Source organism: Metapseudomonas phytobenefica, from assembly GCF_043392685.1.
Classification (GTDB): domain Bacteria; phylum Pseudomonadota; class Gammaproteobacteria; order Pseudomonadales; family Pseudomonadaceae; genus Metapseudomonas.
On sequence record NZ_JBHZGM010000041.1, the window covers coordinates 1 to 42,153 of the forward strand.

Here is a 42,153-nt window from a genome sequence, read left to right on the forward strand (position 1 = left end):
TTGGCTGGCTGAAAGAGAACCGGAGAATTGGCACCCGCTACGACAAGCTCGCCAGAAGTTTTGGCGCGATGGTCACGCTGGCTTGCACGCTGCGATGCCTACGGCAGTACTTTTCGTACAGAACCTAACGAACTTCATGCATCGTTACAAGGTGGATGAGCGAATTCAGGAAACCCAGAAGCGCTTCCCGGGAAAACTGGCCAAGGTTATTGGCGAGTACCAAGACAGCATGCTGTCTTTCGACGCAGTTTCAAAGCTCGAACCTGTGCCGGATGCGCATGCCAAACTGCGTGATTTGCGGGGGCGTTTGATCGATAGTGGGCTGTGGAAGCTGCTTTGGATGCCACCGACCGTACCATACTGGCCCTTGGCAGGAGCCTATGAGGGACAGCATGAGCAGAGCAAAGCGCTTTTGTTCTCGGCCTGGAACATGGTCCCTGATGTGGTCAGTGGGCTGCTTAGCTATGAGGCCGAGCGACTCATGCTGGGACCCAACTTTGAAAACTATCACGAACCGGACCGCCGCCAGAGTGCTCTGCTGCGCCTGACTGAGACCGATGGCTCACGGGCCCGTCATCGCCTTCTGCTGTTGCTTATGCCGTGTCTGACACTGGCTGATATGGCTCATCCCCTTGCTGCTCCGGTCGGTGTTGACCGGCGAGAGTGGGTACGCAGTCAGGTGTTTGAGCTGCTCCGAAGCTTGCCTGATCCGGAGGATGGAGTAGTAGACAATCGTTGGGAATGGGTCGCCCCGTTGTTGTTGGACTCTGGCATGCGTGAGTTTCTGCGTAATTGGCCGCACGATGCCACGGCTCCAGAGTATCGCCCTAACCCGGAGTATTTGCCGGGTTACGTGGAAGACCTTCTCTCTCTGGATGTAAGTACGCTGGGGCGCCGTCCAGAGAACCTGCTTGAGACCATCACTGATGTGGCTCTAGGCTCGCCTGCGGTACTTGCTGCGCGCATGCTTGATGTGACGGGCTTGTCGCCACAGGTGCGTCGAGAGCTTGCGGCTAGGACAGCCTTTTCATTCTGGCGTTTGTTCAATCGCCCAACATCGATTCGCTTGATTCGTCAGCTGGACTCCACCAGTTCGGACTCCAACGATGAAGATGCATACTGGCATCGTGTATTGCGCTATTGCCGCGACGGTAATTTGCAGGCTGTGCTCGACGAAACCTGGCATCTGGTGTTCGAGCAGCATGGGTGGGCTGCAGGTCAGGAAACGGATTCCGTCTGCCGAGACTGCGTGGCGGATGTGGTGGAAATGGTAGAACCACGACCGTCACGAGCATTGGCTCGCTGCTACCGGGTAAGGGATGAGCAGGTTGAGACGGAGGATCTGCACCTGCGGATGATGTTTGCGCTGCGCCTTGGGCATCTGCAGTCGGAGGAAGGTGGCTTGACTCAGGATGCGGTCCGAAAGGCCTTCAATAGCCCATTCCGTCCGTTCTTACTCTCCAGTACATCGGTGGGACAAGAGGGACTCGACTTCCATCCCTGGTGTCACCGAATTGTCCATTGGAACTTGCCTGGCAATCCGGTGGATATGGAACAACGAGAAGGGCGGGTGCATCGATATAAGGGACACGCAGTGCGCAAAAATGTTGCTGCACGCTTTTCGCCTGACTCACTGAGCAACTGGAAACTGGGTCGGAACCTCTGGCAAGAAATCTTCGAGCAGGCCGACCAGGAAGCGCGTGCGCAAGGGCGTAGCGAGCTGGTTCCCTATTGGGTGGCTCCGGGGGCGGCCCGGATCGAACGGCTGGTGCCGGCATTACCCTACACCAGTGAGGTAGTGGCCTTCGCCAGATTGAAACGACAGCTGGCTGCTTACCGCGTGGTCTTTGGCCAGCCGCGACAGGAAGAGCTTCTTGATTTGCTCGATCGCTCCCAAGTATCGCAGGAGCAGTTGGAAGCGTGGTCTATCGACCTGATGCCAAGGGAGGAGGGATCTCTCCAGGTTTAGTAGACCATTGACTGGGGCCTTGTGGGGGGCGGCTATCGACTGTGAATCGTCCTATCGATGGTTCTAAGCAACTTCGCGTTCTGCGCTCACCTGCCGCTCCAGCCGTACGGCTGGTCTGTCCAGCACGCGCGTTATACGCCAGTCAGAGCAGGGTGCATCAAGAAGTCACGAAGCGGGGTAAGGAACAGGTCATTCGCATCAACGATGGCAGTAAACCGTGAATGCTCATCCCTACCCCATGCTTAACTCCTGTGCCTGAGCGGCAAGCTGATCCATGGTTTCACGGCCAGCGCGTTCTCGAAGCTCCTTGTATGCCATCAGATCAGGGAACGTGACCCTGCGGCGGCAATCAGTCTTGGCATGAGGAATCACTCCCTCATCGAGCAGTTTCACCAGCTTACCGCCGCATAACGAACTTTGCCTGCGTGGAGGTGAAGACCAGTCTCAACTTGGTGCCTCTGTACCCAACGATCGGCCCGGATGTCGAATCGCTGGAGACAGCATTTTTCTGCGAGGTGCGCAATCTGGGGCTCGTCGGCAAGAGCCCACGGGGTATCCTCGAACGTTTGTTGAAATGTGCGGACGAGGTTACTGAGTCGTGGCGAGAAGACCGAAACATCGCAACGATGTGTGGGGAAGGACGCAATCCTAGAGAACGTACCCTGTCCCGAGGTACTTGCATGTGGTTGAGCACCAAGTGCCTCGTCGCGTTTTGTGGAAATCATCCCTAAGCGTATAGTATTGCGTCGAATTGCAGGGTCAGCCAAAAGCTGGCCTAATGTGTTGGACAAAGTGGCTGCCTCAAAAGCAGCATTCACCAGTGTTTTAGCCATTACTGCAGACCTTTCCGCTGTACTTCCTCTGTTGTTTGGGTTTTTTGACACTCTGGATTTGGGGGCTCTCATGACGCTATTACCTGCGATGTTTAACTGGTGCGGAACGGCTCTGCGGGTCCTATGTATACGGTTAGATCATTGGCGATGCTGCGATTGATAAGCGGTTACCAACAGCGCCGGAGAGGTTCGATTCCTCTGACCCGCACCAATTCAAGAGCCAAGGCTTTGCCTTGGCTTTTTCTTTCAATGGGAGAGTCTGGGCGTGATTTCGTCGTTTGAGCCTGAGGGAGTAGCTGCTGCATCGAAGTCTGAGCTGTGGAGGCGTATATCTTGTGCGCTCTTTCTGATGATTTTGGCGCTGCTTGTTCCAATGCTTTCCCATTTCGGGGTGTGGAAAACAGAGAGTGAGTCGATACCCGTTTGGGTGATGCGCTCTGGAGCCCTTGTCACGATGATGGCTCTGATGGCCGATCACCTTCTGTCAGAGGCTCTGCCGCGGCTCACAAACGCCCTTAGCAAATTTGCCTCCCCCATCAGTTTTCTCCGCAAGGTGGCATTGGTAGAGGTCATTCTCGGTACCGCGATCTGGGGATACGGCGACCGCATCTTCTACTGAGCGATCATCTCCACATCGGGCGATGCCCCGCCGCTGGTGCGGCTGGCAACGGGAAAGGGGGCATGGAAACATCTGCGCTTTCCTTTCAAGGTGGGAGGCAAAATGAAGCTGTTCGCCAATAAGTTTGATTGTGTTGAGAATTGCCAAAGCGGCGATGCTGTCTGCCGTTACGCACAGCTATCATTACTGGCGATGGGATGGGGGTGCAACGAAGACCGCTTCAAGGAGATCCGTAACAGCATCTAACGTCGTGTGACCCATATCCAGATCCTTAAACAAGATTCCAGATCTGCGAAGTCGTGGTAGGAACTCCCGAAACTGCTCCATGACTTTTCCAGGGAGGGCTATACGTAGCTCCGGTGCAATCAGTTGGGAAAGGCGAGCCACATCATTCATGTGCTTTTTCACATTCCTTTCGTCCACTTGTTCCCCTGACTCGCGCCTCGTTGATAGATCCAGGTCGATCTCTGCCGCTTCTCAGGAGGGAGTTGTAAAGGGCGATGTCACGAGAAGTGGCTACCAGCGAGTTCGCAGGAAGAAGTCGGCAAGCTGGTCAGGGACTTTTGCGGGAAATCGTTGATAACCGTCAGGTAGCGTAGGGCATCGGTTGCAGCGAGCGCCCCAGATGATGCTTTAAAATCAGTGAGTTACGAGGTCGACCACTGGCATGGGGTGCAGAGGATAGGATGGAGCACTCGCTAGCTTGCCCAACCCCTCTGCAGTACACCCTACTAAGGCGATTATTGGTATTTGAAGGCCGTGTATTGGGAAGATCTGCACGTGCGCGGTAAGCGTCCAGCCAAGTCACCTTCCGAACTCCAGCACTAAGGGCGATGGTGTCCGCGTATTTTTAAGCGGACGCGATAGCCCTTATCGCCGGGATTTCCATGCGCCAACGAAGCTCTTACCCCAAACCGTTCAAGGCCCAGGTTGTTCAGGAATGCCTGCAACCCGGTGCGACCGTCTCCAGCGTTGCCATCAGTCACGGCATCAACGCCAACGTCATTCGCAAGTGGCTACCGCTTTACCGAGATCAGCCACCGGCGGCGTTGCCGGCGTTCGTTCCAGTGAGGACTACGCCGAAACGGCCGGCTGAAGCATCGGTGATTATCGAGCTACCGCTTGGCGAGCAATCGGTCACGGTGAAATGGCCAGCCTCCGATCCTGAAGGCTGCGCCCGGTTTGTACGCGGGCTCATGCAGTGATCCGCATCGACGCTATCTGGCTCGCCACCGAGCCAATGGACATGCGTGCCGGCACTGACACCGCGTTGGCCCGTGTGGTGGCGGTATTCGGTGCGGCGAAGCCGCACTGCGCGTATCTCTTCGCCAATCGCCGCGCCAACCGCATGAAAGTCCTGGTGCATGACGGCGTGGGTATCTGGCTCGCCTCGCGGCGATTGAACCAAGGCAAGTTTCATTGGCCAGGCATCCGGCACGGCGCCGAAGTGGAGCTGGACGCCGAGCAACTTCAGGCGTTGGTACTGGGGTTACCCTGGCAGCGGGTCGGCGCAGCCGGCGCGATCACAGTGCTGTAGCACCTGCCATTAGCCCATCGGTTTATCTCCGCTGACCGCCCGCTCTGGCACAATCAGCGGCATGACTGCCTCGCCCAACCTCGACCAACTGACACCTGACCAACTGCGCGCACTGGCCGCGCAATTGCTGTCGCAAGTCGACACGATGGGCAAGAAGATCCAGCGCATCGAAACGGTCAACGAACAGCTCGCCCACGAAATCGCGTTGCTCAAACGGCACAAGTTCGCCAAACGCAGCGAGCAACTAAGCCCTGACCAGGGCAGCCTGCTGGATGACCTGCTCGACACGGACATCGCCGCCATCGAGGCGGAGTTGAAAGCCGTCAATCCCCCGGTTGCCCCAGCCGAACCACGCCAACAGCCCAAGCGCACACCGCTGCCAGCGCAATTCCCGCGCACCGTGATCCGTCACGAGCCGGAGAACACCCAGTGCGCCTGCGGCTGCCAGCTGCAACGCATCGGTGAAGACGTCAGCGAAAAGCTGGATTACACGCCGGGCGTGTTCACCGTCGAACAGCACGTACGTGGGAAATGGGCCTGTCGCCAGTGCGAAACACTGATCCAGGCACCAGTGCCGGCCCAGGTGATCGACAAGGGCATCCCCACCGCCGGCCTCCTGGCTCACGTGATGGTGGCCAAATTCGCTGATCACTTGCCGCTGTACCGGCAGGAGAAGATTTTTGGCCGTGCCGGTCTCGCTATCGCCCGCTCGACGCTGGCGCAGTGGGTCGGGCAAACCGGCGTACAGCTTCAGCCGCTGGTCGATGCGCTGCGCGAAGCCGTGCTGGGCCAACGCGTGATCCACGCCGACGAAACCCCGGTGCAAATGCTCGCCCCAGGCGAGAAGAAAACCCATCGGGCTTACGTCTGGGCCTACAGCACCACGCCCTTCGCCGACCTGAAGGCCGTGGTCTACGACTTCAGCCCCAGCCGTGCCGGCGAGCATGCGCGCAATTTTCTTGGCCAGTGGAATGGCAAGCTGGTCTGCGACGACTTCGCTGGCTACAAGGCCAGCTTCGAGCAAGGCGTGACCGAGATCGGCTGCATGGCCCACGCCCGGCGCAAGTTCTTCGACTTGCACACGGCGAACAAAAGCCAACTGGCCGAACAGGCGCTGCACTCGATCGCTGGGCTGTACGAAATCGAACGCCAAGTGCGCGACATGAGCGATGAAGAACGCGGGCGAATACGCCAGGAAAAAGCTTCGCCGATCCTCGACGCGCTGCATGACTGGATGCTGGCCCAGCGTGATCTGGTGCCCAACGGATCAGCAACGGCGAAAGCCTTGGATTACAGCCTCAAACGCTGGCTGGCACTGACTCGCTATGTCGAGGATGGTGCTGTGTCCATCGACAATAATCCGGTCGAGAACCAGATTCGGCCATGGGCGCTAGGCCGCTCGAACTGGTTGTTTGCCGGATCGCTACGCAGCGGAAAACGAGCGGCGGCGATCATGAGCCTGATCCAGTCGGCCCGCATGAACGGACATGATCCGTATGCCTATCTCAAGGATGTGCTGACACGACTGCCGACGCAGAAGGCCAGCGCTCTGGCCGAGCTGCTGCCGCACAACTGGGTATCCGCCGGCAAGGTGTAATGCCCGTTCGCTTACCGTGCGCGGGCAGTGAGTCGAAGGCCATGTGCCGAGGGGCGGAAGGGATCGGTTCGCTGGAAAAGCATCCAGAAGAATGGTGTAATTTCACCCAGTTAATGGATGAATTTACACAATGTACCCACGCAGAGTTCGCCAATACACGCTTGAGGCTCTGGATGACTCTCCGGTCGTTCTGATCAATGGTGCGCGCCAGACGGGCAAGAGCACCCTCGTTCGGACCCTGGAGCAGGACGTCCGCTATTTCACCTTTGATGATCCCGCTGTGCTGGCAGCTGCTCAAGCCGACCCGTTCGGCTTCATTGGCGCGCTCGAAGGGCCGGTCTGCCTGGATGAGGTGCAGCGAGCTCCCGGGATTTTCCTGGCCATAAAAGCCGAGGTGGACAAGGATCGTACGCCAGGACGTTTCTTGCTGACCGGCTCGGCTAATGTCCTGCTACTGCCCCAGATTGCCGACTCCCTGGCCGGCCGTATGGAGGTACTGACACTCTGGCCGCTGGCGCAGAGTGAAATTGCCGACCGGCCAATTAGCATGATCGATAGGCTGTTTGACGGGGAGTTCCCGGATCGCTGTGCCTATCAACGTGATGACTTCATTGGGCGGCTCACGGCTGGAGGCTATCCGGAGGCGCTATCACGTACGAACGATCGCCGGCGCGAAGCCTGGTTCGACAACTATCTAAGCACCATCTTGTTGCGTGACGTTCGTGATCTGGCCCAGATCGAGGGGCTGACGGAGCTACCCCGGCTGATGCAGTTGCTGGCCGCGCGCAGTGGCGGTCTGCTCAATGCTGCTGAACTGTCCCGCGCCACTGGTATTCCGCAGACGACTTTGAAGCGTTACCTGACGATGCTGGAAACACTTTTCCTGATTCGCCAAGTTCCGTCCTGGTCTTCCAATCTGGGCAAACGCTTGCAGAAGTCTCCCAAGCTGTTCGTGACTGACTATGGGCTGATGGCCCACCTGCAGGGGCTGAGCAGGTCCGGTGTGTCAGCTTCGCTCGGTTTGCCGGGTGACTTGGTGGAGGCGTTTGTATTTGCGGAACTGGCCAAGCATCAGACGTGGGCGGAGGTGCGGACGACATTGATGCACTACCGCACCTCCAGCGGCGTGGAGGTCGACTTTGTCCTGGAGAACCGGCAGGGCGAATTGGTAGGGGTGGAGGTCAAGGCGGCTACCACGATCAGCGCCAAGGACTTCAATGGCCTGCGTCACCTGCGCGATACGACACCTCGGCAATTCAAACGAGGAATCGTCTTCTACACGGGGGAGCAGGTGGTACGTTTCGACCAGCAACTGGCGGCCGTTCCGCTCTCTCTGTTCTGGGGATGACGGGCTGATCTGGCGCTCTAGCTGGGCGTCAGCTCGTTAAGGGCCTGGTCGGTCTGCCAGGGGAGGGTGGTGGCAGTCAGGTTGACCCGCGCCCTTGGGATATTCCTCCAAAAGTACGGACCTGGTGCACGAGCCAATCGTCTTCGCCTTGCCTAGGCGCAACGAAGCGCTGGTCATTCTTCTGAAGCAGACGCTGGTTGTATTGCTTGATGGCCTTGCCGGCTAGTCAGCGATTCGACATGGACAGTGCGTGCTTCATACCAGTGCGCACTTTTCACTTTTGGTGAAGACTGATTTCACTCGATAGAGCGCGGTTGATCCGCCCTGTAAGATTTTTCGGCAAGGCTACCTGTCCCAATCATTCAGTACGGAGCAGCAATGGCGCGCCTTGATATCAATCGCTCTGGAGAACTGGAGGTCTTCGCACGCGTCGTAGAGACGGGAACCTTCTCCGCGGCGGCACGTGACTTCCAGATGACGCCGTCAGCCGTGAGCAAACTCATTGCCCGCCTGGAGTCCCGGCTAGGGTCGAGACTGTTGAATCGCTCCACGCGGCAACTGAGCCTGACCAACGAAGGGCGCACTTACTACGAACGCGGTGTGTGCGTACTGGCCGACCTGGATGACATTGAACGGAATGTCGCTTCCCAGGCCGCGCCTCGCGGAACGGTGAGGATCAACTCGAATTTCACCTTTGGCTACCATTTCCTGCTGCCATTGGTACCGTTGCTTACGGAGCGACTTCCCGAGGTTACGCTGGATATTGTGCTAACCGACGAGGTCATCGATGTGCTTGGGCAGCGCACCGATATTGCCGTGCGCGCGGGCCCGATGAAGAGCTCCAATCTGGTCGCGCGTAAGCTCGGGGCTACTCGTATGGTGATCGTCGGAGCGCCTGACTATCTTGAACGTAATGGCGTTCCCGAGGGGCCGGACGAACTGCAACGGCATAACCTGCTAACGGCAAACTATGTGCGTTCCATGAATGGATGGCCGCTTCAGAATGGCCCACAGACGTTCAAGCTGGCCACCAACGGCAACGTCCAGGCGAGCGACGGCGAAGCGCTCCGTTGCCTTGCGCTTAACGGCGTGGGCCTTGCGCGGCTCGCCGCATTCCGGGTGCGAGATGACATTGCCCAGGGACGTCTTGTTCCGGTCATGGAGGCGTTCAATCCCGGTGATCTGGAAGAGGTGCATGCTGTGTTTGTCGGGCAAGACGGCAACGTGCCGTTGAGGGTTCGAGCAGTGCTGGATTTCCTGGTCGAGCACGTTCGCGTCGAATGATTCCCTAAGCTGCCTCGTTTCCCCCAACAACCCCTGGAGCGCAGCTCAATTGAGTAGCCAGGCGATACTGCTCGGACTGGACATTGGGACTTCGAGTACGCGGGCGGTTGCAATCGACGAGCAAGGAACCATGCGAGGGATCGCCCGCATGAAGAGCGTCCCGGTGGAGCAACGAGCCAGACAGGACGGATTCCACGCCGAGTCTTCTCTTGTCTCGGCCGTATCGGCGATCCGCCAGGCCCTTGCCGAGGCCAGGGCGCGCCCGGAGCAGGTTGCAGGTATAGCGGTCTGTGGGCAGATGGCTGGTCTGTGTTTCGTGGATGTCGACGGGTACTCGCTTGGAGTCTGCGATTCCTGGCTGGACCTGGATTGCGCCTCAACTCTGGATCTGTTGCGACCGTTTGAGCAGGAAGTCGTTAACAAGTCGGGTGGTCAGCTGATTGCCAGCCACGCGGCGAAATGGCTGCAGCTGAAGCTCAAGCTGCCTGATCAGTACCGCCAGGTATGCAAACTAACGACACCCTCGGCCTTTGTCGCCGGCCGGCTCACCGGTCTATCCGGTGAGGCCGCATTCGTCGATACGACCCATCTGGGTTTCAACAATTTCGCCGACGTCCCGCGGGGGGAGTGGAACCGCTCGCTCGTGCACAGCCTTGGACTGAATGAGGAACACTTGCCGCGCATCGTGGAGCCCTGGCAGCGGATCGGCGGCCTAACAACCGAGTTCGCAGGCCTCACTGGCCTGGCCCAGGGAACCCCCCTCCATGCGGGTTGTGGTGATGTGGCTGCCACACTGCTCGGCAGCGCGATGTTCGATGCAGGTCAATTGGTCGATATTTCGGGGACGGGGGCGGTACTGTGCGCCATTCGCCACGACTTCGGCGTCGATACCCAAAGTCGGAAGCTGCTTACCTTGCGACACTGTTTGCCAGGCCTTTACTACAACGCCGGCTACGTTGGCGGAGCAGGACTGAACTTCGACTGGCTGGAGTCCCTTCAGGCCGGCGAGCGGCCGCCCCATAGCGTCACGGCAGCCCTGCGGAATCGTCGGGGCGCTGCTCCGCTGCTATTCGTCCCACACATGGGTGGGCGCCATATACCGGTGATGCCTGACATGCGGGGGGCATTCGTCGGGCTTGGGTGGCATCACACCCTGGCCGACATGCAGTGCGCCATGGTCGAGGCGACTGCCTACGAATACGCAAGCTTCAAGGAATGCATGGTGGCTAGCGGTCTTAAACTCTCACCAAGAGCTGTAGCGGTGGTCGGGGGCGGTGCCACAAGCGATGTCTTCAATCAGATCAAGGCTGATGTGCTGGGTTTGCCCTACGCGCGTAGCGCTGTCTTCGAGGCAGCCGCCGTGGGCGCTGCACTACTGGCGGGGCATGGAGCTGGGGTGTTCGCCGATCTGCGCGACGCGGCGAAGCCACCGCCGGGCGCCGCTCCTGTGCTTACCCGACCAGACATGCGGCGGCATATGCGGTATCGCGAGCACCGAGCCGCCTATGAGCGGCTTCTGGAAGCTTTGGAGCCGGTTTTCACCGATATCGCGCGCCTACCGCGCTAGTAGTTCCAATCAACGGGGCGACTGGCCCATCAGCAGATGACGGGCCGGGGTCTGCAGATTATTGAAATAGTGGACGGCGAAGTCGACGAACGCCTTCACCCGCTGAGGTAGCTTCCTGCCGCCTTCAGTCAGCAGATGGAAGCCGGTGGCCGGACATGTGAAGTCTTCCAGAAGCGGCACCAGACGCTGCTCCTCAATGTCCTCCGCCACCTCCCATACCGATTTCCAGGCGATCCCCAGACCCTGCAAGGCCCACTGGCGAAGCGTGAAGCCGTCGTTCACTAGCCGATTGCCTTTGACCTGGACCGAGAACGTCATGCCGTCACGGGTGAAGCGCCACTTGTCCTGGGGGAAGTCCGCCTGCAAATGGACCAGGCAGTTGTGTTCCAACAGCTCCTCCGGGTAACGCGGCGCACCGTGACGCGCCAAGTAGGAGGGGGAGCAACAGACGATGCGTCGGTCGCCGCCGAGTGAACGCGCGACGAGGGAGCTGTCGGGGAGGTTGCCATATCGAATGGCGATATCTGAACCTGACTCGACGAAGTCCAGCAGACGGTCGGTGAAGAACAACCGTACGGTCACGTGGGGATTCTCTTCGATGAAGGCATCCACCATCTGGCTGACCCACTGGCGGCCCAGATCGGTAGGGCAGGTCACCCCGATGGAGCCACGGAGTTGTGAGTTGCCGCTGCGTATGACGCTGTCCAGCACTTCTACGTCTTCGAGGATCTTCTGTGCCGCCTCGAACAGGTAAAGCCCCTCGGCGGTTGGGCTAAGCCCCCTGGTGTTCCGCTTGACCAGGCGTATGCCGTAGAACTCCTCCATCGCCTTGAGTCGTCCGCTCATCGCGGCAGGCGAGAGGCCGAGTTGTCGTCCTGCCATGGATAGCGAGCCGGTTTGCACGACCAGCCGGAAAAGCCGCAGGTCCTGGAATCTATCCGCCATGACATGACCTCTGTGGGATGGTGTTGTTGTTTCAGTCTCACTGGGTTTTCTATTTTTTCGCGCCATTCAATAACTTGGCAATGATTTTTTGAGTATTCCGAACTCTGTTTTCATCTGGATCTAACGAGGAGGGTTTCAGTTTTTGTGAAAAGTCATTAAGGGAAAAGCGAATACCTCCTCTTGCGGATCGATGCTTACTATCAACCCAGGCTCAACGGTAAGAGGAGTTGAAAAAAAATGTCTGTTAAATCTAGCCATTCGAGCAACATGGGTGGAGAAGTCCCCGGGCTGTTTCGTTCCGCAATGGGACGGTTCGCTTCTTCCGTCACGTTGGTCACCACGGTGGATGAGAACTGCTGCCCCCATGGGTTGGCGGCCACCGCATTTTCGTCGGTTTCGATGGACCCCGCATCTGCGCTGGTTTGCATCAACCGGAGTTCGAGTGCATCCCCGATAATCAAGAACTCCGGTCTTTTCTGCGTGAACATGCTGCAGCGCGAGCACGAGGCGCTGTGCAACATCTTCAGTCGGCCCGAACTTCGCGAGCGCCGTTTCGTGGATGGCGACTGGGCAGTGGGAAGCAACGGCCTGCGTTATCTGACCGATGCTCAGGCGGCGATATTCTGCGAAGTTGTCCAAGAAGTTGAGTATGGCTCCCATACGATATTCATCGGGAACGTAATAAATGTGATTACCCAGTCGTTGGAATCACCGCTCGTATATATGGGTGGTCGCTTCCGAGAACTGGCGGCCTAATGACGTAAAAGTACCCATTGAATAAATATAAGAAGTGGTGTTCGTATGTATAGCTTCGGTTCCAAGGCTCGCCTGATTCCCCCTTCCCTGAAACTCAACGCTTCGGCGTCGGGCGTTACTGGCCCGCTGCTGGGCTTGGTCCTGCTGTGCGCGGTGCTGAGCGTCACCACCGACAGCTTCCTGACTCTCAGTAATCTCCTCAACATCCTCGACCAGGTGACCGTTCTGGGAATCATGGCTCTGGGCATGACCCTGGTGATCCTGATCGGCGGCATCGACCTCTCAGTGGGGGCGGTACTCGCGGTTTCCATCATGGTGATGAGTTGGGCCGAACGTTCGCTGGGCTTGCCCATGGGGCTGGCGATCCTTTGCGCCATCCTCACCGGCGCAGCCTGTGGCTTGCTGACCTCGCTGATGGTGGTGCGCGCAGGCCTGCCCTCGTTCATCGCCACCCTGGCGATGATGTCCATGGCCCGGGGTGTGGCCTACATGGTCACCGATGGGACCCAGATCAGTGGTTTCCCGGAGTGGTTCGGCAACCTCTCGATCATTCGTTACGCCGGCTTCGTGTCGTTGACCGTGGCCTGCTTCGTGGTGCTGGCTGCGCTGTTCTGGTTCGTCATGCGCTTCACTGTTGCCGGTCGTAGTCTCTATGCCATCGGCGGCAGCGCAAAAGTGGCGAAGCTCTCCGGCATCCGGGTCAAGACCTACACCGCAGCCGTCTACATCATCTGTGGCATCACCGCCGCCCTAGGTGGCGTGATCATGACCTCGCGCCTGGACACTGCCGGTGCCGGTGCGGGCGTTGGCTACGAGTTGGACGTGATCGCCGCCGTGGTGATCGGCGGCGGCAGCCTGAAGGGCGGCGTCGGCAGTGTGGCCGGCACCCTGATCGGCGTGCTCATCATCGGGGTGCTGCGCAACGGCCTGAACCTCGCTGGCATCTCCCCGTTCGTCCAACAGGTAATCATCGGCCTGGTCATCGCCGCCGCGGTGATGCTCGACGCGATGAAGCGCAAGAACGCCTGAATCCCCCCTCGCATTGCCTTTAACAATCACAACAAGTCAGGAGGCGTCCCATGACCCTTTTCTCTTCGCTCGTGCGCGGAGCGCTCGCTCTCGCTCTGCTGGTTCCCACCCTGAGCCAGGCTGCCGAAAAACCCATCAAAGTCGGCATGTCCATCCCCAGCCTGCAGTGGGTGTTCTATCTGATGGTGCGTGACGGTGTGATGGAGCAAGCCAACGGCCTGGGCATCGAGGATGTGCTGGTGGCCGATGCCCAGGCCGATCCGGCGCGCCAGGTCAGCCAGATCCAGGACATGCTGAGCAAGGGCATCGATGTGCTGCTCTACACCGCTACCGGCTCGGCCGCCTCCGCGGTGCCGGTGCGCCTGGCCAGGCAGCAGGGGGTGAAGGTGGTCTGCGTCGACAACTTCCCGAAGAATGTCGAGTGCGATGCCTACGTCTCCACTGACAACACCGCTGCCGCCGCCGAACTGGCTCGCCAGGTGGTGCGCCTGACCGGACCGAGTGCCCAAGTCGGGCTGCTTCAGGGCACCCTCGGCGATACCACCGAGATCGCCCGTGCCAAGGGATTCGATGTCGAACTGGCCAAGACGCCGGGCATGAAGGTGGTTGACCAGAAGCCCACCGATTGGCTGCAGGACGTCGGCTTCAAGGTGGCCCAGGACATGCTGCAGAAGCACCCGCAGATCAATGTGTTTGTCGGCCGCTCTGACGCTCCAGCTCTGGGTGCCGCTCAAGCGGTGCGGGTGGCCAACGTGCAGCACAAGGTGTGGATCTTCGGCTACGACGGCCTGCCCGCGGCGCTGGAGGCGGTGCGCGACGGCAAGATGGACATGACCATCACCCAGCAGGCGGTGGAGATGGGCCGTACTGCTCTGCGCACCGCCGTAGCCCTGAAAGAGGGCAAGTCGGTGGAGAAGCAGCAGTTCCTGCCGGCCTTCGTCACGACTCGAGAGAACGTCGATGCGTTCCTCGCCAAGCATCCCTAGGCGAAGGGCTTCGAGCATGAATCAGGCATCAACCGACACCCCGTTCTTCCGCGCCGAAAACATCGGCAAATCCTTCAACACGGTCAGCGTGCTGGAAAGCATCAGCCTGGAAATCGGCCGTGGCGAGGTGGTGGCGCTTCTGGGCGAGAACGGCGCGGGCAAGTCTACGCTGTCGTCGATCATCGCCGGCTCACTGTGCCCGACCCGTGGCGACATGACCATCGATGGCCAGCGTTACGCGCCGGCCAGCCCGAAGGACGCCATCGCCCAGGGCGTGAACATGATCCACCAGGAAATCCAGTTGCTACCTGACCTGTCCGTCGCCGAGAACATCTTCCTCGGCCACATGCCCACCCGCCACGGGATGGTAGACCGCGAGCGTATGCGTCGAGATGCGCGGGTTCAGCTGGAGCGCCTTGGGCTGGACATCTCGCCGGACACCCTGGTGCGCGACCTGCGCATCGCCGCCCAGCAATTAGTGGAGATCGCTAAGGCACTGACCCTGGATTCGCGTCTGCTGATTCTCGATGAGCCCACCGCCGCGTTGGGCTCGGAGGAAACCGAGCTGCTGTTCCGCCAGATCGAGTCGCTCAAGCGAGAAGGCGTGTCCTTCATCTACATCAGCCATCGCATGGAAGAGATCGGCCGCATCGCCGACCGCATCCTGGTGATGCGCGACGGCCACCTGGTGGCGCGCCACGAAAGCGCCAAGGTGGAGGTGGGCACGCTGGTGGCACAAATGGTGGGGCGTTCCATCGACCGGCTGTTCCCTGTCATCCCGGCTCCCGCTGGGAAAGAGGTGCTCGCGGTGCGCGGGTTGTGTTGCGGCTCCAGGCGTTTCCGCGACATTTCCTTCTCGGTGCGCGGCGGCGAGGTGTTCGGCATCGCTGGCATGGTCGGCGCCGGGCGCAGCGAGGTGATTCGGGCCATTGCCGGGGTGGAGCCGCCAGCGCGCGGCGAGGTGTCGGTGGATGGGCGCGCCGTGAAGTTGGACGGCGTGCGCTCGTCCATCGACGCTGGACTGGTGCTGATCCCCGAGGACCGCAAGACCGAGGGCGTGGTGCTGGACCATTCCATCGCCGAGAACCTGGCCTACTGCAACCTTGATCGGCTGGGCGCCAGGGGGCTGTTGTCCAGGCGGGAAATCGACGCCTTCGCCGCCGAGCGCATCGCCGCCCTCGGGGTCAAAGGCGAGCCGTACAAGCACCTGGACAAGCTCTCCGGTGGCAACCAGCAGAAGGTGGTGATCGCCAAGTGGATTGCCCGGCAGCCCAGGGTAATCATCCTCGACGAACCCACCCGCGGCATCGACATGGGCGCGCGCGCGTCCATCTACCAACTGATCGCCGACCTGGCGGCCAGTGGCGCCGCGGTGGTGGTGGTGAGTTCCGATCTGGACGAGGTGATCGGCTTGTCCCACCGCGTGATGGTGATGGCCCGTGGCGCCTGCCAGGGCATCCTCCAGGGCGAGCAGGTGGCCCCTGAAAAGATTATGGCGCTGGCCACGGCCTGAGGAGGCGGACATGCACGACATCGAATACCGCCACCTCCCTGAAACGCCTTTTTTGGAATTGCTGGACCTGCGCGGCAAGGCTGCGGTGGTCACCGGCGGCAGTTCCGGCATCGGCTTCGACATCAGCCGGCGCCTGGCCCAGGCTGGCGCTCGGGTGGTGATCGGCAGCCTGGCCCGCGAGCGCACTGACGAGCTGCTGGAGGAGGGACTGGCCGTCACCTTCATGCAGACCGATGTGGCCAGCCGCGAACAGGTGGCCCGGCTGGCTGAGGTGGCGGCACGAGACGGTGACCTGGAAATCTGGGTGAACAACGCCGGCGTCTATCCGCTCAGGGCGGTGGAGGCGGTGGACGAGGCCTTCTGGGACCGCGTGCAGGGCATCAACACCCGTGCTGCTTTCTTTGGGGCCCAATGCGCCAGTGCGTGCATGGTGCGGCAGGGACGCGGCGGCAGCATCGTCAACCTGGCCTCGGTTTGCGCCCATCGACCGATGGCCAACCACGTGACCTACGACACCAGCAAGGGCGCGCTTCTGGCCATGACCCGCAGCCTGGCCAAGGACCTCAGCGCACATGGCATTCGGGTCAATTCGATTTCGCCGGGGCTGACCGCGACCCCCGGCAATCTGGACCCGGAACTGTTCCGCCAGCATCAGCGGAGCCGAGTGCTGGAGAACATCCCGCTCAGACGCCCCGGCGAACCGGAGGAGGTGGCCAATGCTGCCTTGTTCCTCGCCTCGCCGATGGCCTCGTACATCACCGGCATCGACATCACGGTCGACGGTGGCTGGCTCCTCCACGGCAGCTGACTACTCGCTTGAAGAACCGCCATGGCGCCTTTTGGGGGCGCCACGGCCCGCTATCGCCCGGATAGCCCAATGAAGGAGAAACTCGATGAAACTCGCAATGTTCATGCAGCCCCTGCACCACAAGGGGTGGGACTACCACGAGATGTACGATCAGGACATCGCCTGCGTCGTGCATGCGGACCAAGTTGGCTACGACGAAATCTGGGTGGGCGAGCACACCTCCCAGCGCACCGAGCCCATTACCAACTCCCTGCAGTTCCTTTCGGCGCTCATTCCGCTGACCCGCAACATCAAGCTGTGCACCGGCGTGCTCAACCTGCCTCACCATCATCCCGCGCGCATCGCGGCGGATGCGGCGATGTTCGACCACATGAGCCGTGGCCGATTCATCATGGGCATCGGCCCTGGCGGCCTCGCCTCGGACTTCGAGGTCTACGGCAGCAATGGCAAGGACCGTGGCCAGATGATGGTCGAGTGCTACGAGATGATCCGGCGCATCTGGGCGGGCGATGCGCCCTATGAGTTCGCTGGCGAGTTCTTCAATGTTTCGCTGAAGGATTCGGTCAACCACGAGCTGGAAATTGGCTACATGCCCAAGCCGTTCCAGCAGCCGTTCCCCCGTGTGGCGACCACCGCCATGAGCCCGTTCTCCGGCACCGCCAAGCTGGCCGGCAGTCGCGACTGGGACCTGATGTCGGCGAACTTCAACCCCACCGCGACGGTTGCCTCCCACTGGCAGGCCTATGTCCAGGGCGCGGAGGCGGCTGGACACAAGGCCGATCCACGCAACTGGCGCGTGGCCCGCTCGGTGTTCGTGGCCGACTCGCAGGCCCAGGCCGAAGACTACCTGGCAGATCCGTCCTGCACTCTGCGGCGCTACTTCGACTACATGATCGATAACCTCGCCAGTAACAACTACATGCAGATCTTCAAGACCCGCCCGGACATGACGGACGAGGAGGTGACCGTAGATCACTGCATTCGCGAAATGGTGATCTACGGCGACGCCAGGAGCGTGACCGAGCAGTTGGTGGCCTTTAGCGAACGCACCGGCCCCTTCGGCACCCTGATGACCACCTTCCACGAATGGGACGACGAGCAACTCTGGCGCCGCTCCATGGAACTCACGGCGCAAAAGGTGATGCCGGAACTCGGCCGATACATGCAGCCGCTCCTCGAGGAGCGCGTTGCGGTCAGCGCCTGAGGGCGCGCGGAAGATCATTCACAGTAGGTAGAAAATGACACTCGCAGTCGATTCGAAACAGCCTGATGCATATGCCCTGACGCCGGCCGAACTGGCTCGCCTGAGGGAAAAGGCGCAGTTCATCCGGCTTGAAACCATCCGTCTCATCGAGATCGCCAAGGTGGGGCACTACACCTCGGTGTTCTCCGCGGCAGAGCTCTTCGCCGCGCTCTACTACGACGTCATGGCCCTGCGTCACGGCGAGCCGAAATGGCCTGGGCGCGACCGCTTCATGATGGGCAAGGGGCACGCCGCAGTCGGCCTGTTCCCGGTGCTGGTGGAGTGGGGCTTCTTCGAGAAGGAAATCCTCGACGGCTACACCCGCCTGGGCAACCCGCTGGGCGACCACCCGGATATGCGCAAGGTGCCGGGCGTGGACTTCTCCTCTGGCTCCATCGGCCATGCGCTCTCTGGTGGTCTCGGCATGGCCATGGCCGGTCGCATGCTCGGCCAGGACTTCACCACCTTCGTCATGCTCGGTGACGGAGAGATGCAGGAAGGCCAGGTCTGGGAAGCGGCCATGGCGGCATCACACCACAAGGTCGGCAACCTGGTGGCGATCATCGATCGCAACGGCTTCCAGCTCGACGGCAGCGTCGACGATGTGATCGGTGTTGAGCCGCTCGTGGACAAGTGGCGCGCCTTCGGCTGGGACGTGTACGACGTGGACGGCCATGACCTGGCCGCAGTGACGCCCTTGCTGCGACGCATCAAGGCCGAGCGCGGCCGCGAAAAACCGGTCTGCATCATCGCCCGGACACTCAAGGGCAAAGGCGTTTCCTATATGGAGACCGAGCCTGGCTGGCATCTGGGCTATCTCGACCCGCAAGACGCGCAACGCGCCATCGAAGAAATCAAGAGCAAGGTGATCTGAATGAACACTGGACCTTTGTCCGCGAACTCCTGGCAGTACCGCGCCCTGAACACCCAGACGCCAGGTCTCAACGCCCTGTCCGACGCGCTGTTGGAGTTGGTGGAGCAGGGCGAGCCGGTTGTCGCCGGTACCGCTGACCTGCAGTACTCCAACGGTCTGTCGAAGTTCGCCGAACTCTGCCCGGAGCGTTTCGTGCAGTTCGGCATCTCCGAGCAGAATATGGTGTCCTGCGCCGCCGGCATGGCCGCGGTGGGCATGAAGCCCTTCGTCGCCACCTTCGCCTCCTTCCTGCCGTTGCTGTGCTGCGAACAGATCCGCATGGACGTGGCCTATTCGGCGCTGCCCGTGCGCCTGATTGGCCACCACGCGGGCATTTCCCTGGGCTTCTACGGCACCTCGCACCACGCTACCGAAGACCTGGCCATCATGCGCGCGATCGCCGACATCACCATCGTCGCGCCCGCTGACGCCAACCAATTGAAGGCTGCTATCAAGGCCTCGGCCCACCACCCGCAGCCGATCTACTTCCGCATCCAGCGTGGGCGCGATCCGGTGGTCTACGAAGAGGAACCGGACTTCGTGTTCGGCAAGGCGACCACACTGTTGTCTGGCGAGGAACTGACCATCATCGCCACAGGCTCCATGGTGCATCCGGCACTGCAGGCGGCACAGGCGCTGAACCGGCAGGGCCACTCGGTCGGCGTGCTGGATATGACCACGGTGAAACCGCTGGATGTCGAGGCCGTGCTGAAGGTCGCTCGCGAGAGTCGGGCCATCCTCACGGTGGAGGAGCACAACATCCTCGGCGGCCTGGGTGGCGCCGTGTGCGAGGTGATCGCCGAAGCTGGTATCGGCACGCGCATCCGCCGCCACGGCATCTATGACGAGTACAGCCTGATTGCACCGCCGACCCACCTGTACCGCCACTACCGCCTGGACGCCGAAGGCGTCGAGAGCGTAGCGCGGGAAATGCTTGGCTGATCCCTTCGGGGACCCGCGCAGGGTGCCGGCCCAACCGGCACCCTGCATTCCAGAACTAACGAGGAGGAGGGCGGTACCCGATATTCCATCGCACGGCGTCACGCAACGACTTCACCTGAATCGCCTCTGCCCGACAGAGCTACTGCTTGCCGAACAAGAACAATCAAGAGAGCAAGAATGAACCTGAATTCCCCCGTAATAATGGCGGCGCCGACTGTGGCCCGTCCTATTCGTACCCGACGCTTTGGCATTCCCTCGTCCACGGTCTGTCGTCCCAAACCGGTTCTCCCCGCCAAATCCGGCCCACACCCGCTATAGGCACGCGCCTGATCGCCGCCCTCAGCCGGCGGCACTGATGTCGTCCCTCATTCACGGTCGATAGCGCCAATCGACAGGGCTTTGCTGGTGAGCAAAACCGCTCGCCATGGACTGCCGTTGCCCGGCGTTTTCTCGACTGCTCGCACAACAAGAACAATCAGCGGAGCACGCATGAACACTCATACCCTCAGCAAACTGGTGGGGGCGGCCTCTGTCGCCCTGATCCTGCCCCTGCCGTCCCACGCCCTGGAGTTCACCGGCTACGTGCGTACCGGTGTCGGCGGGGCCGACAGTGGCGGCACCCAGAGCTGCTTCCAATTACCGGGGGCGCCGGCAAAGTACCGCTTGGGCAATGAATGCGAACAACTCGCCGAACTGGACCTGCGTCAGGACCTGTTCAAACCGGGCGATGGCTCGACCATCAGCGTCGAAGGCATGGCGCAGCTGTTTAACGACTACGGTCACACCCCCGAATTCACAGGTGAGCACGGCTACTCTCGGATGGTGCAGATGTACGCCGAATGGAGCGACATGCCAGCGCTGGGTGGCGGATCCTTCTGGGCCGGGCGCCGCTATTACAAGCGCAAGGACATCCACATCTCGGACTTTTTCTACTGGAACCAGAGCGCCACTGGCTTCGGCCTGGACAGCGTTGGCATCGGCGACCTGAAGTACAGCTATGTGTTTTCGCGCAAGGACAACGTCTTCCAGGACCCCTACATCAACCGTCACGACTTCAACGTGGCGGGCTTCCAGACCAACCCCGGCGGTGAACTCGAGTTGGGCGTCAGCTACCTCGAAAAGCCCGACAGCACTGACGCCCACAGCGGCTGGTCGGTGCACGGACAACACAAGCAGAAGCCATTTCTTGGTGGGCTGAATACCTTTGTCCTGCAATATGGTCGTGGCCCCGGCACCGCGCTGGGCTTCACTGGCGACCCGACGCTGGACAATGCCAACCAGAGCTGGCGCGTGGTGGAGTTCTTCGACTGGCAGGTGACGCCGCGCTTTGGCGGCCAGTTCGAAGTCGTCTATCAGAAGGACAAGCGTCCGGAAGGCGACGACCAGAACTGGCTTTCCGTGGGTGTGCGCCCGGTCTACGCCGTCACCGATCAGTTCAAGCTGATCACTGAGCTGGGCCGCGACCAGGTGGAAGCCCCCGGCGGTACCCGCAAGCTGACCAAGTTCACCATCGCGCCCACCTGGTCGCCGGCCGGCCCGGGCTTCTGGCAGCGCCCGGAAATCCGCTTGTACTACACCTACGCCAAATGGAACGATGCGGCCCAGCGTGCGGCGAGCCAATTGGCGGCGGGTTCGGCCCTGTCCGACACCGGCGCCTTCGGCGATGCGCTGCACGGCTCGAACTTCGGTGTGCAGCTGGAATACTGGTGGAAGTAGGCCGGTGGCCCCCTAGAGCGGGGGGCGCCAACTGAAACGAAAACGGAGCCATCAGGCTCCGTTTTCGTTTGCGATGGGGGTTACCAGAGATTTTCGGTGCTTTCGATCCACTGGTGGATGGACTCGCGCTGCGGTTGCCAGCCCAGAAGACGCCGTGCATTGACAGCGCGTACCCGGCTATTGGAACCGATCGCGAAGCGTGCCCAGTCACCCAGCTCGGCGATCGCCTCGTCGGCCGGCCAGCTCTGCAACTTGCCGCCAAAGCCCAGGGCGCGACTGATGGAGGCCGCGATTTCAATGAACGAGGACTCGCCGTTCTCGGCAAAGAAGATCGAGGCCGAAGGGGCATGTTCCAGGGCCAGGCGATAGAGCTCGGCCAGGTCCTGGATGTGCACATTGGACCAGCGGTGCACGCCCTCGCCCATATAGGCGCCGGCGCCGAACTGGCGGGACTTGGCAAGCAGTTTGGGCAACTGGTCGCTCTCGGTGGGTAGGCCCAGGGCGTCGCCGTAGATCATGGTGGGGCAGAACACCACGCTCCGGATGCCATCCTCCACGCCCGCACGCCGTACCAGTTGATTGATCTCGACGCGGTCACGGCGGATGTCCATCGGCTCGAACGGGGTCTCGTCAGTGAAGATCGCGTCGCGCTCATAGGCGCCCCGGGCATCATCGCCCACCACGCTGGATCCGGAGGTATGGATGAAGACCTTGCCGGTGCCGCGCAGGGCCTTGATGAAGGTCTCGACGCTGGCGCGGTGGTCCGAGTTGGCGGTGTGCACCACCGCATCGGCGGCCTCGGCCTGCCGGGTCAGGATATAGGCATCGTCCAGCGTGCCGAGTATCGGTGTGATGCCCAGTGCCTGCAGGGCATCACGCTTGCTCGGGTCGCGGATCAGGCCGGTGACTTCGTGATTGGCATCGACCAGGTATTTGGCCACGGAACTACCAATGTAGCCGGAGGCGCCTGTAATGAAGATTTTCATCGTGGACCTTTTCTTGAATGCTTGGAAGTTATGCCCCGGAAGGCGGGTTATTGCATTTACACGTTATTCGGATTGCAGGTATCAATGCCAGTCGATGGGCCGGAACAACTCTTGTGAGGTCAATTCACTTTCAAGATTTCATGAATTCAGGTTTAAGGAGAAGTGAATGGGCTGTACCAGTTGGCTCGTATAGATTTCGCGAAACAATAAGTAAAAGGGTCCTATACGATGGATTACCAGCTGGTAGACAAGAACGTCCTAGTCACGGGCGGCGCCTCAGGCATTGGCAAGGCCATTGCCCAGTGTTTTCTGGCTGAAGGCGCGCGGGTTGTGGTCAGCGGCCTGACCGAGGATATAGTCAGGGAGACTTGCGAGGAACTGGGTCCGCGTTGTACCGGGATGGCCGGAGACCTGACACGTCCGGAAGTTGCTGAGAAACTTGCAAAACTTGCAGTCAGCAATGGGAAGATCGATTACCTGATCAACTGTGTCGGCATCTTCGAAGTCCGGGATTTTTTCAAGACTGATGACGAGCAATGGTTTCGTTATTTCGATGTTAATGTGATGACTGCCGTGCGCATGACGCGTCTAGTCATGGGCGACATGCTGGCCGCGGGTGAAGGTTCGATCATCTTCATCAGCAGCGAGTCCGGGGTTAAGCCGCAACCCTGGATGGTCCACTACGGCGCCATGAAGTCCTGCTTGCTGGGGGTTTCGCGCGCGCTCGCCGAGTTGACCAAGGGAACTGCGGTACGGGTCAACACCATCCTTCCTGGGCCCACCTATACCGATGCAGTCAGGCGCTACCACGCAGAAATCGCCGCCGAAAAGGGCATCACCCCGCAGCAGGTGGTAGCGGACTACTTCAACGAAACCGAGCCAACCTCCCTGATCCGGCGGATGATCGAGCCGGAGGAGGTCGCGAGGAGCGTGCTTCATGTCGCGGCTTCTCCGGCCTTGAATGGCATGGCCATGCGGGTTGAGGGCGGCACAATTCGCAGCATCATCTGATCCCGCGCCAGGGCACTCCGGCGTTTGCCCGCCGGAGTGCCGGCCGCCGCTCAACAGGTCAGGCTCTGCGCCAATTCCGGCACCGCGCTTGCTGGACTCAGTAGCCTGGACGATATCCGAGGAACACCAGCCACCGCTCCCCGATTTCATCGGGCTACGATTTTCTGGCCCACTCAGGACGCTGGCCACACCCTTTTCCAGGGGGGGCTCGCCGAGCGTGAATATCTACTGAGCGGTGACGTCCAGGACCGCGTACTGGATGCGCTGCGAGAGCAGGGGGGGCGGCTGGCGTCGAGCCTGGTGGTACTCGACGCCAGCCATGGGCCGGAGCACCTTCAGAGGCTGGCCACGGGATAGTCGATATAACCGGCCGCGCCGCCGCCGAAATAGGTGGCGCGGTCGCCGACGGCCAGCGGGACGCCGCGCTCCAGTCGCAGCGCCAGGTCCGGATTGGCGATGAAGGCCCGCCCGAAACCGATGAGGTCGGCCCAGCCCCTGGCCAGTGCTTCTTGGGCCCGTTCCCGGGTGTAGTTGCCGGAATAAATCAGTGTACCGCTGAAGATCAATCGCAGTGCTTCTTTGAAGGCGGCAGGCATGACCGGCGCGTCGTCCCAGTCGGCTTCAGCGATATGGATGTAGGTCACGCCGATCTCATCCAACAGCTTCGCGGCGGCCAGGTAGGTCGCTTCCGGCGTGTCATCGACCGCCCCTTGCAGGGTGGTCAGCGGGGCCAGGCGCACGCCCAGGCGGTCCTTGCCGATCACCTCGGCCACCGCCTCGCAGACTTCGCGCAAGAAGCGCAGCCTGTTCTGCAGGGAACCGCCGTACTGGTCGGTGCGTGAGTTGGCCCCGGAGTCGATGAACTGATTGATCAGATAGCCATTGGCGCCATGCAACTCGACTCCGTCGAAGCCCGCTTCGAGCGCATTGCGTGCAGCCCGTGCATAGGTGTGGACGATCTCCTGGATTTCCTCAACCGCGAGCGCGCGCGGAGCGGAATGCTGGATCATCTCGCCGACGCCGGCCTGGGGGCCGAAACCCTGTGGGTCGATGAACACCTTGACCCCCTCGGCTACCAGCGGCGAGGACGAGACCGGCGCACCGTTGTCGGGTTGCAGGCTGGTATGGGAGACACGTCCGACGTGCCAGAGCTGAGCGAAGATCAGGCCACCGGCTGCGTGGACGGCATCGGTCACCTTGCGCCATCCGGCCACCTGCTCTGGTGTGTGTATGCCCGGCGTCCAGGCATAGCCTTGCCCCTGCTGGCTGATCTGAGTGCCCTCGGAAATGATCAGGCCGGCGGAGGCCCGCTGGCTGTAGTACTCGGCCATGAGCTCCGTTGCGACATTGCCCGCCGCCGCGCGGGATCTGGTCATGGGCGGCATGACGATGCGGCTGGTGGTCTGAACAGGGCCGAGTTGGTATCGGGTAAAAAGCATGGTGTCGCTCCGTGGGATGGCGGGGCCGGGGCCCCGAGAGGGTAGGGGCGGTTGAGGCCTTTCCCCGGTGTTCAGGACCAGGCGCCGTATTCAGCCAACAAAGGCCACATCCAGGGATTGATCGTGGAATGCGGGCAGTATGTGAGTCGCCAATTCGTCGATGACCGCGCGCAGGTCCCGTTCGCTTCGGCGCAGGTGCAGCCCGATGTGATGCACGCCCAGTTTCCGCAGATTCCGCAGTTCCTCTATGAGTGCCAAGCGGCCGCAGTGGCCGCCGAAGCGGAAACGTCGCATGGGGGCGCGTGGGTCGGCATCGAGGTCAAGATGGAAGAAGCTCACATAGGGCTTGTCGCCGCCCATCTCGCGCCAGAGTGCCGCGCGGTGTTGATGTTCTTCCGGGGTGCCGGGGTAGCTGAGCCAGCCATCCATGTTGGCGCCGACCCAGGCAGGCGACTGTTGCGCGAGTCCTGCAACGAGCAAAGGAATGCTGTCGATCGCATCGGGCAGGACGCAGGCGCCTTCCGGCAGGAGTGAGGTGCCCTGGCTGCGAAGCAACTCGACCGCATGACGAAAGCGGCTGCCGCGCTTACCGAAGTCCTCACCAAAAAGCGGGTACTCCATGGGACGGTCTCCGCTGGCAACGCCGAGCAGAAGGCGGCCATTGCTCAACTGGTCGATGGAGTTTGCGGCCTTCAGCGTCAGCCAGGGCTGGCGCAGCGGAAGAACCACCGCTGCAGTGCCGAGCATGATGGTGCGGGTGATGCCTGCCAGGTAACCCAGGTAGCTGAAGGTTTCAAACACCTGGGCAGCGTCACCGAAAGCCGGGTCGTAGAGGGGGACGTCGCGAACCCAGAGCGCGCTGAGGCCTGACTCATCGGCCAGTTTGGCTAACTCGGCGTGATGCTCCAGGCGGGGCATACCCTGCGGCCGCCCTTCAGCCACACGTAACTGCTGGCCTTGCCTCGACCAGTCATTATCGAGCGGCAATTCAAGGCCAATGGAAAAGCCGCGACTGCCAAGCAGCCGTTGGAATCGTGAGTGCATGGTGATCTCCGCCAAGCCTAAGCAGTGGTCTGGGCAATCCTGCTGTTTGGGCAACAAACTCCTGCCGCGAGCAGGTGACTACCTGTCAGGCCGAAGTGGGCAAAGTATCTTCATGGGAAGGGCAGAGAAAAATGCAGGCGGAGGCACAAGTCACTTGAGATGAACTCATGAATCGCAGCCTAGACACTTCTACCTTCTGGGTGAGGCCAACTGTTCCTACTGCTATGTCGTGGCTGGACAAGGTCACGCGTGGACTGGTGGGACTGACCCATTAGCCGCAGAAGGCGCCAATCTGGTCAGGGACTTTTGCGGGAAATCGTTGAAAATCGTCAGATAGCGTAGGACATCGGTTGCAGCGAGCGCCCTAAATGATGCTATTAAAATCAGCGAGTTACGAGGTCGACCACTGGCATGGGGTGTAGGAGGGCGATGGTGTACTCCCTAGCTTGTCAGGGCGCTCCTCAACACGCCTTACTGCGGCTACTTTCAGCATTTTTGAGGCCGCGTACGTGTAGTGATAGGCGTATCAACCGATGCTGGACGGCGATTCACCTGGCGCAATAGAGCGTCCCCGATTGAACGGCTTGTTGTGCTATCTCTTTCTGCTATCATTCTTGCCATGAAAAATCGACACCGCAAAACCCTTGAGGCCATTTTTCGTACGCCGACCAGTGCGGCGGTGGTGTTCTCCGATATCGAGGCCTTGGTTCTACACCTAGGCGGTCAGGTGCTGGAGCGTGAGGGATCCCGGGTCAAACTCGTACTGGGAGATGTGCAATGGCGCTGCCATCGCCCGCATCCTGGGAAAGAGGCAAAGAAGTATCAGGTAGAAGAGGCTCGCGAGTTCTTGCAGCGGGCAGGAGTTGAACTATGAATAGCATGAGTTACAAAGGCTACATTGCTCGCATCGAGTTCGATGAGCGTGATGATATATTCGTCGGCCGTTTGTTGGGCGTGCGGGACATCATCAGCTTTCATGCAGAGTCGGTGGCAGGACTGCGTGCAGAGTTTCAGTTTGCAGTGGATGACTACTTGGCCGACTGTGCCGAGCGAGGGGTTAGCCCGGAGAAGCCGGCATCCGGCAAGGTGATGTTGCGTATTCGTCCAGAAGTACATGCAGCCGCCACTATCGCCGCCCAGGCTGCTGGAAAAAGCCTGAACCAATGGGCGGACGAGGTATTCGAGCGCGCTGCGCATGCGTAACGGCAGGGATTGCCGACTCTTCTGCAGCGCATAGGAAGCGGGGGGAGTCGCAACTGTATATCGTGCTTCAGGTCCGTCAGCTAAAAAACTCTCCAGAAAGTTACGTTCCCATTCATCGTGGTTTTGCGCTGTCCGGTGTGCTCGGTACACGCCATTGTGCTTGTCCCATGTCCAGGGACTGGGGACAAGGCGGATGGGATCTGAATGAAAAGTCGAGACGTTGGACTGCTGCTCAACGGTTTCATTATGACCGAGTTAAGCTAACGACCAACGAACAACTCGTTTCCAAAGTTTGGAACTATGCCTATGCCCTTCGCGATCAGGGCATTTCCAACGGCGATTACTTTGAGCGGATTACATACCTGCTATCCTTCAAGATGGACCACGAGTGCGTCGATTTGCACGCCAAACTCACTCCGCAGTTTCCGTAACAGCCAAGTACGCTTCAGACCAATCATCATGACGGCAAGATAGAATTACTGCCGCTCACGCTGACGCAATGCAACGGCGGTGATTTCAATGAGCAGTGAACCTCCGAGCTCAACACCAATGCACGAACGTTGGGGCCAGCATTGCGGATCGTCTCCGATCCACTGGTTCCAGATATCGTCGAATACGGCCTTGTCGGCCATCCTGCGCAGCATGACACTCACCGACAGCAAGGTGTCTTTACTGGCTCCGAGCTGAGCCAGGTTGGAAGCCAGGGCTTCCAGAGCAAGACGTGCCTGATCAGCGATATTCGCTTGGGTATCTGGTGAGGTGGCCACGCCGAATACGAGATCCTCATAAGCCGAGCCAAGGCATCTGCCCGGGAAGGATCCGGGTAGTCGGTCAATCAACATGGATTTCTCCTGGGGAAGACTGCCGGAGAGCGACGCCCGGCAGTTCGAGCTCAAACGGGGGCTGTCGCTTCTTCCGCAGCAATCGCTGCCTGGACGGCTGGTCGCTTTTCCATGCGCTGCACGAACCGGCCAAGGACGGGCCATTTCTGGATGTCGATCTGAAACACCGGAAGCCATGTGAGGACGGTGTAGAGGTACGCGTCTGCGACGCTGAAGCGGCCGGCGAGGTAGTCCTGTTCGCCCATGAGCTGCGAGAGGTAGTCGAGGCGCTTGAACAGCCTCTCCTGGAAGATGGCCTTCGCTTCCTCTGGAAGGTCACTGTTGAACAGGGGGGCCGAGCCCGCATGCACCTCGGAAGTGATGAAGTTCAGTAGTTCCTGCAGGCGAACCCGTTCCCACGTGCCGTTGGCAGGAGCCAGGCCAGCATCCGGATGCGCATCGGCGATGAATTGGAGGATGGCCGGCCCCTCGGTCAACACTTCGCCGTTATCGAGCACCAGCGCCGCCACATACCCCTTGGGGTTGATCTCTCGGAAATCGCGGCCGTCGGCGGTTCGTTTGGTCTTGTTGTTGACCCGGATCAGCTCGAACGGAGTCCCCAGCTCACGGAGCACGATGTGGGGCGATAGCGAACACGCCATGGGAGCGAAGTAGAGTTTCATGTAGATCTCCTGACTTGGTCTTGGAGGTCACATCCTCGTGCTCGCTCGGATGACGCGTAAATTTAGATTTCCAGTTCGTGGGTATTACCTGCGCTTATGATCAGGCGGCTTGCACCGATGCGGCCTCGACCACCATCGGCAGCTCCACGCCAAGCGCCGATTTGCGAACCTGCTTGAGGAATTCCTGGGCCGCTGCAGACTCCTGGCCACTTGCCGAGCAGACGAGTCCGAAACGGCGATAAATTGGCGGACTCAATTCATAGATGCGCATGTTGTGGAAGTCCTTGGGGAGGGTGGAGGCCGGGACCATGGATACCCCCATGCCTTCGCCAATCAATGCGAATGCGGTGGTCCAGTCACGCACGGTCAAGCGGATATCGGAGAGCGCGAGCCCCTCGCGTTCCATGAGGCTCCTTCCATGCAGATGGCAGCCTCCGGTGGCGACGATGAAGGGCTCATTGACCAGTTCGGACAATGCCACGGTGCTCGAGCTCGCCCTGCGAGCCAGGTAGTGGTTAGTGGGTACCGCCGCCACCCAGGAGTCGTAACCGATCATCACGGGATCTCGTTCAGGAGCGGGATTCATGACAATGCCCAGGTCGATGCTGTCGCTCGCCAGCCAGTCTTCGACTTCTTCGTCTGTGCCCTCCAGGGAAACGATCTCGATACCGGGATGGAGGCGCGTAAAGGCCTGGAGCAGGGGGGAGAGAAGGGAAGCGAACACCGACGGGAAGCTCGCCAGTTTGATGCGGCCCAGGTGACAGCCGCGACTGGCGTCCACCAGGTTCTGGATCGATTCCAGTTCGCCCAGCATGCGCCGGGCCCTGACCACGATCTGCTCGCCGATGGCAGTTACCGTCGTCTTTCGGCGCTCACGTACAAACACCTTCACACCCAGGGCTTCCTCCATCTGGGTGATTGCCTGGCTGGCTCCAGACTGCGTGATGCCAAAGCGTTCTGCGGCTCGCGAGACGTTTTCTGCATCCGCAACCGCCACCAGCAGTTTCCAATGCATCAGGTTCATCATGATTAGTAGATTTCCTTATGCCGTAAGGCTGAATAATTAACTTTACCTCTATTATGGACGCCGCTCAGCATTGGGTTCTTTTTCATTGACATGGCGCAAAGGCAGGTTAGCCGAGATGTCCAGAAACCCATGCGACTGCTCACCATCCTCCCCCAGGCGGGTACTGCTCGCGGTAGCCTTGGCCTCCTTTATGGTCGCGTTGGACGTTACCGCGCTGAACGTCGCACTTCCCGCTGTCGGCAAGGCACTGAATGCCGGAATGGATGGCCTGCAATGGATTGCGGGTGCCTACACACTGGTGTTTGCCAGTTTGCTGCTAACTGCGGGAGCGCTGTCGGATCGCTACGGCGCCCTGGGGGTGTTCTCCGTGGCACTCGTAGAGTTCGTGCTGGCCTCGCTCGCTTGCGGTATAGCCCCCGATTTGTCTTATCTGATTGCGGCCCGGGTCGCCCAGGGGATCGGCGCGGCCCTCATGCTTCCGAGTTCCATGGCGCTTCTGGCAGCGGCTTATCCGTCGCCAGCTGAGCGTGGCCGGGCGATGGCCGTGTGGGGCGGCGTATCGGCGTGCGCATTGGTGGCCGGGCCTGTCGTGGGTGGTGGGCTGATCGAATGGGCGGGTTGGAAGTGGATCTTCTTCCTCAACCTGCCGGCGGGCGTGGTGACACTGATCGCGATTTTGTGGTCGCCAATCAGGGTTCCCGCAGTGCCGCGACGAGCGGACCCTCTTGGTCAGATGCTTTGCAGTGGGGCGCTGGGCGGATTCATCTTCGGGCTTATCGAGGGGCCAGTCTTGGGTTGGGCTTCGTGGCCCATTATTGGTGCCTTCGCGACGGCGTGCGTGGCTTGCGGGCTGTTCGTCAGATGGCAGCGCGTGGCCGAGTCGCCAATGTTGCCATCTGGCCTCTTTGTCGAACGATCCTTCTGCCTTTGGGTGGGCACGTCGTTCTTCCAGACACTGGCGTACTACGGCAGTCTGTTCGCGATTCCGATCGCGCTGCAGGAGCGCGGCTGGTCTGCCGTGCAGGTGGGCGCGACTATGCTCCCGATGACTTTGGTTACCGGCATTCTGGCGAGTTTGTCCGGCTGGCTGTCGGCTCGTGTGGGTAGCGCAGGCCTTTGCTCGGCCGGTCTGTTCGCCGCAGCGATGGGGAGTGCCGTCCTGGCATCTGTTGAACCGTCCTGGAATGTCATGCTTGGAGCCGGAATGCTGTTGGGGCTTGGCGGCGCCACCTTGCCACTGATCGTGTCGGGCTGTCTTTGCACGATTCCCTCGATGAGGATTGGGGTGGGAGCAGGGGTACTGAACACGGCCCGGCAAACGGGCGGCGTGGTTGGTATTGCGGTCCTCGGACTTTGCCTCCAGGGGCCGCAGGGAACCGCCCGTGCCATGGCGGTGGTAATGCTTGCGTTCCTGCTGGCTGGTGGACTGGTAGTCCTCCAGCGTCGACTCGGGATGGCAGCGGCTTTGTCTGATGCGACTTGATTGATTCCCGGCCCGGGCGCACGTGGGCGCCCGGTGGGGGATAGCAAGTGATGGTTTGGGGATCAAGGTGCTTCAATCCCGGGCTTCAGGGTCGAACACGGTAATGGCGGGGATGGCACCCGGGAGTCCAAGCTGTCCCCAGCGATCTTCGAGTTGCCTGTACAGGGATTCGCGAAGCAGCGTCCGTTCTGGAAAGCTTCGGATGTGGCGGTAGTCCTTGCACGCATTGATGAGCGCTTTGGAACCAAAGAAGCGTTTCTCTTGCGGATTCTGCGCCGGATCGAGGGGGGACCCACGTGTATTGCGCAGGATGTCGATGTCGTCTGCAGGAGTTGAGCGGGTGGCCATGGCCCAGAGCACCTGGTTCATGTCCGTCGGATCGACGTCTTCATCTACGGCGATGATCCATTTACTGATGTAGGCGCCTCCCGGTACCTGGCTGGCCAAGGCCAATACCTGGCTGGCGTGCCCCGCATACTTTTGCTCCAGGCTGACTATGATCATCGCAAACGCGCCGGCAGCCGCTGGAGGACAATAGACGCCGCGGATGCCCTGGATACCCAGTTTGTCCAGGTCGTTCCAGATCTTGGCTGACCGGATGGTGGAGAAGAACGCGCTCTGTTCATTCGACGGATAATCGGCCATCAAAGCGTTGGTCAGGATCGGCGCGTTTCGAAAATGCAGCGAAGTCACTTCGATGAGCGGGCAATCCAGATCCTTGTAGCCGTAGTAGCCGGTGAACTCGCCAAATGGCCCTTCTTCCCGAGTGGCGTGTGGATGGATGATGCCTTCAAGTACCACTTCGGCCCTGGCGGGTATCAGGAGATCGGAGTCGCGAGCCCGTACCACGTCAATTGGCTTGCCTTTGATTCCACCAGCGAAGTCGTACTCCGAGGTTCCAGGCGGAAGGGACTGCGATCCAGCAACCATAAGGAGTGGATCCATGCCCCATGCCGCGGCAACCCTCAGACCCTGGTTCCTTGCCCACGCCTGGTGGATATGGCGGAGCGCGTCCTTGCCTGGCGCCAGCGATAGGCCGACATGCTTGGGTCCTTGTACCATCATTCGGTAGGTCCCCAGGTTCAGATAGCCGGACTCCAGATCGCGGGTGATCACGGCATCGGCGGTTCCACCATAGGCTCCACCGTCCCTGGGCCAATGCTTGGGAATCGGCAGTCTGGTCAGATCGATGTCTTTGCCGTACAGGCTGTTTTCATAGATGGGCGCCTCGAGAGGGCTAATTTCCACCGGCGGGATGCTGACCTTCAGGCGATCCTTGGTACGGCGAATCAGCTCCAGCGTGGAGATGCCCGGGGTCTGCTCCATGGTCACAGCCGTGCGGGCGACGCTGGGGCCAAAGAGGTTCCACAGGTGGCGAAAGCCCAGCGGAGATTCGTTCTGCTCGAAGAGCACTGCGGGTGAGGTGGGCTGTTTGGCCATCAGGTAGGTAATAGCGCTCATTTCTTCGTTGGCGTCCACCTGGCCGGTAACGCGCTGCAGCTCGCCCAACCGTTCAACTCTGTCCAGCCAGTCACGCAGGTCGGCGACCGGCTCAAATACGTCTGACATTGCTACTTCTCTCCTTGAAAAAAGAAGCGGCCGCGGCTGGTTGCCGTGAGCCGCTTCGGGTATCAGCGTCCGTCGATGGAGTAGCGACCGGGTCCAAGCAGGGCGAGGAACAGGAAGCCGCCCGCGATACTTACGTTCTTGAAGAAGTGCACGAACTGCGTGTGGTGAGCGACCGGATCGGTCAGGCTCCAGTAGGCGTGGCCAATGAGGCCGGTACCGATGGTGTATACCGCGAACAGTGCCGCCAGGGGACGGGTCCAGAACCCTAGCAGCAGGGCGATGCCGCCGAAGAACTCGACGATGGCGCCGATGATGGCGGTTACCCGCGGCATGGGTGCATCGACCGAAATCAGGTACTCGACGAAGCTGTCGTTGTCGGTCACATAGGTGAAGCCGAAATACCCATAGAGGATCAGGATCAAGATCCGGGCCAGCAGAATCATGGCGTCTTTCTGGTCATCGAGCAGGTGATAGCGCAAGTACATAGGATTCCTTCCAGAGTGATGGCTCGGGTGGTCGTCCACCCGGCCAGGTCATGCCAGGCCCAGTTCCTGGGCATTGATTGCATTACGTGCATTTGGTCTGCCATCGAACACATCGATGACGTTGCCGGCCGCCAGCACGGCCATGCGGGAAACCGCCTCCCTTGACACACCTGCCAGGTGTGGCGAACAGAGCAGGTTGGGCAGAGCCGCCAGGTCCAGTTCCGACGGTGGTGGTTCGGGCATGAAGACATCCAGAGCCGCTCCGGCCAGGTGACCATCCCTCAACCGCTCGACGAGCGCCTGTTCATCGACTATGCCGCCTCGTGCTGTGTTGATGAGGCATGCGCCTGGCTTGAGCCGTTCGAGCCTCTCGCGTCCGATGAGCCCAAGCGTTTCCGGGGTGCGAGGGCAGTGGAGGGTGAGAAAGTCGATTGTCGGCAGAGCGTCGTCCAGGCTGGCGATCTGGTGTGCGCCTGGCGGAATGCTGCTGGCTGTAAGGCAGGGGTCGTAGACGTTGACCTGCATCCCGAAGGCCAGGCAGAGCTCCACGACCCGTGAGCCGATGCGGCCACAACCCACGACCAGCACCGACTTTCCGTCCAGTTCCACCGGTAGGTATTGGTAGCGCTCCTGCCAGCGTCCGTCCTTCACCAGGCGCGTGAGGGTGTCGCTCTTCTTGGCCAGCGACAGCATGAAGGCCAGCGTGTGTTCGGCCACTGGGCGATGATTGGCGTCCGCGCAGACCATTACCGGAATGCCGGCCGCGCTCATGGTCGGGATATCGACGGCGTCGTAGCCCACGCCGATTCGCGATACCACTTTAAGACCACGGGCGGCATCCAGTTCCGCGGCACCAAACGGGGTCAGCCCGAGGATGACGCCATGTACCGCATCGAAGCTGTTCAGCAATTCGAGGAAGTCGTGCTTCGAAATGGTGTTCTGGAACTCCACCAGTTCAACGTCGGTTCTCTCGCTGAGCATCCGTTTGCCGTCTTCGCCCAGGATATGCGCAGTCAATACCCGCTTGCGGACCTCCGTCATGCCACATCTCCTTGCGTCGTCCGCGTGCCGAAGAATTCGCGGTCGGTGACGCCGATCCGATACATCAACCGGTCCGCATCGGAAGCTAGCTCGGTGGCGCAGTGCCAGACTGAGCGGTTGTCCCAGATCAGTATGTCGTTGGCTTCCCACTGGTAGTTGAAGACCCGCCCAGGTGTCAGCACATGGGCGAAGATCTGATCCAGCAGCCGACGGCTTTCATCTGCGGAATAGCCCACCAGTTGGGTGGTGTATCCCGGGTTAAGGTAAAGGCTGCGACGCCCGGTAGCCGGATGGTGGAGGATGGTGGGGTGTCGCTGGGCGGGGACCGTTGCTGCAAGGCGATCAAAGATTTCCTGAATGGATTCCCCGAGGTCGTCATCCTTCACCTTATAGGTCCAGCGGACGTCATGAATCGCCTGGCGGCCTTCCACCGCACCGCGCAACGGCAGGGGCAGGTCGCGTAGCGCGACTTCCATATCGACGAACAGCGTGTCACCAGCGTCCTGGGGCACCTGCTGGGCATGCAGGAAGGTGAGGGCGAGCGGGGTGGGCAGATAACTCGAATCGCTGTGCCACATGTTGCCGAGCTTGCGAGCGCCCACTGCACCGGCCGGCCGGCGATTATTGATCACCAGGATGTTGGGGTAATCCGGGTCGTGGTAGTTCTTCAGCTTGAACTGTTCCAGCAGGCCAAAGCGCGCGGCAAAGGCCTGATAAGTATCGCGGGATATTTTCTGATTCTTGAGGGCGACCACCTTGCGCTGGTAGATCAGGTTCTGCACCTCGGCGATGTCGGCATCGCTGGCGGTCTGCACATCGAAGTCGGTCACTGCGGTCACGAAAGTGTCCGAAAGCGGGATCTGTTTCACTGTGGGCTCTCCTACGCCGTCCGGATCACACGGTCACGCTGCGTGCGGGCTGCTTATCGAGCACTGGGTTGCTCTTGAGCATCAGGCTCAGATCAAGCAGGTCGGCCGGGTTATGCGCCGCGGTCACCGCCATGCGCAGCGCGGCCTGCCCCCGTGGCACGGTCGGGAAGAACACCACGGAGGTGTAATGGCCGTGTTTGAGTAGATGCTCGCCCTTGGCGATGGCCTCGTGTTCGTCACCGATGCGAACGATCCGGATTGGCAGCTCGCTGCCCTTGGTCTCAGTCGGTATCAGATTGTCGAAGAGGGCGAGATTGTTGCGCAGGGATTTCTGCAGCTTGCCAAGTTCCGGGCTCATGTGTATTTCGGCAGAGGCCAACGCAGCACCGACAGCCGCCACGTTCGGCGCGCAGGAGAATCCATAGGTCGGCGCATAGCGGCGGATGGCGTTCTCGATATCCCGCGTGCCGAGCATCAGCATGCCGCCAGCGGCGCCATAGCCTTTGCCCAGCGAGGCGGCAATGATGGTACGGCCATCCAGCTCATCGAGTTGCGAACGCACGAAACCCTCGCCTCGTTCTCCCACCACCGAGATGCCGTGGGCATCGTCGAGGTAGACAAAGAGGCCGTACTTGTCCTGCAGAGCTCGCAGTTCGCGCACCGGGGCGGCGCCTCCCATGGAGTATGCGCCGTCACCGATGTAGGCCACTTGGCGCCCGGTCTGGCAGAGGCGCTCCAAGTGTTCCAGGTCGTTGTGGTCGATGACCAGTACCTCGGTTTCTTCACGAAGCACCGGGATGTGGTACTGCAGCGTCACATGGGCGAAGCGGTCGACGGCGATCAGCGGCTTTTCACCGTTGGTGAACAAGCCCGCAGCAAGGAGCGGAAGCGCCCCCATGTTCGCCGCCGCCACAGTGGGGAAAACCACTACACCATTCACCCGGAAAAGTTGCGCTAGCGTGTGCTCGAGTCGCATCAGCGGTTCGGCGGAAAGCCGAGTCCTGGCCACCGAAAAATGAACGGAACGAATTTCATCCATCGCTGCCTGGGCAGCCGCCAATACCTTGGGATGGTTATCCAGGTTCAGGTAGCCGCAGCGGGTGTAATCGATCACTTCCTGTCCGGAGGTGGCAATTTCAATCCGGCGCTCTTCCAGAACCCTGCAGGAAACACCCATGAGTCCCTTCTGGTAAGCACTGTCGAAATGCGGCCGGCTGATTTCGGCCATGCGGGAGGCGTTCCGAGCCTTCCCAGGAGTCATCTGGAACACGCTGTGTTCGGTAGTTTGTTTCATCGCTCATCGTCCTGTTGAGAAGCCCTGGCGGCGGTCGGTATGACCGATCGGGCGGCGCTAGGATCAGGCGTGGCTGAAACAATTTGCAAAGGACATTAAGGGTGATACCTTATGACATAAATTCATGCCATGTGTTTTTCTTATGACAGTAAGGATGCCGTCACTAAATGGACTCAAGGCATTTGAGTCCGCTGCCCGCCACATGAGCTTTACTCGTGCGGCGGAAGAACTGAACGTTACCCAGACAGCCGTCAGCCATCAGATCCGGCGGCTGGAGGGCGAGCTCGGGGTTCGGCTGTTTCTCAGGTTGAAAGATGGCTTGGCGCTGACTGCGGAGGGCCAGGCTTACTTTCCTGGCGTGAAGTGTGCGTTCGAGCAATTGCGCCAATGCACTGAGGCGCTCTGGGAACCGAAGAAATCCAGTACCTTGACCATCAGCACACTGGTGTCCCTGGCGTCGAAATGGCTGCTGCCTCGTCTCGCCGGGTTTCAGGAGGAACACCCGAACATCGATGTGCGGGTCAGTGCGTCCACTGACTTGGTCGATTTCAGATGCGGGGGCGTTGATGCCGCCATTCGCTTTGGCAATGGCCATTGGCCGGGCCTGAGAGCTGATTGGTTGATGTCGGACGAGGTATTTCCGGTGTGCAGCCCCCGGTTGTTGAACTCTGCGCATCCTCTTCGCGAGCCCCGTGACCTGGTCAATCACACGCTGCTACAAGTTAGCGGGATGACAGGTGGCGACTGGAACGATTGGCTACAGGCGGCCAGGGTCGGGGGGGAACTGAAGAAGTCGAGTCGCTTGACCTTCGACTTGGCCATGATGGCTGTCCAAGCTGCGGTCAACGGAATGGGCGTATGCATCGGTAGGACCAGCTACGTTGAAAACGATCTGAAGTCCGGGGCCTTGGTCGCGCCTTTCAATATACGATTGAAGTCAGCACATGGTTTCTATCTCGTCTCGCCTGTTGAGTATGCGGAATCGAGCAAAATCACGGCATTCCGGACTTGGTTGATAAGGACGATCCAGCAATCGCATCTGGAAAAGCCAGAATTTGCCAAGGCAAGCTAGCCAGGAGCGGGTGGCAGCGGGACCTACATCCCCTTTGCCGGCTTGAATGCGCCCGACGACCGCAACAGTCTCGATTGCTGCATTTCCAAGCAGTGGTGGAATCTTCGACGTTGTCTGGTCTGTCCACTCGGGCCGGGACAGACCGTCTGGTAAGCGGCTAACGGTAGCGAGTGGGCGAAAACGATTCATCTTGCCGACCTCGCAAGGATCGTGAAGGAACCCCAAGCCCACTCGCAGTCTTAGGTTCTGTACGAAAAGTCGCTGCAGGAAGAGTCGCCGATTCATAGTGGCGGGGGCGCCAGGGCGCCCCCGCCTTTGATCATGCTGGCATCCGTCGCATGATCAGCTCGCCATCTATGACTTCGCCGGTCTCGACGAAGCCTTCGGAGGCGTAGAGACGTCGTGCCCCGATGTTCTCCGGGGCGACGCCAAGGGCGACACCGGGGCCACCCGGTAACCCTTGAAGGTATGCCAGCAGTGCCCGCAGAGCGGCGCGGCCATAGCCGCGGCCCTGGTGGCGGTAGTCGACCATTAGGCGGTAAAGCCAGCGGCGGTTCTCGTCCGGATCGAGGGCGTGCATCAAGAAACCGACAATTTCACCGGTCTGTATGGCACGTACGGCCAAGGGTTCACACCAGGGACTGTCGGCAGCCTGCTCCAGCGATTCGGCATTGCTGGCGATGAAGTCAAGTTGGTCGTCGCGTACCCGCAGGGCACGGCAGTGGGCTTCTTCCTCAGGCGAGCTGAGGGCAACAAGAAACACCGGTGGGCAAAGAGTAGACATGTTGGATTCTCCGCGGGGCAGCAAGGGCCCCTCCAGGATTTCGTTGACGGTTCATTAGCGGACACATCATTGGAAGCTGGGTCATGGGGCACCTCCTTGTTCGCGGATGGAAAGACAGTCGGCTGATCCGGCCGACCGGGGCGTGATTCTAGGGGCTGTCTGGGAATTGCACAAGCGATCCTCCAAGGCACTAACTTGGTATGGCGCCCCGAGCAGAAGCTTCACTCGGATCAAGTTCTTTGCCGACACGGTTCGGCACAATGTCCAGCTGGATAGCCGTATCCGGTATCGGCGGTTCCAGGGACTGCCCCTGGCCAGGGTGTTGCCGCAACTGCTATTTTTCTTAGCCGCCCGGAGCCGCAATAGCTCTTTTCGCTTGGCTAAACCTGGGCGGAGGCAATACAGGTGATTTCGGCAAGGGATGAAAGTGCCTCATGGTGATCTGCCAGGCAAACAGGGAGTTACAGATGAAGGAAAAAGTCATTGCCCCACAGCGGGTGCTTTTCATCGGCCAAGAGTTGTCCATCCCGGAAGTCGCCGAGCAAGCGCAGGTGTGTTGTGCCGAAATCATACGAGTGGCCCAAGAGCGGGGACTTCAAGTCGCCGGCCCTTGGGTGTTCGTCTCCCACAAGCTTCCTGACAATGCCAGCGACCGGTTCCGGATCGAGTTCTGCCTGCCAGTGGAGGGTAGCCTGGACGAGCCAGCCGGTGCAGTCGAATGCCAGCTGCTAACGGCCTTGCGCTGTGTCCATGGCGACTACCGCGGACCCCTTGCCGACGTCTTTGCCCGAGGCTATGCGGAGCTCGTCGAGAAGGCCCGCGCGGCCGGCCATAAACTGACCGGCGAAAGCCGGGAGGTCTATCACAGCTGGCAGGGTGCGGACTCGCTGGCCAATCACATAGAGCTGCAGTTCGGCATCGTCTGAGATAGCACCTAGGTTCTGTACGAAAAGTACTGCCGTAGGCATCGCAGCGTGCAAGCCAGCGTGACCATTGCGGCAAAACTCCTGGCGAGCTTGTCGTAACGGGTGCCGATTCTCCGATTCTCTTTGAGCCAGCCAAACATCCGCTCGATGATGTTCCGCTGCCGGTATTTCGGACGATCAAACAGTCGGGGTAGTCCTGGCTTGGGTTTGCGCTTCATGGTGCGTTGCGGAATCACCGGCTGCATGCGGTAGCGGTCGCAGTACAGGCGCAGATGCTCGGCATCGTAACCTTTGTCTGCCAGTAACCAATGGCAGCGCTTACGAGGCCGTCCCGATTTTCCGGGGATGCGTACCTGATCCAAGAGTGGCTGAGCATGGGGCAATGTCGCTGGCCTGCCTCGGTGACAGCATGAAGCGGAGAGGTATCCCATTGGCATCGCAGATCAGGTGAGTCTTGGTGGTCAGGCCGCCTCGGCTACGTCCCAGTGCGTGATCTACCGGTTCTTCTGCCCTCTCCTTTTCCCAGCGCCAGAAGAGGCTAGGGGGGCACGCACCGCGGTGGAGTCGACCATCCACGTATCCAGGTCAATCAGGCCTTCGTGATTCAACCGGACGTGCAATCGCTCAAATACTCAGTCAAACGTGCCGTCGTCTCGCCAGTCACGGAACCGTTGTAAACCGTCGGCCACGGGCCGAAACGTTCCGGCAGATCACGCCAGGCGGCACCGGAGCAGAGAATCCAGAAGATGCCGTTGAGCACCAGCCAATCATCACTTCGAGGTCGGCCCATCTTCTGTTCCGGGGAAACCAGATCCTTGATCAACTCCCAGCCCGCATCCGGGAGTTCGTAGCGCCTTGCCATGTGGGCCTCCAGCCAATCATGGAGGTGATTCTACCTGTACCGACTTTTCGTACAGAACCTAGTAAGGCATTTCAGCAGCTGGCCGCAGAGCGGGCCTGAGAATAGGGGAGAGTGGATGCTCTCAGGTAGAGGCTTTGACCGCTTGCTGAAGGGGCTTGTAGCCTGACTTCACATGATGTTCATCGACATAGTGGCGAGTCTGGTAGTCGAGGACGGATGAGAACAGCCGACTTGCGTCCTCATCTACACCCCACTGCTTGGCCAGCTTGTCCTTTGTGTGGTTGGCAGACTGGCGCCATGGCTTGGCGTTGACCAACTGGGTCTCCCACTTACGCACGAATTGCTGGAGTTCGCCCGCCCTGCGGTCGTCTAAGCAAGGATAGCGGCGGAGGCGATCCAGCAGGTAAAGCAGGCGTCGCTTGCGTAGCGGCGGCACAACTGGGTCATTCAGGCGTGCCTGCACCTTGCTCTTGGCGCGTGAAGTGTCATACCACACAGATTTCGCGAAGAGTGCAAAGACATCCTCCTCCACCTTGTAGAGGGGGGCTTTGCTCACCATCACCAGAACATACTCAAGGTTGTCCAGGGTGCGGTTTCTTGGCTTAGGCTTGGTAGCAGAATTCATCTAGCACCAGTTTCAAGTAGCTTAGAGTTGTCGGTTTGTCGCACGGGCAATCATCAATCGCTCTTCGCGCAAGCATATCAAGACTTTCGAGGTTGATGCTTTTCGCTCGGATGAGCGTGCGAATATCTTCGTGATCGCGCTCGTTGAAACGGCCCAATTTGGTAATGACCAGATCGACGGGCGAAGCTACGAACACCTGCAGTACTGCGTCTTCCTGGCCCGGTATCAACGGGATCGCCCGCTCTGCGAAATCCTCGTGGATAGGACAGAGGGTTGTATTGAAGCGTGGGTCGTACTGCACCTGCAGCTCGCGCCCGTCCATTTCGTAGTCCTCGGGGACGCCATCGAGCAGGGCCATCACTTCCTTGCGATCCACTCCCCTGGAGATTTCGAGTTCTGCGTCAACGTCCGCGCTACCCCGAGCATTCGTCAGAATATGCAGGGCACAACCGCCGAAGATGTAGGCCTTGAATGCGCCTGATCTTTTTCCTTCCAGCAGCGGCAGTACGCGCTCGAACATGCGGACGACAGCAAGGGTGAGCGGGCTGTCCAAATAGACTGGAGTATCGCTGGCCATGGGGTTTCTGGAGTGCCGTACGGTGACTTGGGTTGCCCACCCTAGCACGGCTAGTGTTTTGCAGGGAGAACCGCGCAATAAGCGGTAGTTGGGAGGGGAGCGATGACCAGGTTTCCTAATTTTGGGGCCATGACGACCTTTAACCAACACTGTCACGATCCGCTCGGTGGGCCCAGTGGAGCACGGATCAAGGCTGTACTCGATTGCAAGGTAGGAGGGGAGTCTCCTCCAAGCTGGCCGGGCACCTGCTACGTTGCCAATATCAACGCTCCCAAGGTGGTCCAGGCACACAGGGACTTTTGCGGGAAATCGTTGAAAACCGTCAGGTACCGTAGGACATCGGTTGCAGCGAGCGCCCTAGATGATGCTAGAAAAATCAATGAGTTACGAGGTCGACCACCGGCATGGGGTGCAAGGGGTCGAGTGTTCGAATCACTCCGTCCCGACCAAAAATCCCTAGAAAATCCAGTCACTTAGCGGTGGCTGGATTTTTTTATGGGCGGGAGTTTTATCTGCGAGCTGAATTTTGTGCCACTTTTTGTGCCACCGGCATTTTGGGGCTGCCGAGTGAGGGATTGGCTCGCCATCTGCCCTCCTTGCCCAGTGGGTGGGGACTCAACGTAAGCGCTCCATAAATCCCGTCCGCCTGGACGGGGTTTGTTTTCAGGAAGCCGGGACAGAAGCTGGCGAGCAGTTCCACGGCAGCAGTGCTTCGTAATCCTCAACGCTGCTGGCGGTTGGCAGGCG

Annotated in this window: 40 protein-coding genes and 2 pseudogenes; 25 read left to right on the forward strand and 17 right to left on the reverse strand. The window is 60.2% G+C overall.

Features of this window, described 5'->3' with window-relative positions; all coding sequences use genetic code 11:
• The 10 genes and pseudogenes from ACFW0B_RS23345 to ACFW0B_RS23390 form a co-directional block, all read left to right on the forward strand.
• Positions 1-128, forward strand: a pseudogene (locus ACFW0B_RS23345) (IS5/IS1182 family transposase); the annotation flags it as partial.
• 8 nt (positions 129-136) lie between these two features.
• Entirely contained in the window at positions 137-1,969 is a 1,833-nt protein-coding gene (locus ACFW0B_RS23350) for a C-terminal helicase domain-containing protein (RefSeq protein WP_449151358.1), read from the forward strand.
• A 1,098-nt stretch (positions 1,970-3,067) separates the two neighbouring features.
• Positions 3,068-3,421 (forward strand): hypothetical protein, encoded by a 354-nt coding sequence (locus ACFW0B_RS23355; RefSeq protein ID WP_449151359.1) that lies wholly within the window; start codon positions 3,068-3,070, stop codon positions 3,419-3,421.
• A gap of 102 nt (positions 3,422-3,523) precedes the next feature.
• Positions 3,524-3,667: a hypothetical protein gene (locus ACFW0B_RS23360; protein WP_449151360.1), complete on the forward strand. Its 144-nt coding sequence runs from the start codon at positions 3,524-3,526 to the stop codon at positions 3,665-3,667.
• 641 nt (positions 3,668-4,308) lie between these two features.
• Positions 4,309-4,626 carry an IS66-like element accessory protein TnpA gene (tnpA, locus tag ACFW0B_RS23365; RefSeq protein ID WP_449151361.1) on the forward strand — a complete coding sequence of 106 codons (318 nt, stop codon included), beginning with the start codon at positions 4,309-4,311 and terminating at the stop codon, positions 4,624-4,626.
• Complete coding sequence (tnpB, locus tag ACFW0B_RS23370; protein ID WP_449151362.1) at positions 4,623-4,958, forward strand: IS66 family insertion sequence element accessory protein TnpB; 336 nt, start codon at positions 4,623-4,625, stop codon at positions 4,956-4,958. The genes tnpA and tnpB overlap by 4 nt, the downstream gene beginning before the upstream one ends.
• A 61-nt stretch (positions 4,959-5,019) precedes the next feature.
• Positions 5,020-6,555, forward strand: a complete 1,536-nt coding sequence (gene tnpC / locus ACFW0B_RS23375) for an IS66 family transposase (protein WP_449151363.1) — start codon at positions 5,020-5,022, stop codon at positions 6,553-6,555.
• Positions 6,556-6,685: 130 nt separating this feature from the next.
• The gene (locus tag ACFW0B_RS23380; protein ID WP_449151364.1) at positions 6,686-7,903 is read left to right on the forward strand and encodes an ATP-binding protein; all 1,218 of its coding nucleotides are present in this window, start codon (positions 6,686-6,688) and stop codon (positions 7,901-7,903) included.
• 378 nt (positions 7,904-8,281) lie between these two features.
• A complete protein-coding gene (locus ACFW0B_RS23385; protein WP_449151365.1) occupies positions 8,282-9,187 on the forward strand; it encodes a LysR family transcriptional regulator in 906 nt (301 codons plus the stop codon).
• A gap of 49 nt (positions 9,188-9,236) precedes the next feature.
• On the forward strand, positions 9,237-10,754 hold the full coding sequence (locus ACFW0B_RS23390) for a xylulokinase (protein ID WP_449151366.1): 1,518 nt from the start codon (positions 9,237-9,239) through the stop codon (positions 10,752-10,754).
• Positions 10,755-10,763: 9 nt separating this feature from the next.
• Here the strand turns inward: ACFW0B_RS23390 and ACFW0B_RS23395 are convergent, their stop codons facing one another.
• Positions 10,764-11,699: a LysR family transcriptional regulator gene (locus ACFW0B_RS23395; RefSeq protein WP_449151367.1), complete on the reverse strand. Its 936-nt coding sequence runs from the start codon at positions 11,697-11,699 to the stop codon at positions 10,764-10,766.
• A gap of 303 nt (positions 11,700-12,002) precedes the next feature.
• On the opposite strand from ACFW0B_RS23395, the gene ACFW0B_RS23400 reads away from it, so the two are divergent.
• The 8 genes from ACFW0B_RS23400 to ACFW0B_RS23435 all read left to right on the forward strand — a co-directional run bounded on the left by ACFW0B_RS23400 (position 12,003) and on the right by ACFW0B_RS23435 (position 19,889).
• The gene (locus tag ACFW0B_RS23400; protein WP_449151395.1) at positions 12,003-12,455 is read left to right on the forward strand and encodes a flavin reductase family protein; all 453 of its coding nucleotides are present in this window, start codon (positions 12,003-12,005) and stop codon (positions 12,453-12,455) included.
• A gap of 45 nt (positions 12,456-12,500) precedes the next feature.
• Positions 12,501-13,484, forward strand: coding sequence for an ABC transporter permease (locus tag ACFW0B_RS23405; RefSeq protein WP_449151368.1), 984 nt, complete (start codon positions 12,501-12,503; stop codon positions 13,482-13,484).
• A gap of 50 nt (positions 13,485-13,534) precedes the next feature.
• Entirely contained in the window at positions 13,535-14,470 is a 936-nt protein-coding gene (locus ACFW0B_RS23410) for a substrate-binding domain-containing protein (protein ID WP_449151369.1), read from the forward strand.
• Between the two features lie 16 nt (positions 14,471-14,486).
• The gene (locus ACFW0B_RS23415; RefSeq protein ID WP_449151370.1) at positions 14,487-15,983 is read left to right on the forward strand and encodes a sugar ABC transporter ATP-binding protein; all 1,497 of its coding nucleotides are present in this window, start codon (positions 14,487-14,489) and stop codon (positions 15,981-15,983) included.
• 10 nt (positions 15,984-15,993) lie between these two features.
• Positions 15,994-16,791 carry an SDR family NAD(P)-dependent oxidoreductase gene (locus tag ACFW0B_RS23420; protein ID WP_449151371.1) on the forward strand — a complete coding sequence of 266 codons (798 nt, stop codon included), beginning with the start codon at positions 15,994-15,996 and terminating at the stop codon, positions 16,789-16,791.
• 85 nt (positions 16,792-16,876) lie between these two features.
• Positions 16,877-17,995, forward strand: coding sequence for an LLM class flavin-dependent oxidoreductase (locus ACFW0B_RS23425; protein WP_449151372.1), 1,119 nt, complete (start codon positions 16,877-16,879; stop codon positions 17,993-17,995).
• A gap of 34 nt (positions 17,996-18,029) precedes the next feature.
• Positions 18,030-18,908 (forward strand): transketolase, encoded by an 879-nt coding sequence (locus ACFW0B_RS23430; protein ID WP_449151373.1) that lies wholly within the window; start codon positions 18,030-18,032, stop codon positions 18,906-18,908.
• Positions 18,909-19,889 (forward strand): transketolase family protein, encoded by a 981-nt coding sequence (locus tag ACFW0B_RS23435; protein ID WP_449151374.1) that lies wholly within the window; start codon positions 18,909-18,911, stop codon positions 19,887-19,889. It begins immediately after the preceding gene.
• 365 nt (positions 19,890-20,254) lie between these two features.
• Here ACFW0B_RS23435 and ACFW0B_RS23440 read toward each other — a convergent pair whose 3' ends face one another.
• Positions 20,255-20,380, reverse strand: coding sequence for a hypothetical protein (locus ACFW0B_RS23440; protein WP_449151375.1), 126 nt, complete (start codon positions 20,378-20,380; stop codon positions 20,255-20,257).
• Here ACFW0B_RS23440 and ACFW0B_RS23445 point away from each other — a divergent pair.
• Entirely contained in the window at positions 20,379-21,605 is a 1,227-nt protein-coding gene (locus tag ACFW0B_RS23445; RefSeq protein ID WP_449151376.1) for a maltoporin, read from the forward strand. The genes ACFW0B_RS23440 and ACFW0B_RS23445 overlap by 2 nt on opposite strands.
• Before the next feature lie 80 nt (positions 21,606-21,685).
• On the opposite strand, the gene ACFW0B_RS23450 is transcribed toward ACFW0B_RS23445, so the two are convergent.
• Entirely contained in the window at positions 21,686-22,591 is a 906-nt protein-coding gene (locus tag ACFW0B_RS23450; RefSeq protein WP_449151377.1) for an NAD-dependent epimerase/dehydratase family protein, read from the reverse strand.
• A gap of 228 nt (positions 22,592-22,819) precedes the next feature.
• On the opposite strand from ACFW0B_RS23450, the gene ACFW0B_RS23455 reads away from it, so the two are divergent.
• Entirely contained in the window at positions 22,820-23,602 is a 783-nt protein-coding gene (locus ACFW0B_RS23455) for an SDR family NAD(P)-dependent oxidoreductase (protein ID WP_449151378.1), read from the forward strand.
• A gap of 335 nt (positions 23,603-23,937) precedes the next feature.
• Here ACFW0B_RS23455 and ACFW0B_RS23460 read toward each other — a convergent pair whose 3' ends face one another.
• Both ACFW0B_RS23460 and ACFW0B_RS23465 read right to left on the reverse strand, forming a co-directional pair.
• Complete coding sequence (locus ACFW0B_RS23460) at positions 23,938-25,041, reverse strand: alkene reductase (protein ID WP_449151379.1); 1,104 nt, start codon at positions 25,039-25,041, stop codon at positions 23,938-23,940.
• Between the two features lie 90 nt (positions 25,042-25,131).
• Entirely contained in the window at positions 25,132-26,085 is a 954-nt protein-coding gene (locus ACFW0B_RS23465) for a TIGR03571 family LLM class oxidoreductase (protein ID WP_449151380.1), read from the reverse strand.
• 619 nt (positions 26,086-26,704) lie between these two features.
• Here ACFW0B_RS23465 and ACFW0B_RS23470 point away from each other — a divergent pair.
• The gene (locus ACFW0B_RS23470) at positions 26,705-26,959 is read left to right on the forward strand and encodes a type II toxin-antitoxin system HicA family toxin (protein WP_081608056.1); all 255 of its coding nucleotides are present in this window, start codon (positions 26,705-26,707) and stop codon (positions 26,957-26,959) included.
• Complete coding sequence (locus tag ACFW0B_RS23475; RefSeq protein ID WP_003449856.1) at positions 26,956-27,288, forward strand: type II toxin-antitoxin system HicB family antitoxin; 333 nt, start codon at positions 26,956-26,958, stop codon at positions 27,286-27,288. Before ACFW0B_RS23470 ends, ACFW0B_RS23475 begins: the two co-directional genes overlap by 4 nt.
• A gap of 476 nt (positions 27,289-27,764) precedes the next feature.
• Here the strand turns inward: ACFW0B_RS23475 and ACFW0B_RS23480 are convergent, their stop codons facing one another.
• The 3 genes from ACFW0B_RS23480 to ACFW0B_RS23490 form a co-directional block, all read right to left on the reverse strand.
• On the reverse strand, positions 27,765-28,130 hold the full coding sequence (locus ACFW0B_RS23480) for a Rid family hydrolase (protein WP_449151381.1): 366 nt from the start codon (positions 28,128-28,130) through the stop codon (positions 27,765-27,767).
• Between the two features lie 50 nt (positions 28,131-28,180).
• Complete coding sequence (gstA, locus tag ACFW0B_RS23485) at positions 28,181-28,792, reverse strand: glutathione transferase GstA (RefSeq protein ID WP_449151382.1); 612 nt, start codon at positions 28,790-28,792, stop codon at positions 28,181-28,183.
• Positions 28,793-28,892: 100 nt separating this feature from the next.
• The gene (locus ACFW0B_RS23490) at positions 28,893-29,819 is read right to left on the reverse strand and encodes a LysR family transcriptional regulator (RefSeq protein WP_449151383.1); all 927 of its coding nucleotides are present in this window, start codon (positions 29,817-29,819) and stop codon (positions 28,893-28,895) included.
• 115 nt (positions 29,820-29,934) lie between these two features.
• Here ACFW0B_RS23490 and ACFW0B_RS23495 point away from each other — a divergent pair, with 115 nt between their 5' ends.
• Entirely contained in the window at positions 29,935-31,302 is a 1,368-nt protein-coding gene (locus tag ACFW0B_RS23495; protein WP_449151384.1) for an MFS transporter, read from the forward strand.
• Positions 31,303-31,374: 72 nt separating this feature from the next.
• Here the strand turns inward: ACFW0B_RS23495 and ACFW0B_RS23500 are convergent, their stop codons facing one another.
• From ACFW0B_RS23500 to ACFW0B_RS23520, 5 genes are all read right to left on the reverse strand, one after another.
• Positions 31,375-32,871 (reverse strand): UbiD family decarboxylase, encoded by a 1,497-nt coding sequence (locus tag ACFW0B_RS23500; protein WP_449151385.1) that lies wholly within the window; start codon positions 32,869-32,871, stop codon positions 31,375-31,377.
• A 62-nt stretch (positions 32,872-32,933) separates the two neighbouring features.
• Entirely contained in the window at positions 32,934-33,356 is a 423-nt protein-coding gene (locus ACFW0B_RS23505) for a DoxX family protein (RefSeq protein WP_449151386.1), read from the reverse strand.
• 48 nt (positions 33,357-33,404) lie between these two features.
• Positions 33,405-34,397 carry a hydroxyacid dehydrogenase gene (locus ACFW0B_RS23510; protein ID WP_449151387.1) on the reverse strand — a complete coding sequence of 331 codons (993 nt, stop codon included), beginning with the start codon at positions 34,395-34,397 and terminating at the stop codon, positions 33,405-33,407.
• Positions 34,394-35,266 carry a TauD/TfdA dioxygenase family protein gene (locus ACFW0B_RS23515; RefSeq protein ID WP_449151388.1) on the reverse strand — a complete coding sequence of 291 codons (873 nt, stop codon included), beginning with the start codon at positions 35,264-35,266 and terminating at the stop codon, positions 34,394-34,396. The genes ACFW0B_RS23510 and ACFW0B_RS23515 overlap by 4 nt, the downstream gene beginning before the upstream one ends.
• Positions 35,267-35,291: 25 nt before the next feature.
• Entirely contained in the window at positions 35,292-36,560 is a 1,269-nt protein-coding gene (locus ACFW0B_RS23520; protein WP_449151389.1) for an aminotransferase class I/II-fold pyridoxal phosphate-dependent enzyme, read from the reverse strand.
• Between the two features lie 142 nt (positions 36,561-36,702).
• Between ACFW0B_RS23520 and ACFW0B_RS23525 the strand changes: the two genes are divergently transcribed.
• Positions 36,703-37,632 carry a transcriptional regulator GcvA gene (locus ACFW0B_RS23525; RefSeq protein ID WP_449151390.1) on the forward strand — a complete coding sequence of 310 codons (930 nt, stop codon included), beginning with the start codon at positions 36,703-36,705 and terminating at the stop codon, positions 37,630-37,632.
• Positions 37,633-37,951: 319 nt separating this feature from the next.
• Here ACFW0B_RS23525 and ACFW0B_RS23530 read toward each other — a convergent pair whose 3' ends face one another.
• Positions 37,952-38,416: a GNAT family N-acetyltransferase gene (locus ACFW0B_RS23530; RefSeq protein WP_449151391.1), complete on the reverse strand. Its 465-nt coding sequence runs from the start codon at positions 38,414-38,416 to the stop codon at positions 37,952-37,954.
• A gap of 467 nt (positions 38,417-38,883) precedes the next feature.
• Here ACFW0B_RS23530 and ACFW0B_RS23535 point away from each other — a divergent pair, with 467 nt between their 5' ends.
• Positions 38,884-39,342 (forward strand): AraC family transcriptional regulator, encoded by a 459-nt coding sequence (locus ACFW0B_RS23535; protein ID WP_449151392.1) that lies wholly within the window; start codon positions 38,884-38,886, stop codon positions 39,340-39,342.
• Positions 39,343-39,350: 8 nt separating this feature from the next.
• Here the strand turns inward: ACFW0B_RS23535 and ACFW0B_RS23540 are convergent.
• The 3 genes and pseudogenes from ACFW0B_RS23540 to ACFW0B_RS23550 all read right to left on the reverse strand — a co-directional run bounded on the left by ACFW0B_RS23540 (position 39,351) and on the right by ACFW0B_RS23550 (position 41,406).
• Positions 39,351-40,204: pseudogene (locus ACFW0B_RS23540) on the reverse strand (IS5 family transposase).
• 121 nt (positions 40,205-40,325) lie between these two features.
• A complete protein-coding gene (locus tag ACFW0B_RS23545) occupies positions 40,326-40,829 on the reverse strand; it encodes a hypothetical protein (protein ID WP_449151393.1) in 504 nt (167 codons plus the stop codon).
• Entirely contained in the window at positions 40,807-41,406 is a 600-nt protein-coding gene (locus tag ACFW0B_RS23550) for a DUF6036 family nucleotidyltransferase (RefSeq protein ID WP_449151394.1), read from the reverse strand. Before ACFW0B_RS23550 ends, ACFW0B_RS23545 begins: the two co-directional genes overlap by 23 nt.
• Positions 41,407-42,153: the final 747 nt, after the last annotated feature.

Coding starts and splice junctions, on each gene's coding strand:
- ACFW0B_RS23350 (WP_449151358.1), top strand. CDS start 137: ATGCATCGTTACAAGGTGGATGAGCGAATTCAGGAAACCCAGAAGCGC.
- ACFW0B_RS23360 (WP_449151360.1), top strand. CDS start 3,524: ATGAAGCTGTTCGCCAATAAGTTTGATTGTGTTGAGAATTGCCAAAGC.
- tnpA (WP_449151361.1), top strand. CDS start 4,309: ATGCGCCAACGAAGCTCTTACCCCAAACCGTTCAAGGCCCAGGTTGTT.
- tnpC (WP_449151363.1), top strand. CDS start 5,020: ATGACTGCCTCGCCCAACCTCGACCAACTGACACCTGACCAACTGCGC.
- ACFW0B_RS23380 (WP_449151364.1), top strand. CDS start 6,686: ATGTACCCACGCAGAGTTCGCCAATACACGCTTGAGGCTCTGGATGAC.
- ACFW0B_RS23385 (WP_449151365.1), top strand. CDS start 8,282: ATGGCGCGCCTTGATATCAATCGCTCTGGAGAACTGGAGGTCTTCGCA.
- ACFW0B_RS23395 (WP_449151367.1), bottom strand. CDS start 11,699: ATGGCGGATAGATTCCAGGACCTGCGGCTTTTCCGGCTGGTCGTGCAA.
- ACFW0B_RS23400 (WP_449151395.1), top strand. CDS start 12,003: ATGGGACGGTTCGCTTCTTCCGTCACGTTGGTCACCACGGTGGATGAG.
- ACFW0B_RS23405 (WP_449151368.1), top strand. CDS start 12,501: ATGTATAGCTTCGGTTCCAAGGCTCGCCTGATTCCCCCTTCCCTGAAA.
- ACFW0B_RS23410 (WP_449151369.1), top strand. CDS start 13,535: ATGACCCTTTTCTCTTCGCTCGTGCGCGGAGCGCTCGCTCTCGCTCTG.
- ACFW0B_RS23415 (WP_449151370.1), top strand. CDS start 14,487: ATGAATCAGGCATCAACCGACACCCCGTTCTTCCGCGCCGAAAACATC.
- ACFW0B_RS23420 (WP_449151371.1), top strand. CDS start 15,994: ATGCACGACATCGAATACCGCCACCTCCCTGAAACGCCTTTTTTGGAA.
- ACFW0B_RS23425 (WP_449151372.1), top strand. CDS start 16,877: ATGAAACTCGCAATGTTCATGCAGCCCCTGCACCACAAGGGGTGGGAC.
- ACFW0B_RS23430 (WP_449151373.1), top strand. CDS start 18,030: ATGACACTCGCAGTCGATTCGAAACAGCCTGATGCATATGCCCTGACG.
- ACFW0B_RS23435 (WP_449151374.1), top strand. CDS start 18,909: ATGAACACTGGACCTTTGTCCGCGAACTCCTGGCAGTACCGCGCCCTG.
- ACFW0B_RS23445 (WP_449151376.1), top strand. CDS start 20,379: ATGAACACTCATACCCTCAGCAAACTGGTGGGGGCGGCCTCTGTCGCC.
- ACFW0B_RS23440 (WP_449151375.1), bottom strand. CDS start 20,380: ATGCGTGCTCCGCTGATTGTTCTTGTTGTGCGAGCAGTCGAGAAAACG.
- ACFW0B_RS23450 (WP_449151377.1), bottom strand. CDS start 22,591: ATGAAAATCTTCATTACAGGCGCCTCCGGCTACATTGGTAGTTCCGTG.
- ACFW0B_RS23455 (WP_449151378.1), top strand. CDS start 22,820: ATGGATTACCAGCTGGTAGACAAGAACGTCCTAGTCACGGGCGGCGCC.
- ACFW0B_RS23460 (WP_449151379.1), bottom strand. CDS start 25,041: ATGCTTTTTACCCGATACCAACTCGGCCCTGTTCAGACCACCAGCCGC.
- ACFW0B_RS23465 (WP_449151380.1), bottom strand. CDS start 26,085: ATGCACTCACGATTCCAACGGCTGCTTGGCAGTCGCGGCTTTTCCATT.
- ACFW0B_RS23470 (WP_081608056.1), top strand. CDS start 26,705: ATGAAAAATCGACACCGCAAAACCCTTGAGGCCATTTTTCGTACGCCG.
- ACFW0B_RS23475 (WP_003449856.1), top strand. CDS start 26,956: ATGAATAGCATGAGTTACAAAGGCTACATTGCTCGCATCGAGTTCGAT.
- ACFW0B_RS23480 (WP_449151381.1), bottom strand. CDS start 28,130: ATGTTGATTGACCGACTACCCGGATCCTTCCCGGGCAGATGCCTTGGC.
- gstA (WP_449151382.1), bottom strand. CDS start 28,792: ATGAAACTCTACTTCGCTCCCATGGCGTGTTCGCTATCGCCCCACATC.
- ACFW0B_RS23490 (WP_449151383.1), bottom strand. CDS start 29,819: ATGATGAACCTGATGCATTGGAAACTGCTGGTGGCGGTTGCGGATGCA.
- ACFW0B_RS23495 (WP_449151384.1), top strand. CDS start 29,935: ATGTCCAGAAACCCATGCGACTGCTCACCATCCTCCCCCAGGCGGGTA.
- ACFW0B_RS23500 (WP_449151385.1), bottom strand. CDS start 32,871: ATGTCAGACGTATTTGAGCCGGTCGCCGACCTGCGTGACTGGCTGGAC.
- ACFW0B_RS23505 (WP_449151386.1), bottom strand. CDS start 33,356: ATGTACTTGCGCTATCACCTGCTCGATGACCAGAAAGACGCCATGATT.
- ACFW0B_RS23510 (WP_449151387.1), bottom strand. CDS start 34,397: ATGACGGAGGTCCGCAAGCGGGTATTGACTGCGCATATCCTGGGCGAA.
- ACFW0B_RS23520 (WP_449151389.1), bottom strand. CDS start 36,560: ATGAAACAAACTACCGAACACAGCGTGTTCCAGATGACTCCTGGGAAG.
- ACFW0B_RS23525 (WP_449151390.1), top strand. CDS start 36,703: ATGACAGTAAGGATGCCGTCACTAAATGGACTCAAGGCATTTGAGTCC.
- ACFW0B_RS23530 (WP_449151391.1), bottom strand. CDS start 38,416: ATGTCTACTCTTTGCCCACCGGTGTTTCTTGTTGCCCTCAGCTCGCCT.
- ACFW0B_RS23535 (WP_449151392.1), top strand. CDS start 38,884: ATGAAGGAAAAAGTCATTGCCCCACAGCGGGTGCTTTTCATCGGCCAA.
- ACFW0B_RS23545 (WP_449151393.1), bottom strand. CDS start 40,829: ATGAATTCTGCTACCAAGCCTAAGCCAAGAAACCGCACCCTGGACAAC.
- ACFW0B_RS23550 (WP_449151394.1), bottom strand. CDS start 41,406: ATGGCCAGCGATACTCCAGTCTATTTGGACAGCCCGCTCACCCTTGCT.